The following is a 56,249-nucleotide window of genomic DNA, read 5'->3' as shown; positions in this document are numbered from 1 at the left end:
TGGTGGGAGTTCGACCTTAGTTGTTGGTATGTTAAAGGCTTATGCAGAGTGGTTGAATTTGCCCTTAGGCGAGTATGAAATCGCAAAATTAGCTTACGAGATAGAAAGGGAGGATTTAGGTATAGTCGGCGGTGCACAGGATCAATATGCTGCAACCTTTGGAGGCTTTAATTTTATGGAATTTTACGCCGATAAACGCGTGATTGTAAATCCCTTGCGTATTAGAAATTACATTGTGAGTGAGTTAGAAAGTAGGGTGGTGCTTTATTTTACCAACATCACAAGAGAGGCTAAGGACATAGAGGAGCATAAAAAGGGTAAATTAGGAGATTCAAAAAGTCTTGAAGCGATGCATAGCATCAAACAAGACGCCATTGATATGAAAGAGGCTTTGTTTAGAGCAGATTTTAAGAGGCTTGGCGAAATTTTAGAGCGAAGTTGGAGAAGTAAAAAGACTATAAGTGAGATAGTGAGTAATGACGAGCTTGAAAGAATTTATCATCTAGCTGTGAGTAATGGTGCTTATAGTGGGAAAACAAGCGGTGCTGGGGCTGGAGGCTTTATGTTTTTCCTCTGTGAGCCAACGCAAAAATACCGCCTTTGTGAGCTTTTAAACAAGCAAGGTGGCTATGTAGCAAATTTTTCATTTATTAAAGAAGGAGTAAAATCGTGGAGAGTATGAAGGCGTATATTAAAAATCATTTTGAAGAGAGTTTGAGAGTAAAGGAGCAAATTTTAAGGGACGAAGAGCTAATCTCCCTTATAGAAAAGGTCGCAAGAGAGCTGATTAAAGCGTATCAAAATGGTAAAAAAACTCTCATTGCAGGAAATGGCGGAAGTGCAGCGGACGCACAGCATATGGCGGGGGAATTTGTGAGTCGCTTTTATTTTGATAGACCCGGCATTCCAAGCCTTGCACTTACAACGGATACGAGTATATTAACTGCCATAGGTAATGACTATGGTTATGAAAAGCTTTTTTCAAGACAGCTTGAGGCACAAGGGGTAAGCGGAGATGTATTTATAGGAATTTCAACGAGCGGAAATTCTAAAAATATCTTAGAAGCTTTGAAAGTGTGTAGGCAAAAGGGAATTTTAAGCGTAGGACTTACAGGAGCAAGTGGCGGAGTGATGAATGAGTTGTGTGATTATTGTATCAAAGTGCCAAGTTCTTGCACTCCACGCATACAAGAAGCCCACCTTGTCATTGAGCATATTTTATGTGCGATAGTGGAGGAGGAGCTTTTTGGTAAGGGCTTTTAGTGGAGGCTATCGTCCTTTGTGGAGGGCTTGGCACGAGGCTTAGGGCTGTGGTAAAAGATGTGCCTAAGCCTATGGCGGCTGTGGGGGGGAAGCCTTTTTTGGAATTTATCTTTGAATATTTGAAAAAACAGGGCGTTAAAAGTGTAGTTTTAGCCGTTTCTTACAAATATGAAGTGATACAAGAGCATTTTAAAAATGAGTTTTTAGGTATAAAGATAAAATATAGTATCGAGCAAGAGCCACTTGGCACGGGAGGAGCGATAAAACAGGCTTTAAAGCTTTGCGAGGGGAGAGAAGTTTTCGTGCTAAATGGAGATAGCATTTTTGAAATTTCTTTAAAAAATTTGCGTTTAAAGGGGGCGAAAATCTGTCTTGCTCTAAAAAAGATGTTTGATTTTCAAAGGTATGGTGCGGTAAGTATCGATGAAAAGGGAGAAATAGTTGAATTTAAAGAAAAAAGCTTTTGTAAAGAGGGTTTGATAAATGGGGGAATTTATTTGCTTAGCAAAGATATTTTTGAGAGGTTTTCGTTTTTAGGTCATTTTTCTTTTGAAGAGTTTTTAAGCACAAATTTCAAAGTCTTAAAGGCAAGGGCGGAGCTTTTTGAAGATTATTTTATCGATATAGGCATACCGCAAGATTATGAAAAATTTTCTCGTTTAAAGGGCGAGAGATGACTTTTATAGATTTTTGTAGTGGTATTGGCGGTGGGCGTTTGGGGCTAGAATCTTGTGGTTTGAAATGTTTGGGTTTTAGTGAGATTGATAGAGCAGCCATTAAAACCTATAAAACTTTTTTTAACACTTCAAATGAGCTAGAACTCGGCGATTTAACGCAGATTAATCCACAATCTTTGCCTAATTTTGATTTGCTTATTTCTGGTTTTCCTTGTCAAAGCTTTAGTATTGTTGGCAAAAGAGAGGGGCTAGAAAATAAAGAAAAAGGACAGATTATTTTTTATCTTGCTGAGATTCTAAAGGCTAAACAACCTAGCTTTTTTATCTTAGAAAATGTTAAAGGCTTACTCAATCACAATAAAGGACAAACGCTAAAAGAGATTCTAAAACTCTTAGAATCTTGTGGCTATCAAGTTTTTCATAAGCTTTTAAATAGCCTTGATTTTCACAAAAGGTTAAATTATGCCAAAAATTTACATTAAAAACAGAGATAAGCTTATCATTTGTGGTTTATTCTTATCCAAATTTGATGATTTGGCTTATAAATCTTTAGGCTTTTCTAGCTTTGTGGAATCTTTTAATATCTTAGGACTTTCTTTGCAAGGAAAGCCTAGCAATATCAAAAATTACAGAGATGAGTTTGACCCATATTTTGATAATGCTAGAAAAGGTTGGTATCAAAGAGAGCTTAGAACTTATACAAAAGAAATTTTTGAGCAGTATAAAGATATGGGATTTGAATCTTTTAAAAATCTAGTTTCTAGCTTTTTGATTGAAAATTATGAAGAAAAATTGCAAGTGAATGAATTTTTAGACTCTAAAATAGAAATAGGCTTTATCAAAAGAGTAGCGACAGGCAAAGCCGCAGAACAATATTTTAGAGCTAATTTTATGCAATATTTTAAAGGTTTTTCTTTGTTTGATAGTAGGGATTTTGGCTGTGGGTTTGACTTTAAAATGCAAAATGAAAAAGAATTTTATTGCGTTGAAGTGAAAGGGTTAAGCGAGATAAGTGGGAATTTTATGCTAACGGAAAAAGAATACAATGTTGCACAAAGTTTGCAGGATAAATATTGTCTTTATATTGTAAGCAACCTTAAAGAAAAACCTAGAGAAAATGTATTTTTTAATCCCATAAAATGCTTTAATTTTGCCAAGCAAAGTAGGCAAATCACACAAACAAGCTATCAAGGAAGCTTTAATATATAAAATACAAATAGAATATTTAGGTTGTATGCACAAATATGTAATACCAAAATTCACAAAATCTTTTAGCTTTAGTTCTAAGCAAGAAGCCTTAGAAAAATATAGAATCCTACTTGCTACTTACCTTGTGGGCTATGGTGTATTGTGGGATAATATAAGTGAGGAAGAACACGAAAAAAGACTTTTAGCAAAAAATTTAGAAGAGCTAAAAGATATAGAATCTAAAGCCCTTTTTAATAAAGAGCTAGATTATAAAATAAGCCTTGTGGAGCGTGTATAATGTATCTAGCAAAAAAGTTCTTTATAATGCAAAATAAAATTCCGAGTTTAAATGATATTCTAAAAGGTAGGGGGCAGTTTGCAAGTGAATGGTTTTTGGTAATTTTAAGACTAGAAAGCAATATAGAATGGGTGCTAAAACCCATCAATGAAGTGATAAATTTTTATGGTGGTGAAGTTATGTTTTCTCTACAAGGAAGCCTTAAGATTGGCAAGGTTACTATGCAAAGAAAAGGTGGCGATGGTGGTAGAGAAAGTGCGAAAATGTTGCAATTTAAGATTGACCCCACTTTATTACTAAAGTAGAGTTTATTAACTATCTAAAATTCAATATAATTACTGAATTCTTTAAAAAACATATTTTAAATTCTCAATTATCTTATATTTGATGATAATATTTTTATTTTTAAAACAAAATGATTGTTATAAAATTAAAATTACTTATACCTACGATGAAATTTTAAAGTAAAGTTGTCCTGACATCGTAGCTTCGTGGAAGTATTATCAGGAGTTTGAAAAAATTTGTGAAAATTTACAATGATTTTTTAAGCTTATGAAATTCAATTTTTGTTAAAATAGCTTCAAATTTTTCAAAAGGATTTCATATGGCTATCGTTTCGACCCTCTTTGCTGTGGTGGTTGTGGCGTATTATATCCTTAAAAAGTATAATCCCATTTTCACCTTTTTGTTTTCAGGTATGATTATTTTAATTTTTGCATTTTATTATTTTGGTGCACCTATACCAAAAGCTCCAGTTAGAGAGAGTGCAAGTTTTTTAGATGTCATTCTTGATAGTTTCGCCTTTATCACGGCGACTTTTAAAACTCAACTTGCTGGCGTAGGACTTATTATTATGAGTGTGGCGGGTTTTGCTGCTTATATGAAGCATATTAATGCTTCTGCAAAACTTGCTTTTTTGGCAAATAAGCCACTTGGGAAGATTAAAAACAAGTATTTAATTTTAAGTGGCACTTTCATTGTGGGTATGGCTCTTAAAATCGTTATCTCAAGTTATGCTGGACTTTTGCTTTTGCTTTTGGCTTGTATTTATCCTGTGTTAATCGCACTTAAAATTCGCCCCATTACTGCCGTTTGTGTGCTATCTTTAATCGCTCTTGATTATGGTCCAAAAGATGGAAATTCCATCAATATGGCAGATATGGTTGGTCAAAAAGATAATGTTGTAGGACTCTTCTTAAACTATCAGCTTTGGGTTGTGCTTGCTTATGTTGTTGTGATTGCGGTTTTAATCCCTTTTTATTTTGCTTGGGTGGATAAAAGAGATGAGAAAAAGGGCTTGTTAATGGACGAGGTTGAAACGCCAGAGATTATAGACCCAAAATGTCCAACACTTTACATACTTTTCCCTTGGCTACCTGTGGTATTTTTGTTTTCGGCATATTTTTTAGGGATTAAGCTTGATGTGGTAACGGCGAATTTTGTAAGTATTGCTTTGGTTTTCATTGTTGAATTTGCAAGACATAGAGACGCTAAAAAGCTTGGTGAAGATATGGTTGTCATCTTAAAGGCTATGGCAGACATTTTTGTCAGTGTGGTTAGCATCATCATCGCAGCCGGTGTGTTTGCTGAGGGCATTAAAGCTTTAGGCGGAGTAGGAATCTTAGCCGATGCGGTAAGCGTTTTAGGTAAAGAAGGCGAATTTGCCAGTGTGGCAGTGCTTGCAAGCATTGTGGTTTTAAGCTTTTTGGTTTATGGTTTTACGGTGATTATGGGAAGTGGGATTGCCGCTTTTAATGCTTTTGGTCGTTTAGCTCCAGATATCGCTACAAAGCTTGGCATTGCACCTATTACTTTAGTCCTACCGATAGAAATAGCCTCTTGTTTAGGTCGTGCTGCTTCGCCTATTGCTGGAGGAATTATCGCTTTGGCTGGTTTTGCTAAGGTTTCGCCTATGGATATTATCAAGCGCACCACTCCACTTTTACTCATCGCTATGCTTGTAAATATTCTTGTATCATTTTATTTGGCTAAAACAAATCTTACATTAGAAAATGAGCTAAGTATGGCAAAAGTAGAAAAGATTGTTAAGGTTTGATTAAAAATTTAAAGGGTTTTGGTGTTTTTAGCACCTTATACCCTTACTCTAAGGTTTAAAATAACGCATTAATTCTAAAGTTTCTTTATCTAACAAAGTTCCACGATTTTCTAAATCTTCCATAATGGCAAAAAACGCTTCTTTTTTAAGATTTTGTCCAAATTTTGCTTTAACACTTATGTTTTGCACTTCTATTATGCCAACAAATACGCCTTTTTCTTGTCCCCTAAAAGGGCTTTTTTCCATATCGATATTCTTGTTTTCATATTTTTTGACGAGAGCTTTTAAAATTTGTTTTTTACGCTCAAAATCTTCTTCTACAAAAAACTGCCCCTCAACATACACGGAAAAGAAAAATTGTGTTGGAATCATTGTATTATTTAAAAAACTTGAGGGGATGTAAGCATAGGGTTTAACCGCATTAAAAGATACGAGAGGATTGTGTTTTAAAAGCTCATATTTGCGTCCCGCTTTTGCGCCGTGAAAATAAATTTGTCCATTTTCATATGCAAAGCTGATTGGCACACCATAAGGACGCTCATCTGGGATTATCATTGTTCCGAAAGTGATGGAGTTTAGCATTGTTTCTACAAGCTTTAAATCACCACATTCAAATTCATCTCTACGCATATTTTTCCTTTAAATTTCTTAGTTTTTTACATACCATATAGGTTTATTCTATATAAAAGAACTTTAATTTTACACTATTTTGCTAAGATGTGCTTATGAAAATCTATCTTTGCCAAACGGACACAACGGCTGGTTTTTTAAGTAAAGACAAAGCTTTATTAAACAAGCTTAAAAATCGCCCATCAAACACACCTTGTCTTATTACAGTGGCACATTTTTCCACACTTTTAAGCTTTACAAGAGTGCCAAAACACTTTAAAAATTTAGTAAGAAAAGCACAAAAAACGACCTTTATTTACCCCAATCAAAAAGCTTTAAGAATTGTAAAAAATGGCAAACACGCCAAATTTTTACAAAAACACGGCTGGTTTTACTCAAGCTCGGCAAATAAACACAAAAAGCCTTTTAAGCTTAGTTACGCTCTTTTTTTAGCGAAAAAATACAAAATAAAAATAATCGATAAAAATTTACACGAAGAAAGTGCTTCTAAAATTTTTAAACTTTCTCGTTCTAAAATGCGTAAAATGCGTTAAAATTTATCAAAAAAGGGCGTAAAATGACAAAAAGCGTAAGAGCTAATCAAACTCAAGACTTTAAAAAAATCAACCAAAAAGAACAATTTGTTCTTAAAGTTTCTATGTATTGTGCTTTGATTTTGGCTATTTTTGGTATAGGTTTTGGAATTTTTGTCAAGTCTATGGCGGTGATTTTTGATGGTTTTGTGGCTCTCATAAGCGTGGCTCTTGGAATTTTGAGCGTTTTAACTTCTAGCTATATTTATAAAGAAGATGATGAAATTTTTCAATACGGCTATGGGCGTTTTGAACCTATGGTTAATCTTTTTAAGTCCCTTATTTTAGTGCTTGTATGCGTTTATGCTCTTTTTGATGCCTTGCATAGTTTATTAAATGGAGGCTATAAGGTGGCTTTAGGTGGGGCGGCTGTTTATAGTGCTTGTGCTTTTATTTTTTGTGCTATGCTTTTTACTTATACACATTTTTATACACGAAAATTAGATTCTGACCTCATTCGCGTGGATAATGCCGAGTGGAGGATAGACTGCGTTTTGTATTTAGGTGCTTTGGTAGCTTTTGGAACGATTTGGCTTTGCTCTTTTTGGGAATTTGCGTGGCAAAAGGAATTTGCTTTTTATATCGACCCTGCTCTTTTGGCTTTGCTTTCTTTAGCACTTATTTTTACGCCTCTTCGTATAGCGGTGGCAAATTTTAAAGATTTGATTATGGTTGCACCTTTGGAGCTTGATGAGAGGATTACAAAAATTATGGAAGATTTAAGCAAGGAATTTGACTTTAGTGATTACGATACACATGTAGCTAAATCGGGTAGGTTTTATATGGTGGAAGTGAATATTTTAATGCAAAAAAATTTTCAAGTCAAAAGTCTTAATGAATTTGACCTTATAAGAGAACGCATAGAAAAAGCTCTTGAAATTCCAAGTTATAAAATTTGGCTTTCTGTGAGCTTTACTGCGGATAAAAAGTGGCTTTAACTATTAGGATTAGGCAGAGTAGCGATACTTACAGGCTGGGGGGCGACTTGAGTATTAATTTGGCTTAAAAGTTCTAAGGTTTCATTAAATTCCACGCTTTGCTCTGGAGTTTGACTAAGAAATTTTTGCATTAAATCCTTTTTCATAATGGCTTCATCAAGCTCTTTATCACTGCCTTTTTGATAAGCTCCTATGCGAAGTAGGACTTCATTTTCTTTCAAAAGTGAGCTAAGGCGTTTAAATTTTCTTGCACTTTCTTTGTGCGTTTGGCTAATAATATCATTCATCACCCTAGAGGCTGAATTTTGGATATTTATAGGTGGATAAATTCCAAAATCCGTCAGTTCGCGACTTAGCACAATATGCCCATCAAGAATTGACCTACTTTGATCGGCTATGGGATCGCTCATATCATCACCATCAACTAGCACGGTGAAAAATGCCGTTATCGTTCCCTTACCCTCCTCTTTTCCCGTTCTTTCCATTAGTTGAGGTAAAAGACTTAACACACTTGGCGGATAGCCCTTAGTTGTAGGTGGCTCTCCTAAAGCCAAGCCTATCTCTCTTTGTGCCATAGCAAAACGCGTAACACTATCCATAATAAAAAGCACATCTTTACCCTGCTCTTTAAAATACTCCGCCACACTCATCGCACAAAAAGCACCATATTTACGCATTAAGGCACTATCATCGCTTGTAGCTACGATAATGACGGTATCATCTAGCTTTCCGCCAAGATTTTTTTGGATAAATTCAGGGATTTCACGCCCTCTCTCGCCGATAAGTGCGATGACCTTGACAGGAGCTTTTGAGTTTTTAACTATCATACCCATCAAAGTTGATTTACCCACTCCACTTCCAGCAAAAATTCCAAGCTTTTGCCCCACACCGCAAGTTAAAAGCCCATCAATAGTCTTAACTCCTGTGGGAAAAATTTCTTCAATCAGGCCCCTTTTCATCGCATCAATGGGCGGACGCATTATAGGCATAAATTGCGTGATTTCAATCGCTCCTTTGCCATCTTTTGGCTTCATAAAAGGATCAACCACACGCCCTAAAAGCTCATCACTCACGCCTATTTGCATCCCCGCATCGCTTAAAAAAGCCCTATCGCCTATCTTAAAGCCCTCGATAAAAGAAAAAGGACTAAGGTAGCTAAATTGTGCTTTTATCTCCACAACCATAGCTAGAGTTTGCAAATTTTCATTTTCATTTGAAATGAGTCTTACTATATCGCCAACGCCTGTTTTAAGTCCTTGAATTTCTATATTTGTGGCAGAAATTTTTGTGATTTCTCCAAAAACGGAAGTTAAATTTTCATCTTTTAGCTTTTTTCTAAGTTTTTCTAAGCTCACCTTTTGTCCTTAAATTTAAATTTATGGCTTGTTTCAATTTAAAATCTAAATAACACTACAATTATTTTTTCTAAAAACTCAATTAAAATCTCACTTGCTTAGAGGAATTAATAAGAGAAAAAAATTCCTCCCTTGTTTTTTCATTTTTAAGAAAAAGTCCCCTAAGTGCTGAAGTAGAAGTTGTGGAATTTGCCTTTTGAACGCCTCTCATCTCCACACACATATGCCTTGCCTCAAGCACAACTCCAACGCCCTTAGCACCGACATTTTGCATTAGTGCTTCTGCGATTTGCTCTGTGAGTTGCTCTTGGATTTGTAAGCGTCTTGCAAAAACCTCTACTAGGCGTGGAATTTTAGAAAGTCCTACAACCTTTTTATCAGGGATATAAGCGATGTGTGCGCGCCCAAAAAAGGGTAAAAGATGATGCTCGCAAAGGCTGTAAAATTCAATATCTCTAACCAAAACCATTTCATTATTTGAGCTATCAAAAAGGGCATTATTTAAAATTTCTTTCACATCTTGTTTGTAGCCATTTGTTAAAAATTCATAGGATTTAAAGACGCGTGTAGGAGTTTTTAAAAGTCCTTCGCGTTTGGGATTTTCCCCTATGATTTCAAGCATATTTTTCACACAATTTTCAAATTTTTCTTGCAAAATTCTCTCCGTCATTCATAATTTCTTAATTTTATCATATTACTCTTTAATTTTTATGCAAGTAATAAGGAAAAATTTGCTATACTTCCAACCTGAATTTTATTTGAAGGAAAAAAATGGAAGTAAAAGCCAAGCAATTAGACTCTGTCAATGCCTCTGCAAGTGTGAAAATTCCAAGCGGAGCGATTAATACTGAAGTAGAAAATTTAGCCAAAAAAGCTTCTAAAACAATAAAAATGGACGGCTTTCGTCCGGGTAAGGTGCCTGTGAGTGCCGTTTTAAAAAGATACGAAAAAGAATTAAGAAACGATGCTGAACAAAATCTTTTTAAAAACGCCGTAGATAGTGCTTTAAGGGAACTAAAGAGAGATTTAAAGGAGCTTGTAGGTGAGCCCTATTTTGAAAAATTTGAGCGTGAAAATGGCGAAATCATCGCTGAATTAGTTCTTTCTTTCAAGCCCGAATTAAAACTTGATGGTTATGAAAAATGTATCCCTGAATTTAGCACTCCAAAAGTAAGCAAAAAAGAGCTTGATGAGAAAAAAAATGAGCTTTTAAAACGCTATGCCACGACTGAAGCGATTAAAACAAAAAGAGCTTTAAAAGAGGGTGATTATGCGAAATTTGACTTTGAAGGCTTTATAGATGGTAAGGCTTTTGATGGAGGTAAGGCTGAAAACTATGTGCTTGAAATCGGTTCTAAGCAATTTATCCCGGGCTTTGAAGAGGCGATGGTAGGTATGAAAAGCGGCGAAGAAAAGGATATTTCTGTAACTTTTCCTAAAGAATATGGAGCAGCGAATTTGGCTGGTAAAGATGCGATTTTTAAGATTAAGCTGCATGAAATTGAAGAGCTTAAACTTCCAGAATTAAACGAAGAACTTCTTAAAAAACTTCTTCCAAATGAAGAAAAAGCAAGCGAAGAACTTTTAGATGAAAAACTTAAAGAACAAATTAAAAATGAGAAATTATTTAAGCTTATTAATGAAGAATTGAAAGCAAAATTTGCGGATTCTTTAATTGAAACTTTTGAATTTGATTTGCCAAAAGGCATTTTAGAACAAGAGGTCGATATGCAGTTTAGACAAGCTTTTGCTAATTTTAACGAAGAAGAGAAAAAAGAAATTCAAAATGATAAAAATAAATATGAAGCTAAAAGAAATAGTTTTAAAGACGAGGCGAAAAAAAGTGTGAAACTTACCTTTATCATTGATGAGTTGGCGAAGCTTAGGAAAATAGAAGTAGGAGACCAAGAACTCGTTCAGGCGGTATATTTTGAAGCGTATCGCTATGGCTTTAACCCTAAAGAGCATTTAGAAAATTACAAAAAACAAGGTGCTTTACCGGCAGTAAAAATGGCTTTGATTGAAGATAAGCTTTTTAATGACATTTTTATGCCTAAAGAAAAGACGAAAAAAGAAAAGAAAGAGGATAAATAATGTATATCCCTTATGTGATAGAAAAAACAAGTCGCGGAGAAAGAAGTTATGATATTTACTCACGCCTTCTAAAAGACCGCATTATAATGCTAAGTGGCGAGATTAATGACGATGTGGCATCCTCTATCGTAGCGCAACTTTTATTTTTAGAGGCGGAGGATCCGCAAAAAGATATTTATCTTTACATTAACTCCCCAGGTGGTGTAATAACAAGTGGTTTTAGCATTTATGATACGATGAATTATATTAAACCCGATGTTTGCACGATTTGCATAGGACAAGCTGCTTCTATGGGGGCGTTTTTGTTAAGCTGTGGAGCAAAGGAAAAGCGTTTTGCTCTGCCAAATTCACGCATTATGATTCATCAGCCCTTAGGTGGGGCAAGGGGGCAAGCCACAGATATAGAAATTCAGGCAAAAGAAATTTTAAGACTTAAAACCATACTTAATGAAATCTTAGCCAAAAATACCAATCAAAAAATTGCTAAAATTGCTAAAGACACCGAAAGAGATTTTTTTATGAGTGCGGTTGAAGCTAGGGAATATGGGCTTATCGATAAGGTTTTGGAAAAAAGTTTTAAGTAGGGCAATGTGGTAAGAAAAATCATCACTTATCCAAATAAAAGGCTTTTTTTGCAGTCCTTACCCGTGGAGAAATTTGACGAAGAACTACACATCTTGCTTGATGATATGTATGAAACGATGATAGCAAGTAGCGGTGTGGGACTTGCGGCTATACAAGTTGATGTGCCTTTGAGGATTTTTATCGTTAATATTATCGATGAAAATGAAGAGCAAAAAAAAGAAGATTTGTTAGAAATTATCAATCCAGTTATAACTCCTCTTAATGACGAGCTTATCGTTTGCACGGAGGGTTGTTTGAGTGTGCCTGATTTTTTTGAAGAGGTGCAAAGATATCGCAAAATTTTAGTGAAATATCAAGACCGCTTCGGCAAAGAAAAAGAGCTTGAGGCGGAGGATTTTTTGGCTGTGGCGATTCAGCACGAAAATGACCATTTAGACGGACATTTATTTATAGAAAAGCTTTCTTTTTCTAAACGCGAAAAGTTTAATAAAGAGTTTAAAAAGCAACGCAAATTAAAAAAAGCAAATGAAAAAATTTAAATGCCTAAGCTTTAGCGATGAATTGGATTTAATCGATGTAGAAAGCGTTTTTACAAGAGGTTTGCCAAGTCTTAGCATAGTTGGTTTGCCAAATTCTGCCATTAAGGAGAGTGTGGAGAGGATTAAGGCAACTCTTTTAACTTGCGATTTTAGCTTTCCTGCTAAGAAAATTACCATAAACCTAAGTCCTTCTGGAATTCCTAAAAAAGGATCACATTTTGACCTTGCTATTGCACTTTTGATTTTACTACAAAATGAGGAGAGTTTGGACGATTTTTTTGTAGTGGGAGAGCTTGGACTTGACGGAAGTATTAAAAGCACAAATGAGCTTTTTTCCTTGCTTTTATTTTTAAGCACTAAGGTAAAAAAAGCTAGGGTGATTGTGCCTAAAAGCCTTGCTTTAAAAGCCTCAATGATACCCAATTTAGAAATTTATGGCGTAGAAAATTTATTTGAAGCTTTAGAATTTTTTAAAGAAAAAAATTATGAAAAATTTCGCCACACTCAAAGCCACCCTCTTTTTTCTAAACCTCTTTTTATCGAAAATGAGCCTTATATTAAGAATGATGAATTTGAGCTTGATTTTATCGATGTAAGAGGGCAAGAGCTTGCCAAAAAAGCCTGCATTATCGCTGCTCTTGGTATGCACAATATGCTTTTTGAAGGAAGTGCTGGAAGTGGGAAAAGTATGTGTGCTAAAAGGCTTGTTTATATTATGCCTCCGCAAAGTTTAAATGAAATTTTAGTGCAAAATGCCTATATGTCGCTAGATTCTAAGGACTGCGAATTTGCTAAAAGGCGTGTTTTTAGACATCCACATCACACTAGCACGAGGGCGAGTATTTTTGGGGGCGGAACGCTTAATGCTAAAATAGGCGAGGTCGCTCTGGCAAATGGTGGAGTGCTGTTTTTTGACGAATTTCCGCATTTTTCTAAGCAAGTCATAGAAAGCTTAAGGGAGCCTTTGGAGGATAATGAAATTCATATTTCAAGGGTCAATTCTAAAATCACTTATCAAACTAAATTTGCTTTCATCGCCGCACAAAATCCCTGCCCGTGTGGAAATTTATTTTCTAAAAATCTTGCTTGCGTTTGCACAGAAAATGAGGTAAAAAAATATAAAACACGCATTTCATCGCCTATTTTAGATAGGATAGATTTGTATGTGGCTATGGACGAGGTGAGCAAGGACGATAAGCCAAGCCTTAGCTCAAAGCAAATGAGTGAGCTTGTTTTAGAGGCGTTTTGCTTTTCTAAAAAAAGGGGGCAAAAAGAATTTAATGGTAAGTTAAAAGATGAGGATTTGAAGCATTTTTGCATTTTAAGTAAGGAAGCAAGGGAGGTGCTAGATATGGCTATATCTCGTTTTAAGCTTTCTCAACGCTCCATTAATAAAAGTTTAAAGGTCGCTAGAAGCTGTGCGGATTTAAAACAAAGTGAAATCATAGAAAAAAGTCATCTTTTGGAGGCTTTAAGTTTTAGGATTAAAGATGTATGAGGGTGTGATTTTAGCATTTATTTTATTATGTGCTTTTGTCGTGCTTTATCAAATTAAACAAAGAGAGATTTCGCTCCTCAAAAAAGATAATGAAGGTAAAAAAGAAAATTTATACAAGGCTCTTACAAGGTGTGAAATTTTAGAAAATTTACTCAAAGAAAAAGAAGCGCAACATAAAGAATTGATTTCTTTACAATTAAGAGAAAGAGAGGGTTTAAAACAAGATTATGAAAAAAACTTGAAATTTTTAGAACAAAAATTAGAAAATAATCTTCAAAAACAAAACTTAAATTATCTTAATCAAAACAAAATTATGCTCAATGAGGACATCAAAAAGCTTTTGGAGGAAATTTTTGTGCCTGTGAAAAAGAGCGTAAAAGAATATAGTGAAAGATTAAATCAAAATGAAATTAGCCTTCAAAGCAATATTAAAAATATGTTTGAATACTCTCAAAACATCAAATCAAATGCCGATAAACTCGCCACCATACTCAAGGGAGATAAAAAAATTCGCGGAAATTTTGCCGAACTTCAATTACAAAATATCCTAGAAAATAGCGGACTTATCAAAGAGGAGCAATATAAACTTCAAGCCCATTTTAAACAAGATGATAAAAGCTACATCGCCGATGCTATCGTGTTTTTAGACTCGCAAAAAAATATCATCATCGATGCGAAATTCCCTCTGCCAAATGATTTTGATTTTAGTGATTTAAACGAACGCGTTTGCAAGGATCTTGCCTTTAATCTCAAAGAGCGTATTGATGAGCTTAGCAAAAAGCCTTATGCGAAATTTAGCCCTTATACTTATGATTTTATCTTACTTTTTATCCCTTATCAAAATCTTTTAGACCTTGCCCTTAGCGTTGATGCTTCGCTGTATCAATACGCTTATAAAAAAAATATTTACCTTACCACTCCGCACACGCTTTTTATGGCACTTAACACTATAAATATTTCGTGGAGACACATTAAAAGTAATGCAAATATTCTCAAAGCTTTTGAGGAGCTTGGGAAATTTCACGATAAATTTGCGGGGGTTTTGGAGGATTTTGATAAGCTTAAAAATGCAAGTAAAAGCCTTAATACTCAAATAGAAAATATGCAAAATAAGCTTTTTTCAGGCACTGGGAATTTAAGCTCAAGGGTTCTTAAGCTTAAAGATTTGGGTGCAAAAACACAAAAAAGCTTAGAAAAATGGAGTGATGATGAAAGCCGTGGTTAAGCAAAGCACTAATCTTGATTTAAGAGCTGTTCGTTTAGGGCTTGATGAGCTTATTTTAATGGAAAATGCTGGCATAGCCTTAGCAAAATTAATCAAAAAAGAGCGTAAAAAACTTCAAAATAAAAGGGTGCTTTTTTTGCTAGGTGGGGGGAATAACGCTGCTGATGGGCTTGTAGCACTGCGTCATCTTAAAAAAGCTAAGGCTTACAAAATGGGTTTTAAAGAAAATGCTATGTTTTTAAAACAAGAGCAAATTTTAAAAAACTATGGCTTTTCTTTTTTAAAAAAAGAGCCTAAAATAAAGCGTTATGGTGTGATAGTAGATTGTATTTTTGGGAGCGGCTTTAAGGGGAATTTGGACGCAAAAACGGCAAATTTTTTAAAAAAAATTAATCAGCATAAAGCCCTTAAAATCGCCTGTGATATACCCACTGCTTTGGGAAGTGAAGTTTGCTTTAAAGCGGACATTACGCTTAGTATGGGAGCATTTAAAGAGCTTTTACTAGAGGATTTTGCGAAAGAATTTGTAGGGAAGCTCAAACTCGCAAAACTTGGAATTTCACATAGACTTTTTACACATAAAACTAAAAGTTATTTGCTTGAAAAAAAGGATTTGACACTCATTAAAAGAAAGGCTGGGACAAATAAGGGAGATTACGGACATATCGCCGTAGTAGGTAATGGGGGAGCAGCGAATTTAGCAGGACTTGGAGCTTTAAATTTTGGAGCGGGATTAGTTTCTCTTGTAAAGGAAAAGTCAAATTCGGCACTTTTAATGCAAAAAGAAAATTTGAATTTTAACTTTAACGCTGCCGCACTTGGAATGGGACTTTTAAATTTAGAACTTTTAAAAGATGAGAATTTAAGCAAAAAGCCCTTAATTTTAGATGCTAATGCCTTTTTAGATGAGGCTATTTTACCCTTTTTGCAAAAAGAAGATGTGGTTTTAACTCCGCATCCTAAAGAATTTACAAGACTTTTTAAAATGTGCTTTAAACAGGATTTAAATGTGCAAGATTTACAAAAAAATCGCTTTTTTTACGCCCAAAAATTCACCCAAACATACCCTTGCATTTTAGTTTTAAAGGGTGCGAATACGATTATTTCACAAAAAGATGAATGCTTTATCGTCAATTTAGGCTGTGCAAATTTAGCAAAAGGCGGAAGTGGCGATGTTTTAGCAGGTATGATAGCTGCACTTTTAGGAGCTGGGTTTAGTCCTCTAAAAGCCGCTAAAAACGCCGTTTTAGCACACGCTCTTACTTCAAAAGCGTATCGCTTTAACGCAAATAGCTTTGATGCTTTAAAACTGATAAAAGGACTAAAATGCTTGTAAAACTTGCCATACTTTTTAGCGGAAATGGGAGTAATTTGGAAAATCTTTTAAGCAAACTTCATCAAAAAACTTTTGGTAAAACGCATTTTGAAGTGGTGCTTTGTTTGTGTAATAAAAAAGACGCTTATGGCATAGAAAGAGCTAGGAAATTTGGACTTGAGAGCGTGATTATTGAACACAAAGATTTTAAAAGTCGCGAGGAATTTGATAAGGCTTTGGTAGAGCGAATTCGGCAAAGTGGGGCAGATTTAACAATTTTAGCAGGTTTTATGCGAATTTTAAGTTCTGTTTTTACGCAAAATATAAAAGCGATTAATCTCCACCCCTCACTTTTGCCTCTTTTTAAGGGTGCAAATGCCATAAAAGAAAGCTTTCAAAGCGATATGAAAGTCGCTGGAGTGAGTGTGCATTGGGTCAGTGAGGAACTGGACGGAGGAAAAATCATCGCACAAAAAGCCTTTGAAAAGAAAAATTTAAGTTTTGAGGAATTTGAAGCACAAATTCACGCTTTAGAATATGAGCTTTTGCCTCAAAGCGTAATTGAGCTTTTTGATAAATCTTAAAATGTTTTCATTTATCTTGTAAAAAGAAATTTAAAAAGCTTATACCTAGTTTTCACTAGGTATAAACTAAAATTTTTTAAAACTTCTTCTTCTTCACATCTTCAAGGATATTTGTAGCGATGTCGCTTACTGTGTTAGAGATGATGGCACTTTCATTAGCAATTTCCACATTATCCTTAGTGGTTTGGTCTATTTGAGCCACACTTTCATTAATCTGTGTAATACCAGCAGTTTGTTCCTTAATGCTTTCTGCCATATCATTGATAGATTGAACAAGTAAGTTAGTATTTGCTTCTATCTCACTTAAAGACTTTTGGGTTCTTTCAGCTAGTTTTCTCACTTCATCAGCCACGACGGCAAAGCCTCTTCCGTGTTCTCCTGCACGTGCTGCTTCTATGGCAGCATTAAGGGCTAGAAGATTGATTTGATCAGCTATATCACCTATAATGCCTGTAACATTTTTAATCTCTTCACTTTGAGTAATCACATCACTGGTTTTTTGAGAGACATTTTGCATAGAGGAGGTAATCTCTTCTAAAGCAGCAGCAGTTTCTTCTAAAGAAGCAGCTTGAGAATTTGAGCTTGAAGTTAAATTTTGCACAGCGTTTTGAAGTTTGGAGCTTTCATTGGCTAAAGAATTTGCAAAATCAGAACTTTGTTTAAGCATTTTGATGATTTCTTCGCCTAGGGCATTAGTGGTTACTTCTACACTACCTGTGGCATTTTCTATTTTGTTTCTAAAATCTAAGCTTTTAAATTCTTCAAAGATAGAGTGGATTTTATTCATATCTTTACCCACTTTAGTTTGTAAGACATCAAGGAGATTATTAAGCACACTTTTAAGTTCTATGAGTTGTGGGTTTCTAGGATTAGCTGTGATTCTTGCTGTTAAATCTCCGTTTTCAACTATGCCTACTGTGGTAACACTTTCTTTAACAGCTTGTTTATCTTGGTCTAAGCCTTCTTTGGTGGCTTGAATGTTTTGGTTAATGGCGGCTGCCATTTGACCGAATTCATCATTTGTTTTTATGTTGATGGTGGAGATATCTTGTGTTTTATGATTGATGAAATCAAAGAAGGAGTTGAGACCGGATTGGATAGTTATAAGTGGAGAAAGATATTTTGATACGATAAAATATAAGAAAAGCACACTGGCAATACTTGTAATAATCACAATCGCAATTTGTATAAATGCTATTTTATACACTGGAGCTTTTATTTGATCTACGGATTCTCCAATACAAGCAGTGTAAAAATCAGAAACCTTTACGCATATACCAAATCTTTCTTGACCATTTTTTGTTACGTATTCAAAAGGTTCAAAATCTGCTTTATTTTTCGCAATATCTGCAAAAAATTTAATGTCATAATTTGGATTTAAAAGAGTTTTATCAGTGGAAACAAATACCTTATCTTCATTATCAAGCACGAAAGTTCTACCCGGTAAATTTTCAAATTCTGTTTGCAAGTCAGTTACAAGCACATCAAAAGCTAAAACACCTAAAAATTTATCATCTTTATAAAGTGGGATAGAATATGTAAAACAAGGCAAATTTGTAGTTACATCAATGTATGATGCGGTAGTGTAGGCTTTATTTGCTTTGACTGCTTCTATAAAGTATTCTCTCGTTCTAGCATCGTAATTATCAGCCTTTCCATAAATTCCAAAATCTATTTTTTTTGCATCAGAATCAGAATCGCTTACAACAAGTTCCCCATTTGGTTGAGCGATATAAACGGCTAAAAATCCCCCAGCATCTCTAAAGTCTTTTAAATCTTTTCCAATGTAACGCATTAAAGCTTCTTGGCTATCTAATTGTTCTATAGGGCGTTTTAAAATGCTTTTGGCTAAATTTTCAAGAGCTGAAGAATTTCTAGCTTTAAAAGTTTCCATAGAATTTTTAGCTGTTTTAACATAGTTTGTTTCAGCCTTTAAAACTTCTTCAAACAAAGCTTCTTTTACAAACATAAAGGTAATTACACCCAAAATAACCAAACACGCTACCGCGATTAAATTTGCGATCAACGCAACCTTTAATTTTACGCTCTTCATAAATAAATGCTCCTTTTTAAAATATTTATACAATTAAGCCTCGAATATAGGCTCTAAAAGTGTATCTAAATAGGCATTTGCATCAAATTCATACAAATCGTCCATTTTCTCCCCCACACCCACATAAAAAATAGGTAGTTCAAGCTCTCTAGCTATGCTAAAAAGGGCACCCCCCTTTGCTGTGCCATCAAGCTTAGTGATAATCACTCCATCAAGTTTAACAAGCTCATTAAAAGCTTTAGCTTGTAAAATCCCCGCATTACCTTGTGTGCCATCAAGCACGAGAATTTTTCTATGCGGAGCCTTTATCATAGCTTTTTCGCAAATTCTTACGATTTTTTCGAGTTCGTTGGCTAAATTTTTTTGATTTTGTAATCTGCCCGCTGTGTCTAAAATCACTCTATCAAACTCCCTTGCTTTAGCCTTTGAAATGGTATCAAAAGCTACGGCTGATGGATCGTGTCCTTGATTTGAAAGAACGATTTGAACGCCTATTTTCTCAGCCCATAAACGAAGCTGTTCTATCGCTCCTGCACGAAAGGTATCGCAAGCTCCTAAGATAACCTTTTGTCCTTGTTTTTTATATAAATTTGCAAGTTTAGCTATGCTTGTAGTTTTGCCTGCTCCATTGACGCCTAAAATAAGCTCTACAAAAGGTTTTTGCATATCAAATTCGGGTTTTTCATAAAGAAAATATGCCCCCATCACGCGTTTTAAATCCTCTTTTTTTACCTCTTCGCCCGGAGGAAGATAGTAGATAATTTCTTCAACAATTTCATAAGTCACATCAGCTTCAAGCAAAATTTCTTCTAATAAATCTTTAGAAATTTTGTGATTTGCCTTTGTTTTTGTGATATTTTCTAAAGTTTTTGCTAAGCTTTTCTTGAAAAAATTTAGCATTATATTGCCTCTAAAATGTCGATTTCAAGCATTTCCACAGGCACAACACCTAAATAATGTTTAAATAATTCTCCATTTTTCGCAAATAAAAACATTGTAGGAATTCCGCTTATCCCACCTAAAGCCTTAGCAAAAAGATAATTTCCTTCACCACTAGCGATTTTGTAGTTTAAATGATTTTGCGCACTGAAAACAGCCAGGTCTTCGGGATTTTTATCCTCAAGTAAAATGCCTACAATTTGAAGTTGATCTTGGTATTTTTCTCTAAGCTTATTTAAATGTGGCACTTGAGCGATACAAGGCTTACACCAAGTGGTAAAAAAGATGAAAAGAGTAGCCTTGTTTTGCGTGTCAAATTTTATTTTTCCTTCTTTGACTTGGATAAACAAGGAGGTGTTATCGTTTAAATTTAAATCAAAATTATAACTTTCTCCTTGAGTAAGGCTTGCTTCCGTTGTAGAATTAAAATCTTTCATTTCTTTTTCTTCATTACTACACGCTGTAAAAAACAATAATAAAATAAGCGTTAAAAATATCTTTTGCATTAAATTTAGCTTTCCCTTTTGCCATAAAATGCTAGAATTATACGAAGTAAGAGTAAATAAAGGATAGAGATGCAAAAAGAACTTTTTAGGCAAGTTCAAAAAAGAAGATTAAAGCAAAATGCTCGGTCGCACTACAAAAAAGATTATGCCATTTTTAAAGAAAGTCTCAATATTATCCAGCTTTATAAGGCAAAAAATGTGCTTATTTTTTTACCCTTACAATATGAGCCAAATTTGTTGCGTTTTCGTAGAATTTTAAGTCAAAATTGCAAACTTTTTGTTCCATTTATGCAAGATAAAAGTTTAAAAGTTGTAAAATTGAGACTGCCTTTTTCAAAAAAAAGGTTTGGGGTTTTAGAGCCTAATAATTCTTTTTGTCAAACTTCGCTTGATTTGGCTTTTGTGCCTGTCATAGGCGTGGATAGGGCAATGAAAAGAATAGGACATGGCGAGGGTTTTTATGATAGATTCTTTGCAAATTTAAAACATAAACCCTTAGTCGTTTTTGTGCAAAGTATCACAGCTTTAAGTAGCGAAAAAATTACGCAAAAACACGATATTAGCGCGAAATTTTATCTAAGCCCTAATAAAAAATATTTTAAGAAAGATTTGAAAAATGATAGCATTAATCGCATGTATCGCCGCTTTAATCGGTGTGGGAGTTGGGTATTTAGTCGCTAAAAAAATTAACGATGCTAAACACGAAATTTTTGTTGAACAAGCAAAGGCTAAGGCAAAAGCTATAGAATACGAAGCCGAGCTTGTTTTAAAAGACGCTAAAAATTCTGTCTTAAATGCTGAACTTGAGGCAAAAAAACGCTATGAAGATAAGGTGCATAAAAATCAAAAAGATTTTAACCATAAACTTGATGAACTCCACAAAAAAGAGCAAAAACTTTCGCATTATGAAGAGCAAATGCGTATCCAAGAAGAAGAAATTTCTAAAAGTAAAAGAGCGATTCAAGATTTGCACGATGATGGCTTAAAGCTTAAAAAACTCTATCAAGATAAGCTCGATGAAGCTTTAAGAGTGCTTGAACACTCAGCTGGTTTAACACAAAATGAGGCGAAAAATTTGCTTTTACAAAAGGTCGAGGAAAATTCCCGTGCTGAAATCGCCCACATCGTGCGTAAGTATGAGGAAGAGGCTAAGAGTGAGGCGAAAAGAAGGGCAAATTATATTATCGCACAGGCGACTTCGCGTTTTGCGGGAGAATTTGCAGCGGAAAGGCTTATTAATGTCATTAATATTAAAAATGATGAGTTAAAGGGCAGAATTATAGGCAAAGAAGGGCGTAATGTCAAAACGCTTGAAATGGTTTTAGGCGTAGATATTATCATCGATGATACGCCCGGAGCCATCATTGTGAGCTGTTTTAATCTTTATCGCCGTGCCATTGCGACTAAGGTCATTGAGCTTTTGGTCGAAGATGGACGCATACAGCCTGCGCGTATCGAAGAAATTTATGAAAAAGTTTGTAAAGAATTTGAAAATAGCATTTTAGAAGAGGGGCAAACCATCATTATGGATTTAGGACTTGGTAAAATGCACCCTGAAATCGCAAAATTAATCGGCAAACTTAAATACCGCGCAAGTTACGGACAAAATGCTCTTGCACACTCCTTAGAAGTGGCACATTTAGCAGGAATTATCGCTGCGGAGTGTGGAGGTGATGAGAATTTAGCAAGAAGGGCGGGGATTTTACACGATATAGGAAAGGCTTTAACGCACGATTTTGAAGGCTCTCATGTGGATTTAGGAGCGGAGCTTTGTAAGCGTTATAAAGAACACCCTGCTGTGATTAACGCTATTTACGCACATCACGGACACGAAGAGGCTTTAAGCATAGAATGTGCGGCTGTGTGTGCGGCTGATACGCTTAGTGCGGCAAGACCGGGTGCTAGACGCGAGGTTTTAGAAGCCTTTTTAAAGAGAGTTAATGAGCTTGAAGAAATCGCTAAAAGTAAAGAGGGGATTAAAAATGCTTATGCGATTAATGCGGGGCGTGAGATTAGAGTGATCGCTAATGCAAAACTTGTCAATGACGATGAGGCAACGTTTTTAGCTAAGGAAATCGCTGCCGAAATTCAAGACAAAATGCAATATCCGGGCGAAATTAAAGTCAATGTCATACGCGAATTAAGAGCCGTAGAATACGCAAAATAGGACACTTATGCAAGATATGATTGACACGCTTTTGCGTTATGGTTATGTGATTTTATTTATATATTCTTTGGGTGGCGGTATGGTGGGAATTTTAGCGGCTGGAGTATTAAGCTCACTGGGGAAAATGGAACTTCACTGGTGCATTTTAATCGCCTTTATAGCAAATGCTTTAGGCTCAAGTTTGCTTTATATAATGGGAAAATATGGAAAAAAAGACTTAATGCCTTATTTTAAAAAGCACCGCCGCAAACTCGCTCTTGCTATGCTTAAAATGAAACAATACGGCACAATCTTACTCATCATACAAAAATTTATTTACGGCTTAAAAACCTTTATCCCCATAGCCGCAGGGCTTGCAAAATATGATTTTAAAAAATTTCTTTTTGTAAATACCTTAGCCAGTTTGCTTTGGGCTGTGCTTTTGGGCTATGTGGCTTTTAGTTTTGGCTATGTGGTGGAGAAAATTTTTGAGAAATTTGGGCAGTATTCTTATGCTACGCCTTTATTTTTAGTGCTTTTGGTGGCACTTATTTGGTTTTATCTTTCACGCTTTTCTAAAAAATAATGTTTTTGAGAAATTCTTTTTTAAAACCTATAAAAGAATTTCTTTTTTTAATCTTAGCTTGTGTAGTGATTTTTCTTTTTAATTTAGGCTTAGAATATCAAAATTTTTTAAGCTTTAAGGAGCAAAGACACTTTTTTATTGAAGAAGCAAGACTTGAAAATATTCAAGAAAAATTAAGAAAAAATGGCAGAAAATATTTTGTCTTAAAGCTAAAGACTGCGGATTTTAGCTTTTATACCACAACCTATAAGGATTTAAATTTAAGCAAAAATGAGTTTTTAAGCTTAAGAATTATAAATGAAAACATCAGTTTTAAAGACTATCTTGCGAAGAGTTTTTACGCTCCAAGTTATGATTTTAAAATTCTAGCTAAGAGGGAAGAAAATGCTATCATTAGCTATTTTTTAAACCAGCACGAAAATGAAAAAATGCGTGAATTTTACGGCGCACTCTTTTTTGCTAAAAGTGTTTCAAAAGAATTAAGAAATGATGTTAATCACTATGGCATAGCTCACTTAATCGCCATTAGTGGCTATCATATCGGGCTTTTGTTTAGTTTGATTTTCTTTTTTTTAGCACCACTTTATGGTTTCTTTCAAAGGCGTTATTTTCCTTACCGCAATTTAAGATTTGATTTAAGTATTTTGATTTTTATTTTGCTCTTTTTTTTATGCGTATTTAATAGGCTTTGTGCCAAGTTTTACACGCTCTTTAGTGATGGCTCTTTTTGGCTTTTATTTACTCACAAAAAATATTAAAATTCTAAGCTTTTTTAACCTTTTTTTATGTGTGCTAATTTGCCTTAGTTTGTATCCAAATTTACTTTTTAGCGTAGGCTTTTTCTTTTCTATTTTAGGTGTATTTTATATCTTTTTATACTTGCATCATTTTGCGAATTTTTTTGGGGTTTTGACAAATCTTATTTTGATTAATCTTTGGACCTTTTTGGCTATGATTATCCCTGTGCTTTATTTTTTTCCTCTCATTTCTTATCAGCAGTTTTTGGCTATTTTTTTAAGTCTTGTTTTTGTGCTTTTTTATCCTTTGGTTTTACTTTTGCATTTAGCCTCGGTAGGGTTTTTATTTGATAGTTTTTTACTTGAATTTTTTGCCTTTAAGTTTTATTCTACAAATTTCATTGTGCCTTTTTGGGCTTTTTGTTCTTATCTTTTACTTGGCTTGTTTGGAATTTATTTTAGAGCTTTGGCGTTTTTTGGCATTTTGCTTAATCTTATCCCCTTCATTTTCATTTAAAAAAAAGCAAAATTTCAGTCCAAAAAGATAAATCACCCAAGAAATATAAATCCAAATAAAAAAGAAAAGTATGGTTGAAAAAGAGCCATAAACACTTGCATAAGTCTTATTATAAACGACATAATACACAAATAAATTCTTACTTACATACCAAATCGCTCCCGCACAAAAGGAAGTTAGAGCGAGATTTTTAAGACTTGCTTGATGCAAAGAGCTTGAATAAGAGATGAAAAATAAAGCCCAAATGATGACAAAGGGTAAAATTTCAAAAAAATTAAAGCCGATATGATAATCATCTAAAGCTTTTTGAATAAAAGAAGAAACATAAAAACTAAGTCCTAAGCCAAGCGGCACGAGGGTTAGCAAAGTCCAATAAGAACTAATGCTCGTCCAAAGTCCTTTTGGTTCATTTTGCGTGATACGGTTGATAACAAAGTCATAGCCCGAAAAAAAGGCAAGAGAAGTAAAAGCCATAGCGATGAGTCCCACGATGCCAAGATTAACGCTATTTTTTAAAAAACTATCTAAATAAGTGGCGACTAAGTCCTGCTGGGCAGGGATAAGAAAGGTAAAAATCACACTTTTAGCCCTTTCATAATGTGCCTCAAAGCTTGGAATTTGCGTAAAAACAGAAAAACAAACGAATAAAATAGGGATTAAAGACAAGATAGAATAAAAACTAAGGGAAGCGGAGTAATTTAAAATTTCCTTATCCCTTAAGGTTAATAAAAATTTAAAAATGCGTTTCATTACTATCCTTTAATGAATTGATGAAATTAAGCCTAGTTTATTAAGCAAAGAATAAGCTGTCATAGTGATAGAAAGAGCATAAACGACAAGCAAAATTTTAAAATGTGAAGAAAGATGCATTTTTTCCATAATCTTAATCCCTATAAAAACGCCTATCATCGACGCTACACCTACAATAAAACCTTTTTGTGCAAGTTCGTAATGAATAATTCCAACATTTATAAAAGAAAAAAGTCCTGCCAAAGAAGCAAATATAACAAAAAATAAAGAAATAGGCACGACTCTTTTATTATCATAGCCCAAAAAATACGCTAGAATAGGGGCGATTAAAAGTCCGCCACCTATGCCTAAAGAGATAGCAAAAATTCCCGTAAAAGCCCCTGCAGCAAATAAAATAGTGTTTTTAGCAAATTTACTTCTTTGGGTGTGATTTGTTGTGTTTTTCACCCCGAAAGCATATTTTAGAAAAAAGGCGAAACTTACACATAAAAATATAGTCGTTAGGGCAATATCGCTAAGATGACTTACTAAAACCCCACTAAAACTTGCTCCCAAAAGCCCCCCAAGCCCTATATAAATGCCGTCTTTGAAATTTAAATTTTTCTTTTTGTGATTGATATAAGAACCAAAAATGGCAGCAAAAATCATCTGCACCACAGAAATCGCCACAGCCTGATGTGAGCTAATGCCTAAAAATAGCATAGTAGGAACGATAATCATACCCCCTCCTATGCCAAAAAGCCCAGAAGCTATGCCAGAAATTATCCCTACTAAAAAATAAGGCAAAATTGCCAAGTCCATTATTCTCCTTTGATTAAAAGGAGGATTTTACAAAAAAGCAGTTAAAATAGTCTTAAAATTCAATTTTTATGAAATTTTGTAAAAATAAGCAAAATTAAAGTTCTATTTAAATAAAATATGCGTTTTTTGTGAGTTACTTTGTAAAAAAGTATTTTCAAAATTTGGCATTTGTTTTGAAAATAGTTGGCTTCAAGCCTCGCTTACAAGAAATGAAAATGCGAATTTATGATAAGGAGCTTAACGATGAAAGTGAGACCTTCCGTTAAGAAAATGTGCGATAAGTGCAAAGTGGTGCGTCGTAAGGGCGTTGTTCGCATTATTTGCGAAAATCCAAAACATAAACAAAGACAAGGATAAATATGGCTCGTATTGCAGGTGTTGATTTACCAAAGAAAAAGAGAGTTGAGTATGGACTAACCTACATTTATGGTATAGGGCTTTTCACTTCAAGGAAAATTTTGGATAAGACAGGAATTTCTTATGACAAAAGAGTCCATGAATTAAGTGAAGACGAGGCAGCAGCGATTCGTAAAGAAATCCAAGAAAACTATATGGTTGAGGGTGATTTAAGAAAGCAAGTGGCTATGGACATTAAGGCTTTGATGGACTTAGGAAGTTTTAGAGGCTTAAGACATAGAAAAGGTCTTCCTGTGCGTGGGCAAAAGACAAAAACTAATGCTAGAACACGCAAAGGCAAAAGAAAAACAGTCGGCGCGAAATCATAAGGATAAAAAATGGCAAAAAGAAAAATTGTAAAGAAAAAAATCGTTAAAAAAAATATCGCCAAAGGTATCGTTTATATCAGTGCGACTTTTAACAATACTATGGTTACGGTTACTGATGAAATGGGAAATGCTATCGCTTGGGCGAGTGCAGGAGGACTAGGTTTTAAGGGTTCTAAAAAATCCACTCCTTACGCCGCACAGCAAGCCGTAGAAAGTGCCTTAACTAAGGCTAAAGAACACGGCATTAAAGAAGTTGGCATTAAAGTGCAAGGACCAGGAAGCGGTAGAGAAACTGCTGTAAAAAGTGTCGGTGCTATGGAGGGTATCAAGGTGCTTTTCTTAAAGGACATAACCCCATTAGCTCACAATGGTTGCAGACCACCTAAACGCCGCCGCGTCTAAGAATAAAGGAGAGTAATATGGCAAGATATAGAGGACCAGTAGAAAAATTAGAAAGACGCTTTGGAGTGAGCCTTGCATTAAAGGGCGAGAGAAGATTGGCAGGTAAGAGTGCGCTTGATAAGCGTCCTTATGCACCAGGTCAGCACGGAGCAAGAAGAGGCAAGATAAGCGAATATGGACTTCAATTAAGAGAAAAACAAAAAGCTAAATTTATGTATGGCGTAAGCGAAAAGCAATTTAGAAGATTATTTGCTGAAGCAGCTAGAAAAGAGGGAAATACAGGGGTTTTACTTATCCAGCTTTTAGAACAAAGGCTCGATAATGTCGTTTATAGAATGGGCTTTGCAACTACACGCCGTTTTGCAAGACAGCTTGTAACGCACGGACATATTTTAGTTAATGGCAGAAGAGTCGATATCCCAAGTTTTAGAGTTGAAGCGGGTGCTAAAATAGAAGTGGCAGAAAAAAGTAAAAATAATCCTCAAATCTCAAGAGCGATTGACTTAACAGCTCAAACAGGTATCGTGGCTTGGGTCGATGTGGAAAAAGATAAAAGATATGGAATTTTTACAAGAAAGCCAGAAAGAGAAGAAGTTATCATTCCTGTCGAGGAAAGATTTATTGTCGAGCTTTACTCTAAGTAAAAAGGAGCAGATATGAGACATATAACAACATCTGCTTACACACCGACTGAATTTACCATAGAAAGTCTAGGTGAAACAAGTGCTAAGATTAGTGCTTGGCCCTTTGAGATAGGTTATGGCATTACCCTAGCACACCCACTTCGTCGCTTACTTTATACCAGCACAGTGGGGTATGCGCCTACAGCTATTCATATTGAAGGCGTTGCACACGAATTTGATAGTATGCGTGGTATGCTTGAAGATGTGGCACTTTTTATCATTAACCTTAAAAAACTTCGCTTTAAGCTTAAAAGCGATAGCAATAAAGAAGTTGTCGAGTTTTATTTTAAGGGACCTAAAGAAATTCACGGCAGAGACTTAGATAATGAGCAAGTCAGTGTCGTCAATGAAGATGCGTATTTAGCGACCATTAATGAAGATGCCGAGCTTAAATTTACACTTATTATCGAGAAAGGTATAGGCTATGTGCCAAGCGAGGAAATTAAGGAGCTTTTAGATGATAATAAATTTATAGCTCTTGATGCGTTTTTTACCCCAATAAGAGAAGCGACTTATGATATAGAAAAGGTTTTATTTGAAGATAATCCAGATTATGAAAAAGTGGTTTTAACGATTACAACAGATGGGCAAATTACCCCAAATGAAGCTTTTCAAAATGCTTTAGAAGCTATGTATAAGCAATTAAGCGTTTTTGATAAAATTACAAATGTTAGAAGTATGATTAAAACACAAGCAAGCAATAGTGAACTTGAAAATACTAAGCTTCTTCAAAACATTACCGATTTAAATTTAAGTGCTAGGAGTTACAATTGCCTTGAAAAAGCTGGAATTGTTTATATCGGTGAGTTAGCCCTTATGAGTGTCAATGAACTGGCTGGACTTAAGAATTTAGGTAAGAAGTCTTTAGATGAGATTAAAAGCGTTATGGAAAGTATAGGCTTTGCTGTTGGCACTTCTAAACTTAGTAATAATAAAGATTTGCTTAAGAAAAAAATCGAAGAACTTAAAGCACAAAATGAAGGATAAATAATGAGACACAAACACGGATATAGAAAACTTGGCAGAACTTCATCACACCGTAGGGCTTTGCTAAAGAATTTAACCATAGCTCTTGTAAATAATGGGAAAATCGAAACAACTTTACCTAAGGCTAAAGAACTAAGATCTTATGTTGAGAGACTAATCACTAGAGCCAGAGAGGGCGATTTTAATGCACATAGAGCTGTTTTTGCTTCTTTGCAGGATAAATACGCTACAAATAAGCTTGTAAATGAAATTGCTCCGCAATTTAAAGAAAGAAAAGGTGGTTATACTAGAATCATTAAAACAAGAATTCGCCGTGGCGATGCTGCTGAAATGGCTTTTATAGAATTTGTAGCTTAAATAATTTAGTGGAGTCTTCCACTAAATTATCTCTTCATTTTAATTCTTAATACTTTTTTAATCTTGCTAAAAATTCAATTATTTTTGTTAAAATTTAATCACATTTTATTTTAAGGAAGAATTATGCAAGAGCGTCTTCGTATCGCGATACAAAAATCAGGTAGATTATCCAAGGAGTCTTTAGAGCTTCTCACAAAATGCGGCGTTAAAATGCATATTCACGAGCAAAGCCTAATTGCCTGTTCGACAAATTTAGCCCTAGATGTTTTAAGGGTGCGTGATGATGATATACCTGGACTAATTTTTGATGGGGTTGTAGATTTAGGTATCATAGGTGAAAATGTCCTAGAAGAACACGCTCTTGAACGTAAAGCACAAAAGGAAAGTGTTGAATTTAAGCTGCTTAAAAAGCTTGATTTTGGCTATTGTCGTCTTTCCTTAGCTCTACCTCAAAATAAAGAATTTAAAAATGTCAAAGACTTTGAGGGACTTAGAATCGCCACTTCTTACCCGCAACTTTTAAAACGCTTTATGAAGGAACAAGGCGTAAATTATAAAAATTGTATGCTAACAGGCTCTGTTGAAGTCGCTCCAAGAGCAAATTTGGCTGATGGAATTTGCGATTTAGTTTCAAGCGGAGCAACCTTGCAAGCAAATGGTTTAAAAGAGGTTAAAATCGTTTATGAATCAAAGGCTTGCTTAATACAAAAATCGGCTCCTTTAAATAAGAATTGTCAAAGCTTAGTAGATAAAATTTTATTGCGTATGGAGGGCGTTATGCAGGCAAGGGAGAGTAAATACATTATGCTCCACGCCCCAAAAGAAAAGCTTAACATCATACAAAATTTACTTCCAGGTATGGAAAAACCGACTATAATCCCTCTTTCACACGATGAAAAGAATGTCGCTTTACATATGGTAAGTAAGGAAAATTTGTTTTGGGAGACAATGGAGGCTTTAAAAGATGAGGGAGCAAGTTCGATTTTGGTCTTACCTATTGAAAAAATGTTGAGGTGAAAAATGCAAATATTAAACTATGAAAATTTAAGTCAAATACAAAAAGTAGAAGCTCTTAAACGCCCTGTGATGAGCGTTAAAGAGGAACTTGGTGGCGTGGTTGAAAAAATCATTGATGATGTGAAAAAAAGAGGCGATGAAGCACTGATAGAGCAATCCTTAAAATTCGATAAGGTTGAAATTTCAAATATTAAAATTTCACAAAAAGAACTCAATGAGGCGTGTGAGAGGATTGATGAAAATTTAAAAAGGGCAATTCAAAAGGCTTATGAAAATATCACAAAATTTCACCAAGCCCAACTTAAAGAAGTGCTAAAAGTAGAAACTAGCAAGGGTATTTGCTGCGAGCTTTTGACGCGTCCTATTGAAAGAGTGGGCTTGTATATCCCTGCAGGTTCTGCTCCACTTTTCTCCACCGCCTTAATGCTTGCTATCCCTGCAAAAATTGCTAAATGTGAAAAAATAGTCCTAGCAAGTCCTGCTAAAATTAATGATGTTGTGCTTTTTTGTGCGAAACTTTGCAAAGTTGATGAAATTTATCAAATGGGAGGGGCTGGAGCCATTGCAGCACTTGCTTATGGAACACAAAGCGTTTTAAAGGTGGATAAAATTTTTGGTCCCGGAAATGCCTTTGTAACGGAGGCAAAAAGGCAAGTAAGTAGCGATATAATGGGTGCTAGTATAGATATGCAAGCAGGACCTAGTGAAGTTTTGGTAATTGCCGATGAAAATGCTAGAGCTGATTTCGTAGCGAGTGATTTGCTTTCACAAGCCGAACACGGAGCGGACTCTCAAGTCATTTTAGTGTGTTTGAGTGAAGATTTTGCTAAGAAAGTGCAAAAAGAGCTTGAAATTCAACTTAAAAGCCTTCCTAGAAAAGAAATTGCCTCTAAAAGCTTAAACAATTCTAAAATTTTCATCGCTAAAGATTTAAATGAGGCTCTTGAAATTTCAAACACCTACGCACCCGAGCATTTAATCATACAAACACAAAATCCAAGAGAACTTTTAAGCGGTGTTAAACACGCAGGTTCTGTATTTTTGGGAGCGTATTCGCCTGAGTCTATGGGCGATTATGCAAGTGGAACTAATCATGTCTTGCCTACTTACGGACTCACAAAAACACATTCAAGCCTGAGTTTAATGGACTTTATGAAAACGATGAGCGTGCAAGAATTAAGTCTCCAAGGTTTTAAAAATTTAGCTAAAAGTGTGGAACTTATGGCAGAAGCTGAATGCTTACACGCACATAAAAATGCTGTAAGCTTGCGTTTGAGGACCTTAGAAAATGAGTGAGAAAATTCTTTTTATCGATAGAGACGGCACACTTATATGCGAACCAAAAGAGGATTTTCAAGTCGATAGCCTCGAAAAACTAGCTTTTGAAAAAGGAGCTATCCCAGCACTTTTAAAGCTGCAAAAATTCGGCTTTAGCTTTGTGCTAGTGAGTAATCAAGACGGACTTGGCACGACAAGCTTTCCTAAAGAAGACTTTGAAAAGGCACATTTTAAGATGCTTGAAATTTTGCAAAGTTGTGGCATTGAATTTAAGGATATTTTCATTTGTCCGCATTTTGAAAAGGAAAATTGTGCGTGTAGAAAGCCTAAAACCGCTCTTTTGAAAGATTATATAAAATATCAAATGTATGATAAAAATCAAAGTTTTGTCATAGGCGATAGGCAAAGCGATATGGATTTGGCTTTAAATTTGGGTGTTGTAGGGCTTAGATATGGAGAGCTTTCTTGGGAAGAGCTAACGGAGAAAATTTTAAATTCTTTTCGCTGTGTGAGTGTGAGAAGAAAGACTAAAGAGACGGACATTAGTGTCAAGGTGGCTTTAAATGGCGGTAGAGTTGTGATTGAAAGTGGAGTGGCGTTTTTAGACCATATGATAGAGCAAATTGCCGTGCATAGTGGCATAGGACTTGAGCTTTCTTGCTTGGGAGATTTGGAGATTGATGAGCATCATAGTGTAGAAGATATTGCTTTAACGCTTGGAGAAGCGATAAAAAGGGCTTTAGGAGATAAAATTGGTATAGCAAGATACGGCTTTGTTTTACCTATGGACGAGAGTTTGGCAAGTTGTGCTTTAGATTTTTCTAATCGCCCTTTTCTTAAATTTAAAGCAAAATTTAAAAAGAAAAAGCTAGGCACACTTAGCACGGAGATGATAGAACATTTTTTCTATTCTTTAAGTTATGCTTTGGGGGTAAGTTTGCATTTAAAAGTGAAAGGCAAAAATGACCATCATAAATGCGAAGCCCTTTTTAAAGCCTTTGGCAGGGCTTTAAGAGAAGCTATTAAGATAGAAAGCGAGAATTTGGCAAGTTCTAAGGGGGTGTTATGACTTTTAATAAATTGAAAACATTTTATAAGAAAATTGGCGGAAGTATGAATAGTTTTTTTGTTTTATTAATCGGCTATAAATTTATAATTTAATCTCGTAATATAAATCAAAATATCGTAAAGGTATAATATTTTGTAAAAATCTAAAACCTTTGACTTTGTAGAAGAAAATTATGTTATAAAATGACACAGCAAGATAAATAAGGTTTATGCTTTACTTATCGCAATAAGTTAAATGTCTTGTTTTTTCAAAACTTGTAGCTATAAACTTTAACATTTTTTGTAATTTATTACTATGCAAAAAGTATAGTATAAACAAACTTTACTCTTTTAAATAAATACGCAAAAACACTTTTTAAACTTTTTAAGCAGTATGAAACTCAAACTCTCATATTAATAAAAAAATTTTTAATATCAAAACAATCGCTATATTTAAAAATGAATTTAACAAAATATGGAAACGCTTGACAGTTATAAAACAAGATTTGAAAAGAACAGTGCTTTAATTTTCAATCAAGGAAATTAAATTGAAAATAAGCTATTTTGATAGCTCTGTTTTAAAAATTATTCAATTCAAATGATTGATTATGGAAAGATTTTTGAATAATATGAAGAGAAAAGTAATTTAATCCAAAAAAGGATAAAATGTTAGGAAATTTAAATTGGTTTTTGAAAAGAAAGTATATTTCATTACACTATTTTGCTAAGATGTGCTTATGAAAATCTATCTTTGCCAAACGGACACAACGGCTGGTTTTTTAAGTAAAGACAAAGCTTTATTAAACAAGCTTAAAAATCGCCCATCAAACACACCTTGTCTTATTACAGTGGCACATTTTTCCACACTTTTAAGCTTTACAAGAGTGCCAAAACACTTTAAAAATTTAGTAAGAAAAGCACAAAAAACGACCTTTATTTACCCCAATCAAAAAGCTTTAAGAATTGTAAAAAATGGCAAACACGCCAAATTTTTACAAAAACACGGCTGGTTTTACTCAAGCTCGGCAAATAAACACAAAAAGCCTTTTAAGCTTAGTTACGCTCTTTTTTTAGCGAAAAAATACAAAATAAAAATAATCGATAAAAATTTACACGAAGAAAGTGCTTCTAAAATTTTTAAACTTTCTCGTTCTAAAATGCGTAAAATGCGTTAAAATTTATCAAAAAATTAAAGGAGTAAAAAATGCCCATTGTCAATATTAAACTTGCAAAACCTGCCTTAAGCAAAGAGCAAAAAGCCGAGTTAATCGCCGATGTGAGTGAGCTTTTAAGCACGAAGTATCATAAAGCTAAAGAAAGAGTGGTTGTGATGATAGAGGATGTCGAGCCTTATGATATAGGTTTTGGAGGGGAGAGTGTGGAAAAAATTAAGGCAAAGGCACAAAAATGAAAGTTTTAAAAATAGGAGATGAAGCGCCAAATTTCGAGCTTTTAAATCAAGACGGCGTTAAAATTGCTTTGAAAGATTTTGTCGGTAAAAAGGTTATTTTGTATTTTTATCCTAAGGATAACACTCCGGGCTGCACGAGTGAGTCTTGTGATTTTTCTACGCTTTATGAAAAATTTCACGCAAAAAACGCCGTCATTTTGGGTATTAGCCCTGATAGCACGAAAAGTCACGAAAAATTTATTCAAAAATATCATTTAAATCAAACCTTACTAAGTGATGAAAATAAAGAGGTTTGTAAGGCTTATGGGGCGTGGGGTTTAAAGAAAAATTATGGTAAAGAATATGAGGGCTTAATCCGCTCAACTTTCATTATTGATGAAGGGGGCAAAATCGCTCAAATTTACAGCCCTGTGCGTGTGAAAGACCACGCCTTAAAAGTGCTTGAGAGTCTTTAATGTTTGTGCATATTTGTTGTAGTGTGGATAGTCATTATTTCGTGCAAGAGCTTCAAAAAACTTATCCTAATGAAAAAATCATAGGCTTTTTTTACGACCCTAATATCCACCCTTATAGCGAATATGAATTGCGTTTTTTAGATGTGAAAAGAAGCTGTGAAAAGCTAGGTATAAAGCTTTATAAGGGTGAGTATGAGTATGAAAAATGGCTTAGTGCGGTAAAAGGCTATGAAGATGAGCCAGAAAAGGGTGCTAGGTGTGAAATTTGCTTTGATTTTAGAATGGGTGGGAGCGTGGAATTTGCGAAAAAAATGGGAGAAAAAAAACTTACAACTACGCTTTTAACCAGTCCCAAAAAGGACTTAGACCAGCTTAAAAATGCTTTGCAAAAAGAGTGTGAGCCTTATGGGATAGAATTTATCGCACCTGATTTTCGTAAAAATGGTGGCACACAAAGGCAGTTTGCCTTAGCTAAAGAGGCTATGCTTTATCATCAAAATTATTGCGGCTGTCTTTACGCACTTTCGAAACAAAAGCAAAATAAGCCTTTTATTGACGAGCTTATAAGCCCTTTAAATAAGCAGGTTTTACCCGCTAGCATTGAAGATAGAATAAGGCTTTATAAAAAGGTGCAGAATTTAGAAAAAAAGGGCGTGAAATTCTCGCTTGAACGAGAGAAATTTTTAAATTATCGTCTTTTAAGCGGACTTTTAAAAAGGGATAAAAAAGTCATTAAAAGTCATATTTTATTTTATTCACATTTTAAAAATGTCGTAAGCAAATTTCGTATTAGTGAGAATTTAAAAGGCGAATTTAAAAGCATGAAAGATGAAATTTGCTTGTGGGATTTTGAGTATTTTAACGCAAAATGTGGGGCTAAATTTAAGACTTACGAGGATTTTTTAAAGCGTCCCTTAAGTGTGGAAAAAGAGATTAAAATAAGGCAAAAAGAATTTGGAAATTATCATCTCTCTCCCATTATCATCGTGGAAAATTTGGAAGTTGGAGTGTATGAAGTGATGGCAAAGAGTGAAATTTATTTTGATGTGAGAGAAAAATTGTTAAAGAGAGGATAAAATGAAACGATTTATTTTATTAGCATTTGCGATTTTAATGCTTAGGGCAGAGGATGGTGTTTTAAAATATGGCTTTGAGTTCAAAGATGGAGTTTATCACTTGGTAGAACTTAAAAAAGAGCAAAAAAAATTATGTCTAGGAAAAATTTGTAGCATTGAAAAAATATATGCTGAGGGTAATTATTCTTTTACTAGCACCTATGAAGGTAAGGTTGTTAATTCTTATAAAAATACTCTTTTTTTTATTCCTGATGAAAAGCTTGTTTTAGGAAATTTAGAAAATGAAAATTTAAATAAAGACTTAAATTCTTGCTCTTCAAAAGAAGTTTTTCATAAGCTTTTGCAAGATAAAAAGCATTTTTTGGAAAATGAAGAATTAAATTATTATGGAAATGAAATTAGTCAAAATTTAAAGATTGCAAAAATCACAAAAGATAAGATTTTTTTTGAGAATTTTGTCGATTATTCTTACAGCGGTGCGGCACATCCTAGCTTTTATACAAGTGGCTTTTCTTTAGATACTAAGACTATGGAGCTTAAAACCTATCTTTTAAGTGATGTTGTTGAGGATAGTTCTAAATTTAGAAATTTTATTAATAAAATTTTAAAAGAATATTTGACTAAAAATAAAGAAGAATGGGCGGATTGGGACGAGAGAGATTATTTTGGTAAAGATGAATTTGAATTTAATATTTTAAAGCAAGAGGTTGTTTTTAAGGAGAGAGGGCTTTATATCAATTTGCGTTATTTACTCAGTGAAGCGGGGCGAAGTATGGACTTTTTTGAAGTGCCTTATGAGAATTTAAAGGATTTTGCCAAGGGAGATTTAAAGCGAATTTTAGAAAAATAAAATGGGCATTTTTTATCTTTTGTTAGGTTTTTTGATGTAAAATAATTTTTTCAAATTTCAAGGGCTTTATGATGATAGATGTTATGCAAATTCAAGAGATTTTACCGCACCGCTATCCCTTTTTACTTGTCGATAAAATTACAGAATTAAAAATCAGTGAAGTGGTTAAAGGTTATAAAAATATTAGTATTAGCGATTATGTGTTTATGGGACATTTTCCAGGACACCCTATTTATCCGGGTGTTTTGATTTTAGAAGGTATGGCACAAACAGGCGGAGTTTTAGCCTTTGAAAGTATGGATAATAAGGTCAATCCTAAAGAAAAGGTTGTTTATTTTACAGGTATTGACGGGGCGAAATTTAGAAATCCTGTGCGTCCTGGTGATAGGCTTGATTATGAAATGCGTGTGGTAAAAAATCGTGGTGCTTTGTGGATTTTTGAGGGCAAGGCTTTTGTGGAGGAAAATTTGGTCGCAGAAGCTGAACTTAAAGCGATGATAGTGGATAAGTGAGAGTATTTTGAAAAAGATTCATCCTAGTGCAGTTGTAGAAGATGGTGCAATTTTAGGCGATGATGTGCAAATTGAAGCCTATGCCTTTGTGAGTAAAGAAGCTAAAATCGGCAATGGTGTGATTATTAAGCAAGGTGCAAGAATTCTAGCCGATACTACAATAGGCGATGAGAGTCGTATTTTTTCTTATGCCATTATAGGCGATATCCCACAGGACATTTCTTACAAAGATGAACAAAAAACGGGCGTGATTGTAGGCAAAAACGCTACGATTAGAGAATTTGCTACGATTAATTCAGGCACGGCAAAGGGCGATGGCTTCACTAAAATAGGCGATAATGCTTTTATAATGGCATATTGTCATATAGCTCACGATTGCATTTTGGGACATCATATTATTTTGGCAAACAATGCGACTTTAGCAGGGCATGTGGAGCTTGATGATTATGTTGTTGTTGGAGGGCTTACGCCTATTCATCAATTTGTTAAAGTGGGAGAAGGTGCTATGATAGCTGGTGCTTCGGCACTTTCTCAAGATATTGTGCCGTTTTGTTTGGCGGAGGGAAATAGGGCTAGTATTAGAAGTTTAAATTTGGTAGGAATTCGCCGTCGCTTTGAAAAAGATGAGGTTGAACGCTTAAATCAAGCTTATAAATTTTTATTTAAGGGCGGAGATTTGAAAGAAAATGCACGCGTTTTACTTGAAGAAAATGAAAGTGAAAATGTCAAAAAAATGTGCCGTTTCATTTTAGAGACAAAACGCGGAATTCCTGTATATAAAGGCAAAAATAATGGCTAAACGATGCAGTTTTTGTAATAGAGATGATAGTGATGATATAAAAATTTTAGCAAATGAAGATGGCGAAGCTTTTATTTGTGAGTATTGTGTTGAGGGTGCTTATAGTATCATTTATGGAGAAGAAAATTCTTTAAAAAAGACTAAAAATACAGAAAAAGGTGATTTGGATTTCCAAAAAATCACACCTAAAAATTTAAAAGCTTATTTAGACCGCTATGTGATAGGGCAAGATAGGGCGAAGAAGATTTTTAGCGTGGGCGTCTATAATCACTACAAAAGGCTTTTTAGAGCAGATTTAGAAGACGATGATACCGAGCTTTTTAAATCCAATATTTTACTTGTTGGTCCCACAGGTAGTGGTAAAACGCTTTTAGCACAGACTTTAGCTCGTTTTTTAGATGTGCCTATTGCTATTTGCGATGCGACTTCTTTAACGGAGGCTGGTTATGTCGGCGAAGATGTGGAAAATATACTCACACGCCTTTTACAAGCAGCTAATAATGATGTAGAAAGAGCACAAAAAGGAATCGTTTTTATCGATGAGATTGATAAAATTGCTAGAATGAGTGAAAATCGTTCCATTACGCGTGATGTAAGTGGTGAGGGTGTGCAACAAGCTCTGCTTAAAATTATAGAGGGTAGTTTGGTGAATATCCCTCCAAAAGGCGGTAGAAAGCATCCTAATCAAGACTTTATACAAATAGACACGAGTAATATTTTATTTGTATGCGGCGGTGCTTTTGATGGTTTAGAGCAAATTTTAAAACGCAAACTAGGTGATAAGGTTGTGGGTTTTTTTGATGAGAGTGGAGAAAAAGATAAGGATTTGCTAGAGAAAATCGAACCTGATGATTTGGTGCATTTTGGATTAATTCCTGAGCTTATCGGGCGTTTGCATATTATTGCTTCTTTAAATGAGCTTAATGAAGATGATATGGTAAGAATTTTAACCGAACCTAAAAACGCAATTATTAAGCAATATCAAAAACTTTTTGCTATTGATGGTGTGAATTTGAAATTTGAAGAAGACGCATTAAGGGCTATTGCAAAATTTGCACTAGAGAGAAAAACGGGTGCGAGGGGGCTTAGGAGCATTATTGAAGAAATGATGGTGGATTTGATGTTTGAATTACCTGAATACAAAGATTATGATATTGTTATCACAAAAGAGGTCGTTTGTGAGGGAGCGAAAGCTTTGTTGATTAAGAAAAAAATAAGTTAAAGGGATAGAAATGATTTTGGATCAATTAATAGGATTTTTTTCCAGTGATATGGGCATAGATTTAGGCACGGCTAATACTTTGGTTTTAGTTAAAGATAAGGGTATAGTGATTAATGAGCCTTCCGTTGTGGCTGTGGAGCGTGAAAGATACGGCTCTAAGGCTAAAATTTTAGCTGTGGGTAAAGAAGCGAAAGAAATGGTCGGTAAAACCCCGGGTAATATCGAGGCGATTCGTCCTATGAAGGACGGCGTGATTGCGGATTTTGATATGACTGAAAAAATGATTCGTTATTTTATAGAAAAAACGCATCGCAGAAAGAGCTTTTTACGCCCTAGAATCATCATCTCTGTGCCTTATGGTTTGACACAGGTTGAAAGAAAGGCTGTGCGTGAAAGTGCTTTAAGTGCTGGTGCTAGAGAGGTTTTTTTGATAGAAGAGCCTATGGCAGCGGCGATAGGGGCGAATTTACCCATACAAGAGCCTAAGGGGAATTTGGTTGTTGATATTGGAGGCGGAACGACTGAAATAGGAGTGATTTCACTTGGCGGACTTGTGATTTCAAAATCTATACGCACTGCCGGCGATAAGCTTGATATGAGCATTGTTAATTATGTTAAAGAAAAATATAATCTTGTCATAGGCGAAAGAACGGGTGAAGAGATTAAAATAACCATAGGTTCAGCCATACAACTTCCAAAAGAACTTTCTATGGTCGTAAAAGGACGCGATCAAATTAGCGGTTTGCTTTCTCGCATTGAGCTTACAAGTGAAGATGTAAGAGAGGCGATGAAAGAGCATTTAAAAGAAATAGCCGATGCACTTAAAATGGTGCTTGAGATGATGCCACCCGATTTGGCGAGTGATATAGTTGAAAATGGCGTGGTTTTAACAGGAGGCGGAGCTTTGATTCGTGGGCTTGATAAGTATTTAAGCGAATTAGTGCGTTTGCCTGTGTATGTGGCTGATGAGCCGCTTTTAGCAGTGGCTAGAGGCACAGGCAAGGCTTTAGAGGAAATTTCACTTTTGCATCAACTAACGAATGAAGAATAAAATTTTTTATGTTTTAATTTTAGCTTTTTTAGTTTTCATCTCTTTTTATTATGGGGGCGTGATAAAAAAAAATACTCTTTATGTCAATGATTTTGTCTTAAATAATCTTTATAATTTTAAGGATTATTTAAGTGCTTCCATTTCTAAGCATTTTGATCAAGCCGAGCAGATCGAAATTCTAAAAAAAAGAAATAGAGAATTAGAGGAAAATTCCATACTTCTTAATACTTTCGCAGACCGCATTAATCGTTTTTTAGAGGATAAAAACTCAACGCAATATTTTCCAAGCTTGACCCTTACAAGAGCACTTTCTTATGTGGGTGCAAATGACTATCAAAAAGTGTGGCTTGATGATTTTAAGGGTAGTTCGAAAAATCGCGGCTTGATTTATTCAGGCTTTAGTGCTGGTATAGCTGTCAATAAGGACGGCAGAACTATGGCACTTTTACAAGGTGATGAAAAATGTATTTTTTCTGTTTATATAGGCAAGGATAAGTATCCGGGCATTATACACGGCGAAAATGGCAAGGTTGTGGTGAAATTTATTCCTAAAGCTTCTAAGATAAAAGAGGGTGATGTGGTTTTTACAAGTGGGCTTGATAATGTCTTTTTTGCTGGGGTTGGCGTGGGTATTATCGAAAGCATTAAGGAAGATGATATGTATAAAAATGCCCTTGTGAAACCTTATGTAAGCCTCAATATCCCTTCTTATTTATATATCATTGAAAAAACTTACTAAAGGGCTTTGATTAGTTAAATTTGGTTATAATTCTGCAATTTTATTTTAGGAAAGATGATGCCAAAGCGAAGTGATATTAAAAACATTTTATTGATAGGAAGCGGTCCTATTGTCATAGGGCAAGCTTGCGAATTTGATTATTCGGGCACACAGGCGGCTAAGACCTTAAAAGAGCTTGGATACCGCGTTATTTTAATTAATTCTAACCCTGCGACCATTATGACAGATCCTGAATTTGCTGATGCAACCTATATAGAACCTATCACAAAAGAAAGCATTTTAAGCATACTTAAAAAAGAAAAAATCGATGCCATTTTACCCACTATGGGCGGTCAAGTTGCCTTAAATGTGGCTATGGAAGTGTTTGAGAGTGAGGAATTTAAAAAAGACTTTTCCTTTGTGAAATTCTTAGGTGCAAATCCTGAAGCTATTAAAAAGGGCGAAGATAGACAAATTTTTAAAGAGTGTATGAAAAAAATCGGTATGGATTTACCTAAATCTATGTATGCTTATGACTATGAAGAAGCCTTAAAGGCAGTCGATGAGATAGGATTTCCTTTGATGATACGCGCATCTTACACGCTTGGAGGAGCGGGAAGTGGTGTGGTGTATAATTTAGACGAATTTAAAGAGCTTGCCACGGCAGCATTAAGCCTCTCTCCTATTCACGAAATTTTGATTGAGGAGAGTTTGCTTGGCTGGAAAGAGTATGAAATGGAGGTTATACGCGATAAATTCGATAATTGCATTATTGTTTGTAGCATAGAAAATTTAGACCCTATGGGTGTGCATACAGGAGATAGCATTACCATAGCCCCAGCCCTAACCTTGACTGATAAAGAATATCAAGCAATGCGTAATGCCTCTTTTGCTATCTTGCGTGAAATCGGCGTGGATACAGGCGGCTCTAATGTGCAATTTGCCATTCACCCACAAAATGGCAGAATGATAGTCATAGAGATGAATCCACGCGTTTCACGCTCCTCCGCTCTTGCCTCTAAAGCCACAGGTTACCCCATAGCTAAGGTAGCCACGCTTTTAGCGGTGGGCTTTAGTTTAGATGAGATTAAAAACGACATCACAGGAACTCCCGCTTCTTTTGAGCCGGCGATTGATTATATTGTTACAAAAATTCCGCGTTTTACCTTTGAGAAATTTCCAGGAGCGAATGAAATTTTGGGCACGGCGATGAAAAGTGTGGGTGAAGTGATGGCTATGGGTCGCACTTTTAAGGAGAGTTTGCAAAAAGCACTTTGCTCTTTGGAGAGAAATTATAGCGGTTTTGATAGGGTGCAGTTTGAAGATAAAAATGAACTTGTTTTTAAGATAAGAAATGCAAATGAAAAGAGACTTTTATATCTAGCAGAGGCTTACAGACAGGGCTTTAGCACGGAGGATCTTTATGAGTTTTGCAAGATAGATAGATGGTTTTTAGAGCAAATTAGAGAAATTGTGGAATTTGAAAAGTGCATTGATATGGACATTTTAAGCGACAAGGTGCTTTTAAGAAAAGCTAAAACGATGGGCTTTTCGGATAAAAAAATCGCCGCTTTAGTCAATGAAAAGGATAATTTAGAGCTTTCACAAAATGATATTTATTATGCGAGAATGAAGCATAAAATCATAGTCGAATTTAGCGAGGTGGATACTTGTGCAGGGGAGTTTAAAGCTCTTACGCCTTATCTTTACTCAAGCACTAATGCTAGTGAGCTAACCCAAAGTAAATTTGAAAACAAAAAGGAAAAAAAGGTGCTTATTATAGGCGGAGGACCAAATCGCATAGGACAGGGCATAGAATTTGACTATGCTTGCGTGCATGCGTCTTTTGCACTTAAGGATTTAGGCATTAAGACCTTGATGTATAACTGCAATCCTGAAACCGTTTCGACCGATTATGATACGAGCGATGTGCTTTATTTTGAACCTATTGATTTTGAGCATTTAAGAGCGGTGATTGAAAGGGAAAAACCTGATGGCGTAATCGTGCATTTTGGAGGGCAAACTCCGCTTAAATTTGCTAAAAGGCTAAGTGCTTTTGGGGCGAAGATTATTGGCACGAGTGCTAGGGTGATTGATTTGGCTGAAGATAGGGAGAAATTTGCACTTTTTTGTGAAAATTTGGGGATTAATCAGCCTAGAAACGCTACTGCCACTAAGGTTGAAGAGGCTGTTTTAAAAGCGAGTGAGATAGGTTATCCTGTGCTAGTGCGTCCAAGTTATGTTTTAGGTGGGCGTGCGATGCGCGTGGTGTATGATGAGAGTGAACTTCGTCTTTATATGCAAGAGGCGGTGGCTGTGAGCGAGAGAAGTCCTGTTTTAATCGATGAGTTTTTGGATAATGCTACGGAGATTGATGTTGATGCCATAAGTGATGGTAAGGAAGTCTATGTGGCTGGCATTATGGAGCATATAGAAGAGGCTGGAATTCACTCAGGTGATAGTGCTTGCTCCTTGCCACCTTGCAATATTGATGAGAAAACTCAAGAACTCATTTGTCAAAAAACCACAGAAATAGCTCTAAATTTAGGAGTTAAAGGACTTTTAAATATTCAGTTTGCCTTACACGAAAACAAGCTTTATATGATAGAGGTAAATCCTAGAGCTAGCCGCACCGTGCCTTTTGTGAGTAAGGCTACGGGAGTGCCTTTAGCTAAGGTTGCTACGCGTGTGATGTGGCAGGGGAATTTAAGGGAGGCTTTGAGCTTTTATGACTGCTTTGGAGTGGTTGATTTTAAACTTTTACGCCCTAAAAAGTCAAATTATATTAGCATTAAAGAGGCGGTTTTTCCTTTTGTAAAATTAAGCGGAAGTGATTTAGAGCTGGGACCTGAAATGCGTTCCACAGGCGAGGTAATGGGCATTAGCAAGGATTTTAATAAGGCTTATGCAAAAAGTCAAATTTGTGCTTTTAATCCTCTGCCTAAAAATGGAGTCGTCTTTATCTCCCTTAAAGAAAAGGATAAAAAATTCGCCGCTAAAATTGCTAAAGCTTATACTCAACTAGGCTTTTCTTTACTTGCTACAAGTGGCACTTGTAAGAAGATTAAAGAGGCTGGTTATGCGTGTGAGTTAGTGTATAAAATTTCAGAAGGACGCCCTAATGTCGAAGATAGGCTTAAAAATGGCGAAATTCATCTCGTCATTAATACAAGCGATTCGCATAGTTTCGTGGGGGATACGAAGAAGATTAGGGAAAATATTTTGCGTTTTAAAATTCCTTATTTTACAAATTTACGCTCGGCTTTTGCGGGAGCAAAGAGCATTAAGGCTATGCAGGATAAAAGCTATTTAGAGGTTAAAAGTCTGCAAGAGTGGCTTAGGGGGTGAGGGTATGATAGAAATTTTAGCACATCGTGGGTTTTGGCGTGAAAAAGAGGAGCAAAATACCCTTGCAAGTTTGGTTAAGGCTTTTGATATGGGCTTTGGCATAGAAACAGACCTTAGAGACGGAGAGGGTAAGCTTTTACTTTCTCACGATATCGTTACTTTCTTTAAAAAATTGTTCAAATTTTGTAAAATATCGCCAATTTTGAATAATTTTATCACATTGAGGTTTCGTATATTTTAGCTTTTTGTCAAATTACTCCAAGTAGCTATAACTAAATTTGGGCAAAAACTAACTTTACCTTAAATAACCTAGATAAACTCAAATTAACCTAAAATATCCTATAATGTAAAAAATCTTAGGAAAACAATCATGGATATAAAAATTGAAAATGCAACATTTGAAAATATAGAATTTATAAAATATTGTTTTTCTTTAGGATTCAAAGAAAAGCATTTTTATAAAAAGGAATTTGCAGAAAATGACAATATAAAAAATATAATACAAATAAATAATCCATTTATATAATTTTTTATTATCAAAAGTGGCACTGATAATGCAGGTTTTGCTTTTTATAAAAAATTGAATATACAAAAAACATGTTTGAAATTAATATGTTATATATTCTAAGCAATTTTAGAAGAAAAAAATTGCTTCAAATTTCATTCAATACTATGAAAATATATTTCTAAAAATAATAACAATGAAATATTTCTTATTGCTGGTTGCAACAAAAATAATTCCAAAAATACTACTAAACTTTCTGAAAAATTAGAATATAGAATACAAGAAAATCCAAAAATGAAAAATTCACATTTCTAACAAAATGCTTAAAAAGATAAAAAATGCAAAGAGGTGAAGCTAAAATTGAATTTTACTCAAATATAAATTATTTAAAAAAAAGAATTTAAAAATGGTTGTACTAAATTTCTTTATAATAAAGCTTTAAAAGAAAAACTTTAAAATAACTTATAAACAATATAATAAATATTTCAATGATGAATTTAAAAATAAAATCACGAAAAAGAAACAATACAAAAAGATAATTAATTTTTTAGTTTTAGAGAATTAAGAACCTTCAAGCTAAAGATTGATACAAAATCAAAAAAAGTATTTGATGCTAAATCGGGAAAAGATATTAAAAGTAATTTGTTATAAATCTGAAGTATTTACAATTCTAGCATTAAAGTAATTCAAATAACCGATCTCGCTTCTTTTAAATTTAACAGCTAAAATTCTATCATTTTCAAAGGAATTCTCCATATATTCTCGAAAATTAAAATTTCTGCTCCTACTAAATATTTATTACTAAAGAAAACACTAAAATAAAACCCTATATTTGTTTCAAGATCAACACAATTAATAAGTATATTTGCTTTTTTACTCCATTTGATATTATTAACAAAAATATATAATTCATTATCTAAATTCAAATCTTTAGTTTTTTCACTTAATTTCTCAATTCTTTTTTACTCCTTTCCATTTAAGCTCCTTTAAAAATCTTAACAATTATAAAAAACAAAGCTTAACGCCAAAAATAAAAATATTTAAGAAAATAAAAAACTTAAATAATTAAATTCCCATTTTACCATTACTTTAAGTTTCAAAGAAAAATACTCTAAACTTAAAAAGAAATATTATTTATCAAAAGCTTATAATATCGATATTCAAAGTAATTAATTTGAAAAGTAGAGTTTTTAAATTGCTTCTTTTTGGTATATATAACATAATAAACCTTTTAGGTGCTATATTTTGCATTGATATAGGGTGCGAGGTGCGCAATCGTCTAAAGCAACAAGCGAACTTATTGTAGTAAGAAGAGTAAGAGATGTTTAGCCTCTTCAAATTTTACAAATGAGCGTTAGCGAAATTTGCTGTAAAAAATTTTTGCTTTCAAGAGTAGATTAAGAAGGAAATGTTATGCAAATAAATTTAAAAGTTAAATGATGATTATATCTATCATAAATAAGAAAGGTGGAGTCGGCAACCCCCCCCCCCTTTTTTTTGCTTTTTCTATTGCTAAAGAATTGATGAAAATATTTCCGCAAAAGACTTCATTGTCCTTAAAGATGATACTAGCGATTTAAACAAAGCTAGACAAGCGGAGCTGACAAAAAACTTTGAAAATACCATTCAAATGATAGCAAATAACTATCAAAAAGAATATAAAGTTTTAGAATACAAAGGATTGATTATTAGCGGAGAAAAAACAGATTTAAACACCTTAAGTTTTTATGTTTCAACTCCTGATGGTCAAACTATAATGGAGCCTGAAAATATGGTTTATAAAAGAGATGACAAAACTTTTTTTAAATTAGAAAATTATGTGAATTTCGGCGGTTTTATGAAAAGGTTAAATAATTTTTATAACGATTTAGAAAAATTTAGCCAATTTAATAAAAGCAAGATAGAAAGTCTTAAAAAAGAAATTGCAGAGCTAGAAAATATTACAGGAGACAACACTCCTATTTATAAGAGAAAAGACTATTTGGAGGCATTAAGAGAAGATAATCGCATTGTCATAGAAGAAATAGAAAAAATGAGTAAGCAAAAAGGTTATAAAAGTGATTTCGTGTCAAAATCTGCAAAGATTTTAGAGGATTTAAATAGACAAAGTAAAACTATAAAAGAAAATGAAATTGACTATTGATAATTGCTTAAAGTTTTTATTAACATTTTTATATTATAATCTTTCTATAAAAGTTTTGGCAGTAACCTTAAATATATTCAATAGCATTTATGGTAAGCCCTTAACTATATGAACCGCACGATATAAAAATGTCTAAGTGGTTCAATTCTTCTTAAAGTTTTAAAATGTTAAAAAAGTAGCAATATTAGTAGATGGTAATTTTTTTATAAGACGCCATAAATCTTATTTTAAAAAAATTTAAAAAACTAATCACTATAAGCCTTCTCCTAAAGAATTGGCAAAAGCTTTGCATAATCATTGTTTAAAACATGTTGATAAAAACAAAGAAGAGTTATACCGCATTTTCTTTTATGATTGTAAACCTTTAAATAATAAAGCTCATAATCCAAAATCTAATGAATGCATAGATTTTGTTACAACTGAAACTTATAAAGAAAGAATAGAATTACATAAATGTTTAATCTCTAAGCCTTGTCTTGCATTAAGATTAGGTTATCTCGATGAAAAGAGTGCTACTTGGATTATTAAAGATGAGAAAAAACATAAGAAATTATTGAGTGGAAAAATGACAATAGAAGATCTTAGCAATAATGATTATATGTATTATGAAAAACAAAAAGGTGTTGATATGAAAATAGGTATTGACATAGCTATTCTAGCTTTAAAAAAAACTAGTCCAAAAAATAGTCTTAATTTCTGGCGATAGCGATTTTGTTCCTGCCTCAAAATTAGCTAGGATAGAAGGTATCATTTTTACTCTCGATCCAATGGGTAACCCTATTAAAGAAAATTTGCAAGAACATATTGATTATTTAAAAACTACACTACCACGCTTCAAAAAAGCGACTAATTCTTCTCTTAAGTAAAGAAGCTCTAAGATTTATTTATTTTTATTTTAAAATATTAATTTTAGTCAATATTATTTCTATCTATTCTTCCTCTCTTCTCTATCTTTTAAAGTAGATTTAATGATATTTATACATTTTTCAAAAAATTTATCATATCTTTCTTTATCATCTTCCCTCAAATCGAATAAATCAAAAAGCATGTAAGATGTTTGTCCGCGATCTAAAATATTTTTTGGATAATGCTTTAAAGATAAAAGTTTTCTGTAATCATCTTCATTAAATTCTAAGCAAGAAATTTTATAGTTGAATTTTTGATAAAATTCATATAAATCACAAAGATCGCTACATTCTCTAGCTTCCATTATAAAATTATTTCCTATACAAAAATCAGTTTGATATAAACCAAATTCATTATTTCGATTTATTACAATTATTCTAGTATGATCAAGATTATTTTTAGAAGTTACAATATAAATTCTATCAAATTCTTCAGCCTCTTTTATAAATTGGGAGTTAAAATTTGATTTAATAAGATCATTTGCAAATGGAGAGTCTTCCCCTGTCAATAGCCAATTATGATTGATTTTAAATGTTAATGCAAATTTTTCTAAAAAATCAAAATCTGGATACATTTTAAAATTTAAAATTTGATTGATTTTTGCATAATTACTTTCACCCATTGCTCTCGAACAAGTTATTTCACTTAATTTTAACTCATTAAAGATATGATTAATTCTATTAATTAAATCATTATGATCTTTTGAAAAAACATTATTCATCGTATTATCTCCTAAATTATGTAAGTTTAGCGAAGCAAATCCTTCCTGAAAATTCTTAATTATACTTCTCAGATTATAATTTTCAAGCATTAATTCTAAGGCTACTTTAGCTGTTTTGGATATCCGCGAACTATCACTCCAAGAATCTATTGTAGTTTTTGATAATCCTAATTTTTCAGCCAATTCTGTCCTACTCATCCCCAAAGTGTTACAAACTTTTTTGAACATAAAAAAACTCCTTTTGGAAAATAATTTCTGAAATTAAAGCATAATAAAATAAAAAAGTCAAGTTAAACATATTGCATAATATTTTATATTTTTTATGTAATATAATCTAATAAAGTCATCTTTTTCTGATTTCTTTTCAGCGATGATTTGATAAGTCCAATTTTGTGAGCTTAAAAAGCTATCTTTTGGAACAAAGTTATATTGTTTTTCCAAAATGGAAGTGTTAATAGTTAAAATAGAACCATTATCTAATTTTTTTGGTTGCGGGGCAGAACACCCAACTACTAATGAAGCAATTACAGCTAAACTAAGCGACATTTTTTTCATTGTTTTCTCCTATGATTTGAATTTTTACTTTGCATTCTCCTTTTAAGATTGCATTTTCTAATTGTTCTCTTGTTGGAATTTTTCTTATTGTTGATAAGCTTTTTGAAACAGCTTTAAATTTATCCATAAAATAAGAATCTGAATAATAAAATGCTTTATTGCATAAGATAGGTTTGCCACTATCAATAGTAATCAACTCGTTTTCAAAAGCCATTTCTCTCAGCTCTTGCGGTAACATTAAAGCTCTACTTGCTTCACTAATACTTCTTGAGCCACCACCATTACCACTTGTATTAATACTTCTTGAGCTTGTTTTAAAAGTGGTATTTCCTAAAATCCTAGAAATAGCTTCTGCGTCTTCTTGTTCTCTTGGTGCATAAAAAATTTGACAAGCGTGATTTGTTAATAATGTTTTAGCTCCTTCTTTTCCATAACCTAAAGGCTGTTGCGTTTCAAGTTGTGAGTTAGATTGATAAATCATTAAAGAGCGTAGCCAATATCCAGCCATAAAGCTTACAGCAGATTGATAGATAGGAATTCTACCAGGTGCAGTAAATTCGTCCATAACCATTAAGCAGGTGTATTTTAATTCTTTATTGCTTTGTGGCAATTCTTTAGTATTTAGTAGAATAAGTTGCGACCAAAATATATTTAAAATAAATCCAGCATTTGCTAATTGATCAGGCGTAATTCCTATATAAATTGTCATTTTCTTTTTGCGTAAATCTCTTAAATCAAAATCACTTGTTTCTGTGCTTAATCTTAGAGTTTCACTTTCAAATGGCACAAGAGGAGCATTAAAAGAACTCATTACGCCCGATTTAGTTGCGTCTGAGCTGATATTAAAATAAGTTTCTAAGCGTCTTATGGTAGCTTCATCTAAAATTTCACAATAGACTAAAAAATTGTATGTATCATCAAAGCCTCTAATGTTATTTTCCTCATTTTTAAGAGTTAAACCTTTTGAGAGTTGTAAGATATTGTAAAAGTTAAATTCTCCTACATCTACATTAAAAGCTTTTTGAAAATCTTTTCCATTGCCACTAAGTTGCAAATCACGCCATAAATAACAAAGTCCTATGAATAGATTTTGAGCTAATCCGTTGAAAAATTTTGAAGTAGAATCCCCATCAAGTGGATAAAGGATATTGCCTAAATCCATTAATTGACTATCGCAATGCTCTTTATCATTCATATCAATGTAGCTTAAAGGATTATAGCGATGTGTTTGTCTTGAAAATGGATTAAAAAGATAAACTTCTTGTCCTAAGATTTCTTTTCTATATTTACTGGTGTAATCAAAGCATTCTTGCTTAATATCTTGCACCACAGCACTTTCTTGCCATTCTAATAAATTTGGTATCACAATACCTACACCCTTACCACTTCTTGTAGGAGCTCCTAAAGCTACAAATTGCTGACCGCCAAATCTTAATAATTTTCCCTTATATTTTCCAATAATAATACCCTTATCCCCAAATAAATTCATTTTTTTAATTTCATTAAAATTAGCAAATCTAGCTTCGCCAAATTGAGATTTTTTGGTTTTTAAGGATAACACCAAAAGAGTCAAAGCAAACAAACAAAATGCGAAAGTGATACCCAAAGAAAGCCATATTTTTGGGTAATGATTAGCGACTGCCTGTAAAGTGAAGTTAATGTTATAGATTTCAATCGCTTTCATTATTTTTACTTTGTTCAAAACAAAGAAAACAATAGGAGTTAGTAAATAGGTAAAAATGAAACCTACTAGAATAAGAAAAATAATTTGAAGGCTTTTATTGTTTTGCATTTATTTCTCCAAGTCTTTATTTTTAATAGTTTTGTTTGCATTATTTTTGGTGTTAAATTCTTTGAGTTTTGATTTAAAATCCTTTGTAGATTTGTCTTGCTTTGCCTCATTTGCATAGTATCTTGCTACTTTAGGATTTTTAAATTCCATTTGTTTATTAAGATTTCTATCAGAGTAAAAGGTTATAATTTGCTCATCAGAGGGGGAAAGTGGCAGTTGTCGCCCTCCCCTTTGATAATCTTTCGTGATATTTTTTAAATGCCTTTCACCTATTTTGTCAGTAATAGCCCTAAATCTAATTCCTTCATCATTTTCCCATTCATAAATTTTTGCTTCTTTTTCCTCTACAAATGGTTCTTTAAATATTTTTAAATATTCTCTTATAGAATTACCTAGATTTAAAAGCTCTTCCATTGTGATTTGTCCATCGCTATTTTCTTCTAAATGAAGTTTGATATGATTTGCACCCATTCCTTTGTCTCTTCTTGTATCGTGAAAACCCTTTACATAATGCACGACATAATCTATAATGGCATTTTCAATAGCTTCAAGCTCTGCATTAATAGGAGTTGAGTTTTTTTCATTAAAACTTACATTATAAATGCCTCGCCTTTCTTTATTCATTTTATTTCTCCAAGTCTTTATTTTTAATAGTTTTGTTTGCATTATTTTTGGTGTTAAATTCTTTGAGTTTTGATTTAAAATCCTTTGTAGATTTGTCTTGTTGTGCTATAAAATTATTTTCAAAAAATTCTTTATTTTTACTCACCATTGGATCTCTTGGTTTGCCACCAACTTCATAATGATGAGAATAAATTATTTGATTGTTCTGATTTCTATCTTTAAGTGTAATATCAACACTAAAATCTTCTTGCGGAAGTCTTTTATAAAGCTCACTCATTATTTCTGTAAGATATTTATTAGGACTATGTATTTCTTGCGTGATAACTTGCTCCATTTTATTAAAGGCATTAATAAAAGAAACTTTCCATTTATTTGCTTTTTTACCTGTTAAACCCATTGCAATAAATGAAAAACCATCACGAGACACTTCATAGGCTGGTCTAAGTTCGCCTTTTAGGTCTTTATAATTAACCAGCCGAATTTTCGGCTGGTTAAATTCTTTCATATCTCCATCATTTAAATAGTTTTTAATGATATCTAAAATATGAGTATGTCTTTTTTCAAATACTCTAGCTATATCTAAGCTGGTGCAAAATATTTGATTATTTTTGGTAGTAAATTCCATTTTTTTATTATTTATATTTACAAGATTTGTGTTTGTTGCTTCTGTTTCTTGCCTGTTAATTTTCCACATAGACATATTTATCCCTTTTACTTGATATTCTCTATCTCTTTAAAATAAATTCCACTAATACGCCTTTTTCCGTGATGAGCGTGGATATGAACGACAATATCAATCAAATCTTTCAGTGTTTTTTGGATAATTTCAAAAGGCACACATTGACCTTGTGGGTTTTGTAAAGTCATTAAGGCAAGTCGTGTAAATGTTTCTTCAGGGCTTCCTGCGTGGCAACTTGTGATACTCCCTCCGTGACCACTTGCTAAAACATTGATAAAATCATAAGTTTCAGCACCTCTAAGCTCTGCTAATAAAATCCTATCAGGTTTCATTCTTAAGCAGGACTTTAAAAGCGTTGCAGAATTTAAAAAATCCGTGCTTTTTGCTTCACTTGGATAAAATAATTGCACGAAGTTTTTATGCTCGTAAAATTTGATTTCTTCTACATCTTCAATCGTAATAATCCTATCATCAAGACTGATAAAATCAATTAGCGTTTTCATAAAAGTAGTTTTTCCACTTCCTGTTTCTCCAGCAATGATAATGTTTTTACCATAGCTTACAGCCTTAGAGATGAAGCTTTGATAATCTTTTTCTTCATAAAGCTTAATGAGTTCTGCATCGCTAGGCTTGATGGTGTTTGTATCATTAGGATTTAAATCCTCAAAAAGTCCGCTTTCAATATGATTTTGCATTTTAAAGCGAGTTTTGCTAGGTTTTCTAATGGTGATTGAAATATGTTCGCTTTTAGTAGCAGGTGGGATAACGATTTGCATACGCTCCCCACCTACTAAAATACAACTAAGAATAGGACGAGAAACATCTATTTTGTCTTTTTTAAAAGCAGCAGCCGCAGTTGCAAAATGTCCAGCTTTTTCAAAGTCAAGCTTACTAGGTATAGCTTCCCATAATCCTTTAGAATTTTGTAGCCATACTTTATCATCGCCGTTGTAACAAATTTCATTAATGGAGTCATCTTTTAAGAATTCTCCAAAGTATTGATTTGTGTATTTATCTAAGGTGATTGACATTCTTTTTCCTTGTAAGTTTATAAACCTTTGAAAAATCAATATCTCTATTGACATAAACGCCAACTAAATCGCCGTGATTTTTATAAAGAGTTGGCTTAATATCAATCATTTTTTCTAAAGCAGTGTTAGCGATTTCACCGACATTTTCCCTTGTATTCTCACTATAATTGTAGTAGTTATTGCCATTTTTATTGTTTTTGCTTAATTGGTCAGCTAGTATTGCCATACCATCATCAATCATTGAAAGTAAAATAGCAGAACCAAATCGTTTTAAATAGTGATGATCCACCCAGCCTTGCATTCCACTAGCACCTAGCTCATCAGTAGCTCCAGAATATACAGGAATAATAATATTATTAGGTGTTCTAATTTCTTGCCAAATAACAAAAAGTCTATCCATACCATCATCCATTTGACCCGCATTAAATGTTCCTGTGATAGTGCTACCTTTTTCAATTAAAAGTGTGTTGCCATTTGCAGAATAAACATCATTAGATACTATGCAGGCAATCCCTCCTTTAATAGAGCTAACAAGCCTTGTTTTTAAAGCACAGCCAATATAAGTTCCTTTAGACAAAAGAAGATTTTGGTCAAACTCACTCACTTTAGCAATTGTAGGAGTGAAAACTTCACCTGTAAATTCTCCTCCACCTTGCAAATTATTAGAATTTTGTAAAGCACCATTTTGCCCAAATTCAAATAAGGTATTTGGTTTTTCTCCAAACTCTCTGTTATTGCCAGCATTGCCTCCCTCAAATCCTCCGCTATTAGTTGAAGCAATGACCGTAACTCCTGCACCTTTTACAATTCTAGGCTTTGGAGGTTTTGGCTCAAGCATTAAAGGTTGTTCTTGTTGTGGTGTGTTAGCGATAAGTTCGTCAAATGTCTTTTGTGGAGGAGGTGGAACAAATTCTTTAGCCTTAACGCTTTGAGCTAAATCTTTATTTTCTTCCTTTGGTGTTTCTTCAACACTTTGATTATTTGATGAAAATGATTTTAAGAAATAAACAATTAAAATGATGAGCAATAAACCGCCAATAGCAAAGATTGTATAAGCTTGTATCTTTTTGAGATGATTTTTTTGCTCACTCAATTCGCTTGTGTGGCTATCAAAGTCATTTTCTAAGCTATCTTGCTCTTTATTTTGCATAATTTACCCCTTATTTTTTATTAATTTCTCTTTGAATATTTTCATTAGAAGTTTCTCTTGTTTTTCTCAAAGGATTTTTTGCGTATCCACGATTAAAAATTCCTACGACCTTATCCCCACTTCTTAATAAAATTTGTTTTGTGGTTTTTTGTATCACTAAAACTTCATAGTTGCCATCTTTTTTAATATGAGTGTTTAAAATGCTTTCTTTACCATTTTCATACATAAAAACAGCAGGAAAGGTTTTAGTATTATCAAAACCTAAATAAGTAAAAACACCATCATCATACGCAAAATTTGGACTTATATCCTCACTGCCTTTATTGACTTTCATATAAAAATCCCAATTTCTAGGAATGGTATTTTTATCCAAATCCGTGCGTATATTTTCTTGTTCCACAGCTTCTAATAATTCTTTTGTTGCTTGTAAATCTTTTTGAGGATAGGAGAAGCTAAGTTTATAAGTTGTATTTTTATTATTAGCGACTAATTTTAAATCAAATACATAGGTATTTAAATTTGTGATGACAATTAAGTTTGTTTTCCAATCATAAGGATTAGGATCTACAACAAATTCTTGTGAGCTTTGTTGTTCTGCTGTGCTATTTTCATCTTGATGAACTAATTGTGTTTTGTAAGCTTTAGGTTTGATAAATAATAAATTGTCTTTTTGAGTTAAGTCCCAACCTTCAGCAAATCCTGTGGCAGTATTGATAATTCTTTCATCAACACCAAATTCTAAAACACTTACATAGCCATTTTTAGAATTAATTTGAAAAACATCATCGGCATTATAAACCGCATAAGCGATTCTTTTATCAAATGTAGAAGTTTTTGGGACATTCAAAGCCCAAACGAAATTACCTAATAATAAACTTGCTAAAATTATCTTTTTCATTTTTCTACCTCATTATCAATTCTGTATGTTAAAACTTTAAATCCTAGTGGATTTAATAATCTATTTTCTTCACTAGCTTTTCCTAGCGTGTAGTCATAACTTAAGGTGATGACTTTTGTAGCTTGTGATGTGCCTCTACTGGATAGATTTTTTGTAGTAATGTTTGCTCTTATTGTTGAAGTTTTAACTCCGTTACTTTCTCCTAAAACAACACTTAAAATTTGCACGCTTACTTCATTAGAGTTTTTTAAAATTTGGTCTCTTGCATTATCTCCCTCATACAAAGCCCTATACTCATTTGCAACATTTTCTGAACTCATTAATTGGGTGAGCAAATAATCTTGGTTTAAAAGCTCGTAATAATAACCCTCTCTAGCTTTAATGTATTGAGAGATAAAGTATTTATCCAATGCTTCATTTTGCGTGATTTCTTTTTCATCAAGCAGAGTTAAAATATCTACCATACCTGTGGTGTTATCTACCCTTATTACATAAGGCTCTATGGTTTTTAAAGGTGTTAATAACACAACAGCAATAAGAGAAAGAGAGGCTATAAAGATTGCAACAAAAGAGATAAGCCACGCTCTTTTATTGCTTTGCTCTATCAAATATCTAAAACTTGCTTCGTAATCTAATGCTGTATTAAAATCATTTTTCATTTGCATTACCTTTATTTAAGTCTTGATTTTGCGAATTAACAGGTATCCAACCTTTTTTATCGCTGAAAAAATCATCATATTTACCCTGATGTTTAGCACTACAAGCACTCAACATCAAAACACCAAAAAACAAAATAAAAACAAATTGAAATTTACGCTTCATTTCTAGCCCTTTCATACATTTTTTTAGCTAAACTATAACCGCCTTTACCTAAACCCTTACCCACAGCCCAAGCACCTTTACCAGCTAATTTAGCACCAGCTTTACCATAATTCATAGCCATTCCAGCAGCCTTACCTGCAGGTTTCATAGCTAATTGACCAGCAGGGCTTAAAACAGAACTCATCGCACCACCCATAGCACCATCCATTGATACATTTGCAACTTTTTCAGCAAAGATTTTTGCAGAATAAATCATAATAACTAGTATCAAAGAAGCAATGACATAGAAAATGCTTGTTCCTAATGGTTCTGCTCCTGATTGTGTGTGTTTTGAAAATGAAATAATCCAACCGCTTATTTCTCCCATAAAGGTTTTTAAAAATAAGCCAACAAGTAAAAGCACAAGAGTGTTTGATAATAAAAGCCCTATCCATTGTGTAAAGACATTTCTAGTAGCTTTAAAGACTAAAAGCCAAAATACTATGGGAGCAGAAATTACAAGCAGGGTTTGTGTAAAAGTTGTAACAATTAAGATAGAGAGTGTTGGAATAACAGCAATACAAAATCCTATATAACAAAGACACATTGCTACAACAGCTAAAATAGAATCCCCAACTCCACTTGATTTATCCC

The 56,249-nt window shown here is 33.8% G+C and carries 61 protein-coding genes and 4 pseudogenes (2 of these 65 only partly in view); 46 read left to right on the top strand and 19 right to left on the bottom strand.

Annotated elements, in window-relative coordinates; all coding sequences use genetic code 11:
* From hddA to dcuC, 9 genes and pseudogenes are all read left to right on the top strand, one after another.
* On the top strand, positions 1-682 hold the 3' portion of the coding sequence (gene hddA, locus CVULP_RS07700; protein WP_099507494.1) for a D-glycero-D-manno-heptose 7-phosphate kinase. The gene continues 338 nt to the left of window position 1, outside the view; 682 of the gene's 1,020 nt are visible here — the last part of the coding sequence; the start codon falls outside the window, past its left edge; it ends in the stop codon at positions 680-682.
* Entirely contained in the window at positions 679-1,263 is a 585-nt protein-coding gene (gmhA2, locus tag CVULP_RS07695) for a D-sedoheptulose 7-phosphate isomerase (protein ID WP_215729003.1), read from the top strand. Before hddA ends, gmhA2 begins: the two co-directional genes overlap by 4 nt.
* Positions 1,263-1,940: a D-glycero-D-manno-heptose 1-phosphate guanosyltransferase gene (hddC, locus tag CVULP_RS07690; protein WP_099507492.1), complete on the top strand. Its 678-nt coding sequence runs from the start codon at positions 1,263-1,265 to the stop codon at positions 1,938-1,940. Before gmhA2 ends, hddC begins: the two co-directional genes overlap by 1 nt.
* Positions 1,937-2,422 (top strand): DNA (cytosine-5-)-methyltransferase, encoded by a 486-nt coding sequence (dcm, locus tag CVULP_RS07685; RefSeq protein WP_252195547.1) that lies wholly within the window; start codon positions 1,937-1,939, stop codon positions 2,420-2,422. Before hddC ends, dcm begins: the two co-directional genes overlap by 4 nt.
* Positions 2,403-3,149: a DUF3883 domain-containing protein gene (locus CVULP_RS07680; protein WP_099507491.1), complete on the top strand. Its 747-nt coding sequence runs from the start codon at positions 2,403-2,405 to the stop codon at positions 3,147-3,149. The genes dcm and CVULP_RS07680 overlap by 20 nt, the downstream gene beginning before the upstream one ends.
* Positions 3,150-3,174: 25 nt before the next feature.
* A complete protein-coding gene (locus tag CVULP_RS07675; protein ID WP_099461244.1) occupies positions 3,175-3,426 on the top strand; it encodes a hypothetical protein in 252 nt (83 codons plus the stop codon).
* 26 nt (positions 3,427-3,452) lie between these two features.
* Positions 3,453-3,731: a PDDEXK family nuclease gene (locus CVULP_RS07670; protein ID WP_372712843.1), complete on the top strand. Its 279-nt coding sequence runs from the start codon at positions 3,453-3,455 to the stop codon at positions 3,729-3,731.
* Positions 3,732-3,903: 172 nt separating this feature from the next.
* Positions 3,904-3,966 (top strand): annotated as a pseudogene (locus CVULP_RS08815) (DUF2972 domain-containing protein); the annotation flags it as partial.
* Positions 3,967-4,030: 64 nt separating this feature from the next.
* Complete coding sequence (gene dcuC, locus CVULP_RS07665) at positions 4,031-5,482, top strand: C4-dicarboxylate transporter DcuC (RefSeq protein WP_099507490.1); 1,452 nt, start codon at positions 4,031-4,033, stop codon at positions 5,480-5,482.
* Between the two features lie 48 nt (positions 5,483-5,530).
* On the opposite strand, the gene CVULP_RS07660 is transcribed toward dcuC, so the two are convergent.
* Complete coding sequence (locus CVULP_RS07660) at positions 5,531-6,112, bottom strand: pyridoxamine 5'-phosphate oxidase family protein (protein WP_099507489.1); 582 nt, start codon at positions 6,110-6,112, stop codon at positions 5,531-5,533.
* Between the two features lie 95 nt (positions 6,113-6,207).
* Here CVULP_RS07660 and CVULP_RS07655 point away from each other — a divergent pair, with 95 nt between their 5' ends.
* Both CVULP_RS07655 and CVULP_RS07650 read left to right on the top strand, forming a co-directional pair.
* Positions 6,208-6,645, top strand: a complete 438-nt coding sequence (locus CVULP_RS07655; protein WP_099461297.1) for a Sua5 YciO YrdC YwlC family protein — start codon at positions 6,208-6,210, stop codon at positions 6,643-6,645.
* A 23-nt stretch (positions 6,646-6,668) separates the two neighbouring features.
* The gene (locus tag CVULP_RS07650) at positions 6,669-7,622 is read left to right on the top strand and encodes a cation diffusion facilitator family transporter (RefSeq protein WP_099507329.1); all 954 of its coding nucleotides are present in this window, start codon (positions 6,669-6,671) and stop codon (positions 7,620-7,622) included.
* Here the strand turns inward: CVULP_RS07650 and fliI are convergent.
* A complete protein-coding gene (gene fliI / locus CVULP_RS07645) occupies positions 7,619-8,977 on the bottom strand; it encodes a flagellar protein export ATPase FliI (RefSeq protein ID WP_099507328.1) in 1,359 nt (452 codons plus the stop codon). The two genes, CVULP_RS07650 and fliI, sit on opposite strands and share 4 nt — an antisense overlap.
* 82 nt (positions 8,978-9,059) lie before the next feature.
* The gene (folE, locus tag CVULP_RS07640) at positions 9,060-9,632 is read right to left on the bottom strand and encodes a GTP cyclohydrolase I FolE (protein WP_099461614.1); all 573 of its coding nucleotides are present in this window, start codon (positions 9,630-9,632) and stop codon (positions 9,060-9,062) included.
* A gap of 116 nt (positions 9,633-9,748) precedes the next feature.
* Between folE and tig the strand changes: the two genes are divergently transcribed.
* Genes tig through purN form a run of 7 tightly spaced genes read left to right on the top strand, consistent with a single transcriptional unit; the run spans position 9,749 to position 16,817 of the window.
* Positions 9,749-11,071 carry a trigger factor gene (gene tig, locus CVULP_RS07635; protein WP_099507327.1) on the top strand — a complete coding sequence of 441 codons (1,323 nt, stop codon included), beginning with the start codon at positions 9,749-9,751 and terminating at the stop codon, positions 11,069-11,071.
* Positions 11,071-11,655, top strand: coding sequence for an ATP-dependent Clp endopeptidase proteolytic subunit ClpP (clpP, locus tag CVULP_RS07630; RefSeq protein WP_099461611.1), 585 nt, complete (start codon positions 11,071-11,073; stop codon positions 11,653-11,655). Before tig ends, clpP begins: the two co-directional genes overlap by 1 nt.
* Positions 11,656-11,661: 6 nt before the next feature.
* Positions 11,662-12,195 carry a peptide deformylase gene (gene def / locus CVULP_RS07625; protein ID WP_099461610.1) on the top strand — a complete coding sequence of 178 codons (534 nt, stop codon included), beginning with the start codon at positions 11,662-11,664 and terminating at the stop codon, positions 12,193-12,195.
* On the top strand, positions 12,182-13,693 hold the full coding sequence (locus CVULP_RS07620) for a YifB family Mg chelatase-like AAA ATPase (RefSeq protein ID WP_099461609.1): 1,512 nt from the start codon (positions 12,182-12,184) through the stop codon (positions 13,691-13,693). Before def ends, CVULP_RS07620 begins: the two co-directional genes overlap by 14 nt.
* Positions 13,686-14,918, top strand: coding sequence for a DNA recombination protein RmuC (locus tag CVULP_RS07615; protein ID WP_099507326.1), 1,233 nt, complete (start codon positions 13,686-13,688; stop codon positions 14,916-14,918). The genes CVULP_RS07620 and CVULP_RS07615 overlap by 8 nt, the downstream gene beginning before the upstream one ends.
* Positions 14,902-16,254, top strand: coding sequence for an NAD(P)H-hydrate dehydratase (locus CVULP_RS07610; protein WP_099507325.1), 1,353 nt, complete (start codon positions 14,902-14,904; stop codon positions 16,252-16,254). The genes CVULP_RS07615 and CVULP_RS07610 overlap by 17 nt, the downstream gene beginning before the upstream one ends.
* On the top strand, positions 16,245-16,817 hold the full coding sequence (gene purN, locus CVULP_RS07605; protein WP_099507324.1) for a phosphoribosylglycinamide formyltransferase: 573 nt from the start codon (positions 16,245-16,247) through the stop codon (positions 16,815-16,817). Before CVULP_RS07610 ends, purN begins: the two co-directional genes overlap by 10 nt.
* 76 nt (positions 16,818-16,893) lie before the next feature.
* Here purN and CVULP_RS07600 read toward each other — a convergent pair whose 3' ends face one another.
* Genes CVULP_RS07600 through CVULP_RS07590 form a run of 3 tightly spaced genes read right to left on the bottom strand, consistent with a single transcriptional unit; the run spans position 16,894 to position 20,315 of the window.
* Positions 16,894-18,870, bottom strand: a complete 1,977-nt coding sequence (locus tag CVULP_RS07600; protein WP_265415663.1) for a methyl-accepting chemotaxis protein — start codon at positions 18,868-18,870, stop codon at positions 16,894-16,896.
* A 33-nt stretch (positions 18,871-18,903) separates the two neighbouring features.
* Positions 18,904-19,770: a signal recognition particle-docking protein FtsY gene (ftsY, locus tag CVULP_RS07595; protein ID WP_099507185.1), complete on the bottom strand. Its 867-nt coding sequence runs from the start codon at positions 19,768-19,770 to the stop codon at positions 18,904-18,906.
* A complete protein-coding gene (locus tag CVULP_RS07590) occupies positions 19,770-20,315 on the bottom strand; it encodes a TlpA family protein disulfide reductase (RefSeq protein ID WP_099507186.1) in 546 nt (181 codons plus the stop codon). Before CVULP_RS07590 ends, ftsY begins: the two co-directional genes overlap by 1 nt.
* 69 nt (positions 20,316-20,384) lie before the next feature.
* Here CVULP_RS07590 and CVULP_RS07585 point away from each other — a divergent pair, with 69 nt between their 5' ends.
* From CVULP_RS07585 to CVULP_RS07570, 4 genes and pseudogenes are all read left to right on the top strand, one after another.
* On the top strand, positions 20,385-20,996 hold the full coding sequence (locus tag CVULP_RS07585; RefSeq protein WP_099461338.1) for a 5-formyltetrahydrofolate cyclo-ligase: 612 nt from the start codon (positions 20,385-20,387) through the stop codon (positions 20,994-20,996).
* The gene (gene rny, locus CVULP_RS07580; protein ID WP_099461339.1) at positions 20,932-22,482 is read left to right on the top strand and encodes a ribonuclease Y; all 1,551 of its coding nucleotides are present in this window, start codon (positions 20,932-20,934) and stop codon (positions 22,480-22,482) included. The genes CVULP_RS07585 and rny overlap by 65 nt, the downstream gene beginning before the upstream one ends.
* A gap of 7 nt (positions 22,483-22,489) precedes the next feature.
* Positions 22,490-23,047 carry a DedA family protein gene (locus tag CVULP_RS07575; RefSeq protein WP_099461340.1) on the top strand — a complete coding sequence of 186 codons (558 nt, stop codon included), beginning with the start codon at positions 22,490-22,492 and terminating at the stop codon, positions 23,045-23,047.
* Positions 23,047-24,301 (top strand): annotated as a pseudogene (locus CVULP_RS07570) (ComEC/Rec2 family competence protein). The gene CVULP_RS07575 and the pseudogene CVULP_RS07570 overlap by 1 nt, the downstream one beginning before the upstream one ends.
* Here CVULP_RS07570 and CVULP_RS07565 read toward each other — a convergent pair.
* Together CVULP_RS07565 and CVULP_RS07560 are read right to left on the bottom strand one after the other, a co-directional pair.
* On the bottom strand, positions 24,218-25,051 hold the full coding sequence (locus CVULP_RS07565) for a YihY/virulence factor BrkB family protein (RefSeq protein WP_099507184.1): 834 nt from the start codon (positions 25,049-25,051) through the stop codon (positions 24,218-24,220). The pseudogene CVULP_RS07570 and the gene CVULP_RS07565 overlap by 84 nt on opposite strands.
* A 9-nt stretch (positions 25,052-25,060) precedes the next feature.
* Positions 25,061-25,852 carry a sulfite exporter TauE/SafE family protein gene (locus tag CVULP_RS07560; RefSeq protein ID WP_099461343.1) on the bottom strand — a complete coding sequence of 264 codons (792 nt, stop codon included), beginning with the start codon at positions 25,850-25,852 and terminating at the stop codon, positions 25,061-25,063.
* Between the two features lie 243 nt (positions 25,853-26,095).
* On the opposite strand from CVULP_RS07560, the gene rpmJ reads away from it, so the two are divergent.
* The 24 genes and pseudogenes from rpmJ to CVULP_RS07440 all read left to right on the top strand — a co-directional run bounded on the left by rpmJ (position 26,096) and on the right by CVULP_RS07440 (position 47,304).
* The gene (gene rpmJ, locus CVULP_RS07555; RefSeq protein WP_002781429.1) at positions 26,096-26,209 is read left to right on the top strand and encodes a 50S ribosomal protein L36; all 114 of its coding nucleotides are present in this window, start codon (positions 26,096-26,098) and stop codon (positions 26,207-26,209) included.
* A gap of 2 nt (positions 26,210-26,211) precedes the next feature.
* Positions 26,212-26,577, top strand: coding sequence for a 30S ribosomal protein S13 (rpsM, locus tag CVULP_RS07550; RefSeq protein WP_002824953.1), 366 nt, complete (start codon positions 26,212-26,214; stop codon positions 26,575-26,577).
* Between the two features lie 9 nt (positions 26,578-26,586).
* Positions 26,587-26,979 (top strand): 30S ribosomal protein S11, encoded by a 393-nt coding sequence (rpsK, locus tag CVULP_RS07545; RefSeq protein ID WP_004277824.1) that lies wholly within the window; start codon positions 26,587-26,589, stop codon positions 26,977-26,979.
* A gap of 17 nt (positions 26,980-26,996) precedes the next feature.
* Positions 26,997-27,623, top strand: coding sequence for a 30S ribosomal protein S4 (gene rpsD / locus CVULP_RS07540; RefSeq protein WP_099461345.1), 627 nt, complete (start codon positions 26,997-26,999; stop codon positions 27,621-27,623).
* Positions 27,624-27,635: 12 nt separating this feature from the next.
* Entirely contained in the window at positions 27,636-28,649 is a 1,014-nt protein-coding gene (locus tag CVULP_RS07535) for a DNA-directed RNA polymerase subunit alpha (RefSeq protein ID WP_099507183.1), read from the top strand.
* 3 nt (positions 28,650-28,652) lie between these two features.
* The gene (gene rplQ, locus CVULP_RS07530) at positions 28,653-29,006 is read left to right on the top strand and encodes a 50S ribosomal protein L17 (protein WP_099461347.1); all 354 of its coding nucleotides are present in this window, start codon (positions 28,653-28,655) and stop codon (positions 29,004-29,006) included.
* Between the two features lie 123 nt (positions 29,007-29,129).
* Positions 29,130-30,023 (top strand): ATP phosphoribosyltransferase, encoded by an 894-nt coding sequence (hisG, locus tag CVULP_RS07525; protein WP_099461348.1) that lies wholly within the window; start codon positions 29,130-29,132, stop codon positions 30,021-30,023.
* Between the two features lie 3 nt (positions 30,024-30,026).
* Positions 30,027-31,319, top strand: coding sequence for a histidinol dehydrogenase (hisD, locus tag CVULP_RS07520; RefSeq protein WP_099507182.1), 1,293 nt, complete (start codon positions 30,027-30,029; stop codon positions 31,317-31,319).
* A complete protein-coding gene (hisB, locus tag CVULP_RS07515; protein ID WP_099507181.1) occupies positions 31,312-32,370 on the top strand; it encodes a bifunctional histidinol-phosphatase/imidazoleglycerol-phosphate dehydratase HisB in 1,059 nt (352 codons plus the stop codon). The genes hisD and hisB overlap by 8 nt, the downstream gene beginning before the upstream one ends.
* A gap of 715 nt (positions 32,371-33,085) precedes the next feature.
* A complete protein-coding gene (locus tag CVULP_RS07510) occupies positions 33,086-33,523 on the top strand; it encodes a Sua5 YciO YrdC YwlC family protein (protein ID WP_099461297.1) in 438 nt (145 codons plus the stop codon).
* 29 nt (positions 33,524-33,552) lie between these two features.
* Entirely contained in the window at positions 33,553-33,759 is a 207-nt protein-coding gene (locus CVULP_RS07505; RefSeq protein WP_099462632.1) for a tautomerase family protein, read from the top strand.
* Positions 33,756-34,214 (top strand): thioredoxin-dependent thiol peroxidase, encoded by a 459-nt coding sequence (gene bcp, locus CVULP_RS07500; RefSeq protein WP_099462631.1) that lies wholly within the window; start codon positions 33,756-33,758, stop codon positions 34,212-34,214. The genes CVULP_RS07505 and bcp overlap by 4 nt, the downstream gene beginning before the upstream one ends.
* Positions 34,214-35,290: an epoxyqueuosine reductase QueH gene (locus CVULP_RS07495; RefSeq protein ID WP_099507488.1), complete on the top strand. Its 1,077-nt coding sequence runs from the start codon at positions 34,214-34,216 to the stop codon at positions 35,288-35,290. The genes bcp and CVULP_RS07495 overlap by 1 nt, the downstream gene beginning before the upstream one ends.
* A gap of 1 nt (position 35,291) precedes the next feature.
* Entirely contained in the window at positions 35,292-36,140 is an 849-nt protein-coding gene (locus tag CVULP_RS07490) for a hypothetical protein (RefSeq protein WP_099507487.1), read from the top strand.
* A gap of 71 nt (positions 36,141-36,211) precedes the next feature.
* A complete protein-coding gene (gene fabZ / locus CVULP_RS07485; RefSeq protein ID WP_099462625.1) occupies positions 36,212-36,652 on the top strand; it encodes a 3-hydroxyacyl-ACP dehydratase FabZ in 441 nt (146 codons plus the stop codon).
* A gap of 7 nt (positions 36,653-36,659) precedes the next feature.
* Positions 36,660-37,451, top strand: a complete 792-nt coding sequence (lpxA, locus tag CVULP_RS07480; RefSeq protein ID WP_099462623.1) for an acyl-ACP--UDP-N-acetylglucosamine O-acyltransferase — start codon at positions 36,660-36,662, stop codon at positions 37,449-37,451.
* A complete protein-coding gene (gene clpX / locus CVULP_RS07475) occupies positions 37,444-38,673 on the top strand; it encodes an ATP-dependent Clp protease ATP-binding subunit ClpX (protein WP_099462622.1) in 1,230 nt (409 codons plus the stop codon). The genes lpxA and clpX overlap by 8 nt, the downstream gene beginning before the upstream one ends.
* Before the next feature lie 10 nt (positions 38,674-38,683).
* Positions 38,684-39,724, top strand: a complete 1,041-nt coding sequence (locus CVULP_RS07470; protein ID WP_099462620.1) for a rod shape-determining protein — start codon at positions 38,684-38,686, stop codon at positions 39,722-39,724.
* Positions 39,714-40,463 carry a rod shape-determining protein MreC gene (mreC, locus tag CVULP_RS07465; RefSeq protein WP_099462618.1) on the top strand — a complete coding sequence of 250 codons (750 nt, stop codon included), beginning with the start codon at positions 39,714-39,716 and terminating at the stop codon, positions 40,461-40,463. The genes CVULP_RS07470 and mreC overlap by 11 nt, the downstream gene beginning before the upstream one ends.
* Positions 40,464-40,520: 57 nt before the next feature.
* Positions 40,521-43,790 carry a carbamoyl-phosphate synthase large subunit gene (carB, locus tag CVULP_RS07460; protein ID WP_099507486.1) on the top strand — a complete coding sequence of 1,090 codons (3,270 nt, stop codon included), beginning with the start codon at positions 40,521-40,523 and terminating at the stop codon, positions 43,788-43,790.
* 4 nt (positions 43,791-43,794) lie between these two features.
* Complete coding sequence (locus CVULP_RS07455) at positions 43,795-44,031, top strand: PI-PLC domain-containing protein (RefSeq protein WP_099507485.1); 237 nt, start codon at positions 43,795-43,797, stop codon at positions 44,029-44,031.
* 129 nt (positions 44,032-44,160) lie between these two features.
* A complete protein-coding gene (locus CVULP_RS07450) occupies positions 44,161-44,316 on the top strand; it encodes a hypothetical protein (protein WP_180753059.1) in 156 nt (51 codons plus the stop codon).
* Between the two features lie 1,507 nt (positions 44,317-45,823).
* Positions 45,824-46,438: pseudogene (locus CVULP_RS07445) on the top strand (SNF2-related protein); the annotation flags it as partial.
* 181 nt (positions 46,439-46,619) lie between these two features.
* A pseudogene (locus CVULP_RS07440) lies at positions 46,620-47,304 on the top strand (NYN domain-containing protein).
* A 59-nt stretch (positions 47,305-47,363) separates the two neighbouring features.
* Here CVULP_RS07440 and CVULP_RS07435 read toward each other — a convergent pair.
* The 11 genes in view from CVULP_RS07435 to CVULP_RS07385 are tightly spaced (at most 57 nt apart) and all read right to left on the bottom strand, a layout consistent with a single transcriptional unit that may run on beyond the window.
* The gene (locus tag CVULP_RS07435; protein ID WP_213276838.1) at positions 47,364-48,293 is read right to left on the bottom strand and encodes a helix-turn-helix domain-containing protein; all 930 of its coding nucleotides are present in this window, start codon (positions 48,291-48,293) and stop codon (positions 47,364-47,366) included.
* Between the two features lie 57 nt (positions 48,294-48,350).
* Entirely contained in the window at positions 48,351-48,620 is a 270-nt protein-coding gene (locus tag CVULP_RS07430; protein WP_265415662.1) for a cag pathogenicity island Cag12 family protein, read from the bottom strand.
* Complete coding sequence (locus CVULP_RS07425) at positions 48,601-50,412, bottom strand: type IV secretory system conjugative DNA transfer family protein (RefSeq protein WP_213276818.1); 1,812 nt, start codon at positions 50,410-50,412, stop codon at positions 48,601-48,603. The genes CVULP_RS07430 and CVULP_RS07425 overlap by 20 nt, the downstream gene beginning before the upstream one ends.
* Positions 50,413-51,036 (bottom strand): hypothetical protein, encoded by a 624-nt coding sequence (locus CVULP_RS07420; protein ID WP_099506933.1) that lies wholly within the window; start codon positions 51,034-51,036, stop codon positions 50,413-50,415.
* Between the two features lies 1 nt (position 51,037).
* Positions 51,038-51,736 (bottom strand): Rha family transcriptional regulator, encoded by a 699-nt coding sequence (locus CVULP_RS07415; protein ID WP_099506934.1) that lies wholly within the window; start codon positions 51,734-51,736, stop codon positions 51,038-51,040.
* An 11-nt stretch (positions 51,737-51,747) separates the two neighbouring features.
* A complete protein-coding gene (gene virB11 / locus CVULP_RS07410) occupies positions 51,748-52,746 on the bottom strand; it encodes a P-type DNA transfer ATPase VirB11 (protein WP_199374434.1) in 999 nt (332 codons plus the stop codon).
* Positions 52,727-53,896: a type IV secretion system protein VirB10 gene (gene virB10 / locus CVULP_RS07405; protein ID WP_006803311.1), complete on the bottom strand. Its 1,170-nt coding sequence runs from the start codon at positions 53,894-53,896 to the stop codon at positions 52,727-52,729. Before virB10 ends, virB11 begins: the two co-directional genes overlap by 20 nt.
* Positions 53,897-53,906: 10 nt before the next feature.
* Positions 53,907-54,794: a P-type conjugative transfer protein VirB9 gene (gene virB9, locus CVULP_RS07400; protein ID WP_099507585.1), complete on the bottom strand. Its 888-nt coding sequence runs from the start codon at positions 54,792-54,794 to the stop codon at positions 53,907-53,909.
* Positions 54,791-55,453 (bottom strand): virB8 family protein, encoded by a 663-nt coding sequence (locus tag CVULP_RS07395; RefSeq protein WP_099507586.1) that lies wholly within the window; start codon positions 55,451-55,453, stop codon positions 54,791-54,793. The genes virB9 and CVULP_RS07395 overlap by 4 nt, the downstream gene beginning before the upstream one ends.
* The gene (locus CVULP_RS07390; protein WP_006803308.1) at positions 55,443-55,616 is read right to left on the bottom strand and encodes a hypothetical protein; all 174 of its coding nucleotides are present in this window, start codon (positions 55,614-55,616) and stop codon (positions 55,443-55,445) included. The genes CVULP_RS07395 and CVULP_RS07390 overlap by 11 nt, the downstream gene beginning before the upstream one ends.
* Positions 55,606-56,249: the 3' portion of a type IV secretion system protein gene (locus tag CVULP_RS07385; protein ID WP_099506968.1), read on the bottom strand. The gene runs 361 nt beyond the window's last position; only the last 644 of its 1,005 coding nucleotides appear in the window; its start codon lies off the right edge, out of view; it ends in the stop codon at positions 55,606-55,608. Before CVULP_RS07385 ends, CVULP_RS07390 begins: the two co-directional genes overlap by 11 nt.

The organism is Campylobacter vulpis (assembly GCF_014217995.1).
Classification (GTDB): Bacteria; Campylobacterota; Campylobacteria; order Campylobacterales; family Campylobacteraceae; genus Campylobacter_D; species Campylobacter_D vulpis.
Note: the sequence above shows the minus strand (reverse complement) of the source record. Positions and strands in the feature narration are given on the sequence as shown.

Bases quoted from the DNA above. Each gene is read 5' to 3' on its own strand.
- gmhA2 (WP_215729003.1), top strand. From the start codon at position 679: ATGAAGGCGTATATTAAAAATCATTTTGAAGAGAGTTTGAGAGTAAAG.
- dcm (WP_252195547.1), top strand. From the start codon at position 1,937: ATGACTTTTATAGATTTTTGTAGTGGTATTGGCGGTGGGCGTTTGGGG.
- CVULP_RS07680 (WP_099507491.1), top strand. From the start codon at position 2,403: ATGCCAAAAATTTACATTAAAAACAGAGATAAGCTTATCATTTGTGGT.
- CVULP_RS07675 (WP_099461244.1), top strand. From the start codon at position 3,175: ATGCACAAATATGTAATACCAAAATTCACAAAATCTTTTAGCTTTAGT.
- CVULP_RS07670 (WP_372712843.1), top strand. From the start codon at position 3,453: ATGCAAAATAAAATTCCGAGTTTAAATGATATTCTAAAAGGTAGGGGG.
- dcuC (WP_099507490.1), top strand. From the start codon at position 4,031: ATGGCTATCGTTTCGACCCTCTTTGCTGTGGTGGTTGTGGCGTATTAT.
- CVULP_RS07660 (WP_099507489.1), bottom strand. From the start codon at position 6,112: ATGCGTAGAGATGAATTTGAATGTGGTGATTTAAAGCTTGTAGAAACA.
- CVULP_RS07655 (WP_099461297.1), top strand. From the start codon at position 6,208: ATGAAAATCTATCTTTGCCAAACGGACACAACGGCTGGTTTTTTAAGT.
- CVULP_RS07650 (WP_099507329.1), top strand. From the start codon at position 6,669: ATGACAAAAAGCGTAAGAGCTAATCAAACTCAAGACTTTAAAAAAATC.
- tig (WP_099507327.1), top strand. From the start codon at position 9,749: ATGGAAGTAAAAGCCAAGCAATTAGACTCTGTCAATGCCTCTGCAAGT.
- clpP (WP_099461611.1), top strand. From the start codon at position 11,071: ATGTATATCCCTTATGTGATAGAAAAAACAAGTCGCGGAGAAAGAAGT.
- CVULP_RS07620 (WP_099461609.1), top strand. From the start codon at position 12,182: ATGAAAAAATTTAAATGCCTAAGCTTTAGCGATGAATTGGATTTAATC.
- CVULP_RS07615 (WP_099507326.1), top strand. From the start codon at position 13,686: ATGTATGAGGGTGTGATTTTAGCATTTATTTTATTATGTGCTTTTGTC.
- CVULP_RS07610 (WP_099507325.1), top strand. From the start codon at position 14,902: ATGAAAGCCGTGGTTAAGCAAAGCACTAATCTTGATTTAAGAGCTGTT.
- purN (WP_099507324.1), top strand. From the start codon at position 16,245: ATGCTTGTAAAACTTGCCATACTTTTTAGCGGAAATGGGAGTAATTTG.
- CVULP_RS07600 (WP_265415663.1), bottom strand. From the start codon at position 18,870: ATGAAGAGCGTAAAATTAAAGGTTGCGTTGATCGCAAATTTAATCGCG.
- ftsY (WP_099507185.1), bottom strand. From the start codon at position 19,770: ATGCTAAATTTTTTCAAGAAAAGCTTAGCAAAAACTTTAGAAAATATC.
- CVULP_RS07590 (WP_099507186.1), bottom strand. From the start codon at position 20,315: ATGCAAAAGATATTTTTAACGCTTATTTTATTATTGTTTTTTACAGCG.
- CVULP_RS07585 (WP_099461338.1), top strand. From the start codon at position 20,385: ATGCAAAAAGAACTTTTTAGGCAAGTTCAAAAAAGAAGATTAAAGCAA.
- rny (WP_099461339.1), top strand. From the start codon at position 20,932: ATGATAGCATTAATCGCATGTATCGCCGCTTTAATCGGTGTGGGAGTT.
- CVULP_RS07575 (WP_099461340.1), top strand. From the start codon at position 22,490: ATGCAAGATATGATTGACACGCTTTTGCGTTATGGTTATGTGATTTTA.
- CVULP_RS07565 (WP_099507184.1), bottom strand. From the start codon at position 25,051: ATGAAACGCATTTTTAAATTTTTATTAACCTTAAGGGATAAGGAAATT.
- CVULP_RS07560 (WP_099461343.1), bottom strand. From the start codon at position 25,852: ATGGACTTGGCAATTTTGCCTTATTTTTTAGTAGGGATAATTTCTGGC.
- rpmJ (WP_002781429.1), top strand. From the start codon at position 26,096: ATGAAAGTGAGACCTTCCGTTAAGAAAATGTGCGATAAGTGCAAAGTG.
- rpsM (WP_002824953.1), top strand. From the start codon at position 26,212: ATGGCTCGTATTGCAGGTGTTGATTTACCAAAGAAAAAGAGAGTTGAG.
- rpsK (WP_004277824.1), top strand. From the start codon at position 26,587: ATGGCAAAAAGAAAAATTGTAAAGAAAAAAATCGTTAAAAAAAATATC.
- rpsD (WP_099461345.1), top strand. From the start codon at position 26,997: ATGGCAAGATATAGAGGACCAGTAGAAAAATTAGAAAGACGCTTTGGA.
- CVULP_RS07535 (WP_099507183.1), top strand. From the start codon at position 27,636: ATGAGACATATAACAACATCTGCTTACACACCGACTGAATTTACCATA.
- rplQ (WP_099461347.1), top strand. From the start codon at position 28,653: ATGAGACACAAACACGGATATAGAAAACTTGGCAGAACTTCATCACAC.
- hisG (WP_099461348.1), top strand. From the start codon at position 29,130: ATGCAAGAGCGTCTTCGTATCGCGATACAAAAATCAGGTAGATTATCC.
- hisD (WP_099507182.1), top strand. From the start codon at position 30,027: ATGCAAATATTAAACTATGAAAATTTAAGTCAAATACAAAAAGTAGAA.
- hisB (WP_099507181.1), top strand. From the start codon at position 31,312: ATGAGTGAGAAAATTCTTTTTATCGATAGAGACGGCACACTTATATGC.
- CVULP_RS07510 (WP_099461297.1), top strand. From the start codon at position 33,086: ATGAAAATCTATCTTTGCCAAACGGACACAACGGCTGGTTTTTTAAGT.
- CVULP_RS07505 (WP_099462632.1), top strand. From the start codon at position 33,553: ATGCCCATTGTCAATATTAAACTTGCAAAACCTGCCTTAAGCAAAGAG.
- bcp (WP_099462631.1), top strand. From the start codon at position 33,756: ATGAAAGTTTTAAAAATAGGAGATGAAGCGCCAAATTTCGAGCTTTTA.
- CVULP_RS07495 (WP_099507488.1), top strand. From the start codon at position 34,214: ATGTTTGTGCATATTTGTTGTAGTGTGGATAGTCATTATTTCGTGCAA.
- CVULP_RS07490 (WP_099507487.1), top strand. From the start codon at position 35,292: ATGAAACGATTTATTTTATTAGCATTTGCGATTTTAATGCTTAGGGCA.
- fabZ (WP_099462625.1), top strand. From the start codon at position 36,212: ATGATAGATGTTATGCAAATTCAAGAGATTTTACCGCACCGCTATCCC.
- clpX (WP_099462622.1), top strand. From the start codon at position 37,444: ATGGCTAAACGATGCAGTTTTTGTAATAGAGATGATAGTGATGATATA.
- CVULP_RS07470 (WP_099462620.1), top strand. From the start codon at position 38,684: ATGATTTTGGATCAATTAATAGGATTTTTTTCCAGTGATATGGGCATA.
- mreC (WP_099462618.1), top strand. From the start codon at position 39,714: ATGAAGAATAAAATTTTTTATGTTTTAATTTTAGCTTTTTTAGTTTTC.
- carB (WP_099507486.1), top strand. From the start codon at position 40,521: ATGCCAAAGCGAAGTGATATTAAAAACATTTTATTGATAGGAAGCGGT.
- CVULP_RS07455 (WP_099507485.1), top strand. From the start codon at position 43,795: ATGATAGAAATTTTAGCACATCGTGGGTTTTGGCGTGAAAAAGAGGAG.
- CVULP_RS07450 (WP_180753059.1), top strand. From the start codon at position 44,161: ATGGATATAAAAATTGAAAATGCAACATTTGAAAATATAGAATTTATA.
- CVULP_RS07435 (WP_213276838.1), bottom strand. From the start codon at position 48,293: ATGTTCAAAAAAGTTTGTAACACTTTGGGGATGAGTAGGACAGAATTG.
- CVULP_RS07430 (WP_265415662.1), bottom strand. From the start codon at position 48,620: ATGAAAAAAATGTCGCTTAGTTTAGCTGTAATTGCTTCATTAGTAGTT.
- CVULP_RS07425 (WP_213276818.1), bottom strand. From the start codon at position 50,412: ATGCAAAACAATAAAAGCCTTCAAATTATTTTTCTTATTCTAGTAGGT.
- CVULP_RS07420 (WP_099506933.1), bottom strand. From the start codon at position 51,036: ATGAATAAAGAAAGGCGAGGCATTTATAATGTAAGTTTTAATGAAAAA.
- CVULP_RS07415 (WP_099506934.1), bottom strand. From the start codon at position 51,736: ATGTCTATGTGGAAAATTAACAGGCAAGAAACAGAAGCAACAAACACA.
- virB11 (WP_199374434.1), bottom strand. From the start codon at position 52,746: ATGTCAATCACCTTAGATAAATACACAAATCAATACTTTGGAGAATTC.
- virB10 (WP_006803311.1), bottom strand. From the start codon at position 53,896: ATGCAAAATAAAGAGCAAGATAGCTTAGAAAATGACTTTGATAGCCAC.
- virB9 (WP_099507585.1), bottom strand. From the start codon at position 54,794: ATGAAAAAGATAATTTTAGCAAGTTTATTATTAGGTAATTTCGTTTGG.
- CVULP_RS07395 (WP_099507586.1), bottom strand. From the start codon at position 55,453: ATGAAAAATGATTTTAATACAGCATTAGATTACGAAGCAAGTTTTAGA.
- CVULP_RS07390 (WP_006803308.1), bottom strand. From the start codon at position 55,616: ATGAAGCGTAAATTTCAATTTGTTTTTATTTTGTTTTTTGGTGTTTTG.